49 protein-coding genes and 1 pseudogene are annotated in these 44,901 nt (G+C 71.6%); 17 read left to right on the forward strand and 33 right to left on the reverse strand.

What is annotated here, in order from left to right:
- Positions 1-222 precede the first annotated feature (222 nt).
- Both ACZ5C2_RS34385 and ACZ5C2_RS34390 read left to right on the forward strand, forming a co-directional pair.
- Positions 223-1,188 carry a YihY/virulence factor BrkB family protein gene (locus tag ACZ5C2_RS34385; protein WP_468800082.1) on the forward strand — a complete coding sequence of 322 codons (966 nt, stop codon included), beginning with the start codon at positions 223-225 and terminating at the stop codon, positions 1,186-1,188.
- A 158-nt stretch (positions 1,189-1,346) separates the two neighbouring features.
- Positions 1,347-1,820, forward strand: a complete 474-nt coding sequence (locus ACZ5C2_RS34390) for a hypothetical protein (RefSeq protein WP_468800084.1) — start codon at positions 1,347-1,349, stop codon at positions 1,818-1,820.
- Between the two features lie 17 nt (positions 1,821-1,837).
- Here ACZ5C2_RS34390 and ACZ5C2_RS34395 read toward each other — a convergent pair whose 3' ends face one another.
- The 4 genes from ACZ5C2_RS34395 to ACZ5C2_RS34410 all read right to left on the reverse strand — a co-directional run bounded on the left by ACZ5C2_RS34395 (position 1,838) and on the right by ACZ5C2_RS34410 (position 4,568).
- Complete coding sequence (locus ACZ5C2_RS34395) at positions 1,838-1,975, reverse strand: hypothetical protein (RefSeq protein WP_468800086.1); 138 nt, start codon at positions 1,973-1,975, stop codon at positions 1,838-1,840.
- Positions 1,976-2,196: 221 nt separating this feature from the next.
- The gene (locus ACZ5C2_RS34400) at positions 2,197-2,619 is read right to left on the reverse strand and encodes a DUF350 domain-containing protein (RefSeq protein ID WP_468800088.1); all 423 of its coding nucleotides are present in this window, start codon (positions 2,617-2,619) and stop codon (positions 2,197-2,199) included.
- Positions 2,620-2,716: 97 nt separating this feature from the next.
- Positions 2,717-3,046, reverse strand: coding sequence for a hypothetical protein (locus ACZ5C2_RS34405; protein WP_468800090.1), 330 nt, complete (start codon positions 3,044-3,046; stop codon positions 2,717-2,719).
- Positions 3,047-3,125: 79 nt separating this feature from the next.
- Complete coding sequence (locus ACZ5C2_RS34410; RefSeq protein WP_468800092.1) at positions 3,126-4,568, reverse strand: amidase; 1,443 nt, start codon at positions 4,566-4,568, stop codon at positions 3,126-3,128.
- Between the two features lie 90 nt (positions 4,569-4,658).
- Here ACZ5C2_RS34410 and ACZ5C2_RS34415 point away from each other — a divergent pair, with 90 nt between their 5' ends.
- From ACZ5C2_RS34415 to ACZ5C2_RS34440, 6 genes are all read left to right on the forward strand, one after another.
- Positions 4,659-5,294, forward strand: coding sequence for a TetR/AcrR family transcriptional regulator (locus tag ACZ5C2_RS34415; protein ID WP_468800094.1), 636 nt, complete (start codon positions 4,659-4,661; stop codon positions 5,292-5,294).
- A 31-nt stretch (positions 5,295-5,325) separates the two neighbouring features.
- A complete protein-coding gene (locus ACZ5C2_RS34420; RefSeq protein WP_468800097.1) occupies positions 5,326-5,619 on the forward strand; it encodes a hypothetical protein in 294 nt (97 codons plus the stop codon).
- A 177-nt stretch (positions 5,620-5,796) separates the two neighbouring features.
- Positions 5,797-6,153 (forward strand): hypothetical protein, encoded by a 357-nt coding sequence (locus tag ACZ5C2_RS34425; RefSeq protein WP_468800099.1) that lies wholly within the window; start codon positions 5,797-5,799, stop codon positions 6,151-6,153.
- 166 nt (positions 6,154-6,319) lie between these two features.
- Complete coding sequence (locus ACZ5C2_RS34430; protein WP_468800101.1) at positions 6,320-7,555, forward strand: ricin-type beta-trefoil lectin domain protein; 1,236 nt, start codon at positions 6,320-6,322, stop codon at positions 7,553-7,555.
- Positions 7,556-7,916: 361 nt separating this feature from the next.
- Positions 7,917-8,471 carry a tellurite resistance TerB family protein gene (locus ACZ5C2_RS34435; RefSeq protein ID WP_468800103.1) on the forward strand — a complete coding sequence of 185 codons (555 nt, stop codon included), beginning with the start codon at positions 7,917-7,919 and terminating at the stop codon, positions 8,469-8,471.
- An 88-nt stretch (positions 8,472-8,559) separates the two neighbouring features.
- A complete protein-coding gene (locus ACZ5C2_RS34440) occupies positions 8,560-10,011 on the forward strand; it encodes a WGR domain-containing protein (protein ID WP_468800105.1) in 1,452 nt (483 codons plus the stop codon).
- 81 nt (positions 10,012-10,092) lie between these two features.
- Here ACZ5C2_RS34440 and ACZ5C2_RS34445 read toward each other — a convergent pair whose 3' ends face one another.
- Entirely contained in the window at positions 10,093-10,830 is a 738-nt protein-coding gene (locus tag ACZ5C2_RS34445) for a D-Ala-D-Ala carboxypeptidase family metallohydrolase (protein WP_468800107.1), read from the reverse strand.
- 231 nt (positions 10,831-11,061) lie between these two features.
- On the opposite strand from ACZ5C2_RS34445, the gene ACZ5C2_RS34450 reads away from it, so the two are divergent.
- Positions 11,062-11,772, forward strand: coding sequence for an FAD binding domain-containing protein (locus tag ACZ5C2_RS34450; protein ID WP_468800109.1), 711 nt, complete (start codon positions 11,062-11,064; stop codon positions 11,770-11,772).
- Between the two features lie 46 nt (positions 11,773-11,818).
- Here ACZ5C2_RS34450 and ACZ5C2_RS34455 read toward each other — a convergent pair whose 3' ends face one another.
- The 16 genes from ACZ5C2_RS34455 to ACZ5C2_RS34530 form a co-directional block, all read right to left on the reverse strand.
- On the reverse strand, positions 11,819-12,271 hold the full coding sequence (locus ACZ5C2_RS34455; protein ID WP_468800111.1) for a universal stress protein: 453 nt from the start codon (positions 12,269-12,271) through the stop codon (positions 11,819-11,821).
- Positions 12,272-12,342: 71 nt separating this feature from the next.
- Positions 12,343-13,410, reverse strand: a complete 1,068-nt coding sequence (hypE, locus tag ACZ5C2_RS34460; RefSeq protein ID WP_468800113.1) for a hydrogenase expression/formation protein HypE — start codon at positions 13,408-13,410, stop codon at positions 12,343-12,345.
- A complete protein-coding gene (gene hypD, locus ACZ5C2_RS34465; protein WP_468800115.1) occupies positions 13,403-14,542 on the reverse strand; it encodes a hydrogenase formation protein HypD in 1,140 nt (379 codons plus the stop codon). The genes hypE and hypD overlap by 8 nt, the downstream gene beginning before the upstream one ends.
- Positions 14,539-14,841, reverse strand: a complete 303-nt coding sequence (locus ACZ5C2_RS34470; RefSeq protein WP_468800117.1) for a HypC/HybG/HupF family hydrogenase formation chaperone — start codon at positions 14,839-14,841, stop codon at positions 14,539-14,541. Before ACZ5C2_RS34470 ends, hypD begins: the two co-directional genes overlap by 4 nt.
- A 43-nt stretch (positions 14,842-14,884) precedes the next feature.
- Positions 14,885-17,269, reverse strand: coding sequence for a carbamoyltransferase HypF (hypF, locus tag ACZ5C2_RS34475; RefSeq protein ID WP_468800119.1), 2,385 nt, complete (start codon positions 17,267-17,269; stop codon positions 14,885-14,887).
- Positions 17,266-17,961, reverse strand: a complete 696-nt coding sequence (hypB, locus tag ACZ5C2_RS34480; RefSeq protein WP_468800122.1) for a hydrogenase nickel incorporation protein HypB — start codon at positions 17,959-17,961, stop codon at positions 17,266-17,268. Before hypB ends, hypF begins: the two co-directional genes overlap by 4 nt.
- Before the next feature lie 2 nt (positions 17,962-17,963).
- Positions 17,964-18,359, reverse strand: a complete 396-nt coding sequence (locus ACZ5C2_RS34485) for a hydrogenase maturation nickel metallochaperone HypA/HybF (RefSeq protein ID WP_468800124.1) — start codon at positions 18,357-18,359, stop codon at positions 17,964-17,966.
- Between the two features lie 105 nt (positions 18,360-18,464).
- A complete protein-coding gene (locus ACZ5C2_RS34490; protein ID WP_468800126.1) occupies positions 18,465-18,581 on the reverse strand; it encodes a DUF6893 family small protein in 117 nt (38 codons plus the stop codon).
- Positions 18,578-19,129: a hydrogenase maturation protease gene (locus tag ACZ5C2_RS34495; RefSeq protein ID WP_468800128.1), complete on the reverse strand. Its 552-nt coding sequence runs from the start codon at positions 19,127-19,129 to the stop codon at positions 18,578-18,580. The genes ACZ5C2_RS34490 and ACZ5C2_RS34495 overlap by 4 nt, the downstream gene beginning before the upstream one ends.
- On the reverse strand, positions 19,126-20,541 hold the full coding sequence (locus tag ACZ5C2_RS34500) for a hypothetical protein (RefSeq protein ID WP_468800130.1): 1,416 nt from the start codon (positions 20,539-20,541) through the stop codon (positions 19,126-19,128). The genes ACZ5C2_RS34495 and ACZ5C2_RS34500 overlap by 4 nt, the downstream gene beginning before the upstream one ends.
- Positions 20,538-21,176: a DUF6084 family protein gene (locus ACZ5C2_RS34505; protein ID WP_468800131.1), complete on the reverse strand. Its 639-nt coding sequence runs from the start codon at positions 21,174-21,176 to the stop codon at positions 20,538-20,540. Before ACZ5C2_RS34505 ends, ACZ5C2_RS34500 begins: the two co-directional genes overlap by 4 nt.
- Positions 21,173-21,826: a DUF5947 family protein gene (locus tag ACZ5C2_RS34510; RefSeq protein WP_468800133.1), complete on the reverse strand. Its 654-nt coding sequence runs from the start codon at positions 21,824-21,826 to the stop codon at positions 21,173-21,175. The genes ACZ5C2_RS34505 and ACZ5C2_RS34510 overlap by 4 nt, the downstream gene beginning before the upstream one ends.
- Positions 21,823-22,407: a hypothetical protein gene (locus ACZ5C2_RS34515; protein WP_468800135.1), complete on the reverse strand. Its 585-nt coding sequence runs from the start codon at positions 22,405-22,407 to the stop codon at positions 21,823-21,825. The genes ACZ5C2_RS34510 and ACZ5C2_RS34515 overlap by 4 nt, the downstream gene beginning before the upstream one ends.
- Complete coding sequence (locus tag ACZ5C2_RS34520; protein WP_468800137.1) at positions 22,404-24,185, reverse strand: nickel-dependent hydrogenase large subunit; 1,782 nt, start codon at positions 24,183-24,185, stop codon at positions 22,404-22,406. The genes ACZ5C2_RS34515 and ACZ5C2_RS34520 overlap by 4 nt, the downstream gene beginning before the upstream one ends.
- A 73-nt stretch (positions 24,186-24,258) precedes the next feature.
- Positions 24,259-25,347 (reverse strand): NADH-quinone oxidoreductase subunit B family protein, encoded by a 1,089-nt coding sequence (locus ACZ5C2_RS34525; protein WP_468800139.1) that lies wholly within the window; start codon positions 25,345-25,347, stop codon positions 24,259-24,261.
- Positions 25,348-25,403: 56 nt separating this feature from the next.
- Complete coding sequence (locus tag ACZ5C2_RS34530) at positions 25,404-27,110, reverse strand: hydrogenase maturation protein (RefSeq protein WP_468800141.1); 1,707 nt, start codon at positions 27,108-27,110, stop codon at positions 25,404-25,406.
- Positions 27,111-27,561: 451 nt separating this feature from the next.
- On the opposite strand from ACZ5C2_RS34530, the gene ACZ5C2_RS34535 reads away from it, so the two are divergent.
- Positions 27,562-27,948, forward strand: coding sequence for a hypothetical protein (locus ACZ5C2_RS34535; RefSeq protein ID WP_468800143.1), 387 nt, complete (start codon positions 27,562-27,564; stop codon positions 27,946-27,948).
- A gap of 114 nt (positions 27,949-28,062) precedes the next feature.
- On the opposite strand, the gene ACZ5C2_RS34540 is transcribed toward ACZ5C2_RS34535, so the two are convergent.
- The gene (locus ACZ5C2_RS34540; protein WP_468800145.1) at positions 28,063-29,541 is read right to left on the reverse strand and encodes a glutamate-cysteine ligase family protein; all 1,479 of its coding nucleotides are present in this window, start codon (positions 29,539-29,541) and stop codon (positions 28,063-28,065) included.
- An 83-nt stretch (positions 29,542-29,624) separates the two neighbouring features.
- The gene (locus tag ACZ5C2_RS34545) at positions 29,625-30,059 is read right to left on the reverse strand and encodes an SRPBCC family protein (RefSeq protein WP_468800147.1); all 435 of its coding nucleotides are present in this window, start codon (positions 30,057-30,059) and stop codon (positions 29,625-29,627) included.
- Between the two features lie 129 nt (positions 30,060-30,188).
- On the opposite strand from ACZ5C2_RS34545, the gene ACZ5C2_RS34550 reads away from it, so the two are divergent.
- Complete coding sequence (locus ACZ5C2_RS34550; protein ID WP_468800149.1) at positions 30,189-30,638, forward strand: DNA-binding protein; 450 nt, start codon at positions 30,189-30,191, stop codon at positions 30,636-30,638.
- Here ACZ5C2_RS34550 and ACZ5C2_RS34555 read toward each other — a convergent pair.
- Complete coding sequence (locus tag ACZ5C2_RS34555; RefSeq protein WP_468800151.1) at positions 30,590-31,306, reverse strand: lysophospholipid acyltransferase family protein; 717 nt, start codon at positions 31,304-31,306, stop codon at positions 30,590-30,592. The genes ACZ5C2_RS34550 and ACZ5C2_RS34555 overlap by 49 nt on opposite strands.
- Here ACZ5C2_RS34555 and ACZ5C2_RS34560 point away from each other — a divergent pair.
- Both ACZ5C2_RS34560 and ACZ5C2_RS34565 read left to right on the forward strand, forming a co-directional pair.
- Positions 31,199-31,816: a DUF2795 domain-containing protein gene (locus ACZ5C2_RS34560; RefSeq protein WP_468800153.1), complete on the forward strand. Its 618-nt coding sequence runs from the start codon at positions 31,199-31,201 to the stop codon at positions 31,814-31,816. The two genes, ACZ5C2_RS34555 and ACZ5C2_RS34560, sit on opposite strands and share 108 nt — an antisense overlap.
- The gene (locus tag ACZ5C2_RS34565) at positions 31,813-32,226 is read left to right on the forward strand and encodes an SRPBCC family protein (protein WP_468800155.1); all 414 of its coding nucleotides are present in this window, start codon (positions 31,813-31,815) and stop codon (positions 32,224-32,226) included. Before ACZ5C2_RS34560 ends, ACZ5C2_RS34565 begins: the two co-directional genes overlap by 4 nt.
- Before the next feature lie 108 nt (positions 32,227-32,334).
- Here ACZ5C2_RS34565 and ACZ5C2_RS34570 read toward each other — a convergent pair whose 3' ends face one another.
- From ACZ5C2_RS34570 to ACZ5C2_RS34610, 9 genes and pseudogenes are all read right to left on the reverse strand, one after another.
- Complete coding sequence (locus tag ACZ5C2_RS34570; RefSeq protein WP_468800157.1) at positions 32,335-33,171, reverse strand: pentapeptide repeat-containing protein; 837 nt, start codon at positions 33,169-33,171, stop codon at positions 32,335-32,337.
- Positions 33,172-33,293: 122 nt separating this feature from the next.
- A pseudogene (locus ACZ5C2_RS34575) lies at positions 33,294-33,647 on the reverse strand (methionyl-tRNA formyltransferase); the annotation flags it as partial.
- A 465-nt stretch (positions 33,648-34,112) separates the two neighbouring features.
- Entirely contained in the window at positions 34,113-34,904 is a 792-nt protein-coding gene (locus ACZ5C2_RS34580; RefSeq protein ID WP_468800159.1) for an enoyl-CoA hydratase/isomerase family protein, read from the reverse strand.
- On the reverse strand, positions 34,901-36,166 hold the full coding sequence (locus tag ACZ5C2_RS34585) for a cytochrome P450 (RefSeq protein WP_468800161.1): 1,266 nt from the start codon (positions 36,164-36,166) through the stop codon (positions 34,901-34,903). Before ACZ5C2_RS34585 ends, ACZ5C2_RS34580 begins: the two co-directional genes overlap by 4 nt.
- A 103-nt stretch (positions 36,167-36,269) precedes the next feature.
- Positions 36,270-37,568, reverse strand: a complete 1,299-nt coding sequence (locus ACZ5C2_RS34590) for a cytochrome P450 family protein (protein ID WP_468800219.1) — start codon at positions 37,566-37,568, stop codon at positions 36,270-36,272.
- A gap of 103 nt (positions 37,569-37,671) precedes the next feature.
- Complete coding sequence (locus ACZ5C2_RS34595) at positions 37,672-38,274, reverse strand: GTP-binding protein (protein WP_468800163.1); 603 nt, start codon at positions 38,272-38,274, stop codon at positions 37,672-37,674.
- Complete coding sequence (locus tag ACZ5C2_RS34600) at positions 38,249-38,623, reverse strand: DUF742 domain-containing protein (RefSeq protein WP_468800165.1); 375 nt, start codon at positions 38,621-38,623, stop codon at positions 38,249-38,251. The genes ACZ5C2_RS34595 and ACZ5C2_RS34600 overlap by 26 nt, the downstream gene beginning before the upstream one ends.
- Positions 38,620-39,021: a roadblock/LC7 domain-containing protein gene (locus ACZ5C2_RS34605; protein ID WP_468800167.1), complete on the reverse strand. Its 402-nt coding sequence runs from the start codon at positions 39,019-39,021 to the stop codon at positions 38,620-38,622. The genes ACZ5C2_RS34600 and ACZ5C2_RS34605 overlap by 4 nt, the downstream gene beginning before the upstream one ends.
- Positions 39,018-40,223: an ATP-binding protein gene (locus tag ACZ5C2_RS34610; RefSeq protein WP_468800169.1), complete on the reverse strand. Its 1,206-nt coding sequence runs from the start codon at positions 40,221-40,223 to the stop codon at positions 39,018-39,020. The genes ACZ5C2_RS34605 and ACZ5C2_RS34610 overlap by 4 nt, the downstream gene beginning before the upstream one ends.
- A gap of 556 nt (positions 40,224-40,779) precedes the next feature.
- On the opposite strand from ACZ5C2_RS34610, the gene ACZ5C2_RS34615 reads away from it, so the two are divergent.
- From ACZ5C2_RS34615 to ACZ5C2_RS34630, 4 genes are all read left to right on the forward strand, one after another.
- On the forward strand, positions 40,780-41,475 hold the full coding sequence (locus tag ACZ5C2_RS34615) for a response regulator (protein ID WP_468800171.1): 696 nt from the start codon (positions 40,780-40,782) through the stop codon (positions 41,473-41,475).
- 481 nt (positions 41,476-41,956) lie between these two features.
- Complete coding sequence (locus ACZ5C2_RS34620) at positions 41,957-42,268, forward strand: FeoA family protein (protein ID WP_468800174.1); 312 nt, start codon at positions 41,957-41,959, stop codon at positions 42,266-42,268.
- Positions 42,265-44,214, forward strand: coding sequence for a ferrous iron transporter B (gene feoB / locus ACZ5C2_RS34625; protein WP_468800176.1), 1,950 nt, complete (start codon positions 42,265-42,267; stop codon positions 44,212-44,214). The genes ACZ5C2_RS34620 and feoB overlap by 4 nt, the downstream gene beginning before the upstream one ends.
- An 8-nt stretch (positions 44,215-44,222) precedes the next feature.
- Positions 44,223-44,771 (forward strand): NifU family protein, encoded by a 549-nt coding sequence (locus ACZ5C2_RS34630; RefSeq protein WP_468800178.1) that lies wholly within the window; start codon positions 44,223-44,225, stop codon positions 44,769-44,771.
- Positions 44,772-44,901 lie beyond the last annotated feature (130 nt).

Below are 44,901 nucleotides of genomic sequence, written 5' to 3' on the forward strand. Positions count from 1 at the left end.
ACGGAGTACTCCGGGCGGGCAGTCGGCGCTGAAGCAGAAACCCTCACGACGCGAGCCGTGAGAATCCCCCTCGTTCACGAGGGGGAGAAGTCAAGCCGTAGAACCCGCGCCCGAGGGTGACGCCGAGCGCGTTCTCGCCGTGCTCCAGCAGAGAGGTGTGACGGCAGGGAAAAGGGCGATCAGTGAGTGGAGCAAACCACTCGAGGCGAGGAGGGGCCGCGCATGGGAACCGTCGTCCGTGTTCCGCAGACCCGGGACATGATCGGGGACGCACTCTCCGGAGACGAGGCCTTCGCCGCGCTGCGGCACTACGGGAGCCTGCGGCTGCTGACCGACTCCTTCTCCCGCTTCCGTTACGCGGACGGCTTCACCAACGCCAGGGCGCTCGCCTTCCAAGTGGTCCTCGGCCTGGTGCCGTTCACCGTGGCGCTGGTGGGTCTCGCGACCTCGGCGCACACCGAGAGCGTCGGCCGCGTCATCGAACTCACCCTCGCCCGGATCGTGCCCGGCGCCAGTGCTGATGTCGTCGAGGACGCCTTCGAGGGGACCCGGAGCACCGCCCACGAGGACCTGGGGAGCACCCTGGCCCTGTGGCTCGGCCTGGGCTTCGCCGTGCTGAACCTCGCCTCCGCCATGGGCCAGGTCGAGCGGGGCGCCAACCGCATCTACGGCATCGAACGCGACCGCCCCTTCCCCCGGAAGTACGGCAGAGCCGTCCTCCTCGCGCTCGCCGCGGGCGTGCCGATGGTGCTCGGATTCGTCGTGCTCGTGGCCGGTGACGCGGTGAGCCGTGCGGTGGCGGAGGTGGCCGGAGGGCGGGGGAGTGGCACCGGGTGGTGGGGGGCGCTGGATGTACCGGTGGGGCTGCTGCTGGCATGGGTCGCCTCCGCGGTGCTCTTTCGCTGGTCGCCCCGGCGTACCCAGCCGGGTTACACCTGGCTGGCCTTCGGCTCGGCCGTTCACCTTCTGCTGTGGGTCGCGGCCACCTGGCTGCTCGCGCTGTACGTCGAGGGCAGCGGGGCGTTCGGCGCCCTGTACGGGCCGCTGACCGCCTTCATCGCCCTGTTGCTCTGGGCGAACCTGACCGCCGTCGCCCTCTTCCTCGGAATCGCGTTCGCGGCCCAGCTGGAAGCGGCGCGGGCCGGTGTCGACGTGGCGGTGCGCCCGGATCCGGGGCCGGGCGGCTGACGGCCGGGGAGTGACACGCCGGAATGGGGGTGGCCGGCCGCCGTACGGCGACACGCCGACGCGGGAACGGGGTGAACCCTTCCCCCGTTGTCAGTGTGAGGTTGCACAATGATCGGAAAAGGAGATCAACTCCGGCGCGGTGCTGGGTAGACGGTCTCGTGTCCGGCTCCGGAAAGGTCCTGCTGATGCTCTCCACCGTCCACCGCGAGAATTCCCTCGTCGCCCTGCCCACGGTGCGCCGCCGGCACTCCCGGGCGGATTCCGGCCCGGTGCCGGTGGGCCGTCCGTCGGATGCCGCCGCCGACGCGCTGCGGATCATCGCCGACCCCCGCACCCCCACGTACGTCACGGTGCACGCGAACGGCCGCCGCAGATACAGCTACTGGCGCCCCCTCGACTCCACCACCGGCACGGGAGGTTGCTACGCCGCCCTGCCCACCGCCGACTGCGACGAACTGCACGCGGCAGGGCGGATCACCCTGGGCGAGCCCGTCGTGGACCCCAACCGGACGACGTACCGGGTCCGCCCGGCCGCCCGCGCCCAGACCGCCGCTCGCACCGAGCCGACAGCCGTACGCGCCCGGCCCGAGCCGGTGCGCGGCGCGGCGCGGGAGCGGTTCCGGGTGGCGTGAGGGATCGGCGGCGCGGTTCAGCGGTGCCGCATCCGGACATTCGGTTCCCGGTCCACGCCCTGACCGGTGGAGCGGCCGGTCCGGAGCAGGCCGAGCCCGTCCGGGATCACGTACTCACCCGACTCGGGGAGCACCGTCCCGGTCCAGTCCCCCACTCGGCCACCGTGCCCGGTCATGGTCTGCGAAGCGGGCGCGGACGGCGACATCAGGTGCGACCCCGACGTACGCGACGCCACGCACGGGGCGTCCGGTCGGAGTGGCGGACGCCGCTGCGGTGGAGCCTCCGGACGTTCCCGCTGGAGGCCGACAGCCCGGCACACCGGAACCGGCACACCGGAACCGGCACACCGGCCACGGCGCGCCCGGTGACGGCATGTCAGGCGATGGACGCCGAGACGATGGCGGACACCGCGATGTTGCAGGACGCCGTCACCCAGACCGCCGGGTGGGGTTCGGGCTCCACCAGCGTGGCGCCCAGGCGCCCCGGCGTGATGAGATCCACCACCAGGAACGCCAGGGCCATCATCACCAGGCCCAGCACGCCGAACGCCGCGGTCGACACCAGTCCCTTGCCGAAGTCCTCGTACGTCGTCCAGATCGACGTGAACACGATTCCGCCGATGCCGAGCAACGAGGAGCTGAGCACGAGGGAGGCGTTGCGGTTGCGCTCCTGCCAGATCTGCCGGCCGAGCTTTCCGGGCGTCAGCACGTCGACCAGGATGATACCGAGGACCAGCAGGACCAGTCCGAGTGCGCCGTAGGCGGTGGCCCGGCCGAGTCCGTTGACGATGTCGCTCATGGGGTGTGCCGGCTCCGTAGCGTGAGAGATCTGAATGATCGCGGTCAAGGGCGTGCAAAATGTAGCGCACCCCTTCGACCTCTGGTCTCGTAACCCGTCATGCCCGGCGGCCGACGTCCTCCGCGCGGGACACGAACCGGGAGGCGCCGTCGGTGACCCGGTGGAGGAAGGCGCCGCCGTCCCGGTCGGTGTCGTGGAACCGACCGCCGGGACCGTGGGCGATCCTGCGGGTGTTGCCCCGCCAGGGGCGGCGCAGCAGTTCCGAGCACAGGGCGACGGGGCTGTCGCAGCCGCCGGCGGCGGCCGGGCCGAGGGCGAGGGGACTGCGAGCGCCTCGACGAAGAACGGGGCGAACGGGATTCAGCCAGGCCGGACGGGTGACGTACTCGCCGTTGTCCGCCGACACTTCGACCGGGGAGGGGCCCATGGTGGCGCGGCACGGATGCTGCCTCCTCCGCGCGGCTCGTCGACCCTGGCCGTCTCTCTGCCCGCTGTCCTATCTCCGCCTACCGCGCGGCAGCCGGGGCTTCGGGGCGGGGGTCGACCGGCGTGAGCACGCCGAGGCGGTCCTCGATCTCCTGGGCGGCGGCCAGGCACAGGTCTTCCCGGAACGCGCGCCCGACGATCTGTACGCCGGTTGGCAGTCCGTCGCCGACTCCGGTCGGTACGGCGACCGCGGGTACGCCCACGAAGCTGGTCACGGTGCACAGGCGCATGCCCTCCGTGACCCGTTCCCGTCCCGCTTCATCGCGTGACTCCAGTCCCGGCTCGACGGGCGGCTCGGTGAAAACCGGTCCGAGCAGCAGCGGGTACGCGTCGAGGAACTCTGCCCAGGAGCGGCGGATGCCGAGCCAGGTCCCCATGAGCTTCGTGAGCTCTGCGGCGTTCGCGGGCGGAGTCTTCTCCATGGCCATCCTGATGTAGCGGTCTCCGCCTTCGCCGAGCAGTTTCCGCACCACTGGCCAGGTCGGCGCGAATTCGGTCACGGTGATCCGGCCGTATGCCTCGAGTGCCTCGTCCAGCCGCGGAACGTCCGCCACCTCCCGTACGTCGTTGCCTGCGTCGCGCAACGCGTCCGCTGCCGCTGTGACGGCCCCGCGGACCGTGGGGTGGACGCCGTGGCCGCCGGGGTCGGCGACAAGCGCGACCCTGACCGGTCCTGGCAGCGGTTCGCCGTAGAGGGGCACGGGTACGGCCCGCGGGTCCCGCGGGTCGGTCCCGGCCAGCGCCTCGTATGCCAGCCGGAGGTCGGCGACCGTACGGGCCAGGGGGCCGTCGGTGACGAGCATCTGCGAGGCTGGTCCCGGGTCGTCCGGGCCGAGGACGCGGTGGTCGGCGGGGAACCGCCCGGTGGTCGGCTTCAGCCCCGTCACGCCGCAGAACGAGGCGGGGATCCGTACTGATCCGCCGGAATCGTTGCCGAGTCCGAGTGCGGCCATGCCGGTGGCGACGGCCACTCCGTCACCGCCGCTGCTGCCGCCCGGGGTCCGGCTCCGGTTCCACGGGTTGGCGGTGTCGCCGAACAACTCGCTGCGGGTGTGCATCCCGGCCAGGACCAGGGTGGGCATGTTGCTGTGGCCGATCGGTATGGCTCCCGCCGCGCGGAGCCGGGCCACAGGGGGCGCGTCGGCCGGAGCCACCAAGTCACGGAAGCGTGCCGTTCCGAGTGTGGTCGGCACGCCTTCGACAGCTGTGGTCTCTTTCACCGTGAATGGCACGCCTGCCAGCGGCCCGAGGTCTTCGCCCGCTGCTCGCCGCCGGTCCGTGTGTGCCGCGGTCTCGCGGGCTCGCTCAGCCAACAGCTGCGTGACCGCGTTGACCTGTGGGTTGACCTCGGCGATGCGTTCCAGGTGGCTGTCTACCAGTTCGACCGCCGATATCTCTCCGCCTCGGACCGCCTCCGCCTGGGCGGCGGCCGTCCTTGCCCACAGGGCGTTCTTCCTGATCATCGTGCTTCCCGTCCCCATGCCGAAGTGCTTGGGTCCGAACCCTAGCGCGGAAGCGATACGATCGTATTGGAATAAGGAGGCTGAGCGAACATGCCCAGACAGGTGGACTACGAAAGCCGGCGCCGCGCGATCGCCGAGGCCGTCTGCCTCCTCGCCGACGAACACGGGCCGCAGGGGGTGAGCATGCGCGACGTCGCCGCCCGTGCGCAGGTCTCCCTGGGGGCCGTTCAGCGCTGCTTCCGCAGCAAGGGGGAGATGCTCCTCTTCGCCGTCGACCACGTCGGCGACCGCATCACCGAACGGGTGAGGACCCGCCTGGCCGCAAGCCCGGCCCAGTCGGCCGCCACCGCCCTGGGCCACGCGACCACCGAGATCGCCCTGCTCCGCGAAGAGCACCGCGCCGAAGCACGGATCTGGCTCGCGTTCGTCGCTCAGGCCGCTGTCAACGAGCCGCTCGCCGGCCCGCTGAGAACCAGCTACGCGGCCCTGCAGAACCTCGTCGTCCGCCTCATCACGGAGGCCGCCGAGAGTGGCTCGGCCGACGAAGGTGCTCCGCCGCCCGACCCGCAGCACGAGGCTCGCACTCTGCTCGCCCTCGCCGACGGCCTCACCACCCATGTACTCATGGGCCACTTGACCGCAGAGGAAGCCGAGGAAGTCCTGCACGCGCATCTGGTCGGCCTCTGGGACCGCCTCGGCACCACCCGCCCCCGAAAGGCGGTCTGACCCTCTGGGCGCTCATCGCTTCGCGCGTACCGTGTCGGCTGCACGCTTCGTCCCGGCCCAGGCCACGGCCGCCGGACAGGCCGCCCGCACCCGACCACCCGGCAGGCGCTGGAAGGTGGCCCGCGTCGTCCTCCTCGGCGTCGGCCAAGCGCTGGCCAAGCTCGCCGACGAGCACGGGGTCATCGTGACCGCGGGCTCCAGCACCGGCGGTCGCCGGTATGCCGGTGGTGTCCCCCTCGTCGACGAACGCGGCGTCCCGGCAGCCCTCTCGCGCGGACGGGGACACGGGCGAGGGAGAACACCTCGCCGGCCGGGCACCGTCTGATGGGCCGGCTCTTGGGTGGTGCGGGCGTCGTCCACCCGGCACGTTCGCCGCACGGCGGCTGGCGCCCACTCGAGGTCATCCGGTGGGGACTCGCTGGTGTTCTCCGTCGATGAGTCATGCCCGCGCGCATCCGGGGCATCAGAAGTCCATCTGCCGGAGTGAGAAGGAGCACGAGCCATGAGCAGGGGCAGCCGCACTCTCACCGTCATGTACGTCGCCGTCGCCCTCTGGCTCTCCTTCTGCACGGTACGTACCTGGGGCAACGTCCCCGTCTGGACCACCCTCGCCATGGCCGTCGCCGCCCTCACCCCCGCCGTGGGCGTGGTCCGCGAGACGGTCATCGCCGACGAACGGCGCGCCGTCGCCGTCCTCCGTGAACGGGAGGGCCGCCGGGCGGCGTGGCGCGACGTGGCGGTCGCGGCGCTCGCGCAGGCCGAGGTGGAGGCCGCGTGCTGCGAGCGCTGGTGGACGTCCTGCGCCACCGAACATGACCCGGCCTGCGCACACCGGACCTCGTGGGGCACAACGGCGTGAATCACCGGCCTGCCCCAGGGCCCGGACGGCGCGACGTCGAATCCTGGTCCGGACCAAGGTATTGACGGCCGCTTATCTCACCTCTTGAATCAAGCCGTTGCGCATTCAACCCCCACAACCTCGGTCGGCGCCCCGTCCCACGGGCCGCCGTACGGAAGGGAGAGCCATGTTCTCTCCGCGCACCCGCCGCAGATGGCTGATCGCCGCCATGTCCGCCGTGCTGGCCGCCTCCGGGGCGGTCGGGACGACCGCACGGGCCGAACCGGCGGACGTCACCGCCGCGGCGGCCGTGACGTTCTCCGACACCTTCGACGGGCCCGCCGGCGCGGCCGTCGACTCCTCGAAGTGGCAGATGGAGACCGGCGACAACGTCAACAACCACGAGCGGCAGTACTACACGTCCGGCAACAAGAACGCCGCCCTGGACGGCGAGGGCCATCTGGTCATCACGGCCCGCAAGGAGAACCCGGCCAACTACCAGTGCTGGTACGGCACCTGTCAGTACACCTCGGCACGCCTCAACACCGCGGGCAGGTTCACCGCCCAGTACGGGCACGTCGAGGCGCGGATGAAGATTCCGCGCGGTCAGGGCATGTGGCCCGCCTTCTGGATGCTGGGCACGCCGGTCAACTGGCCGGACTCCGGTGAGATCGACATCATGGAGAACGTCGGCTTCGAGCCCTCCACGGTGCATGGCACGATCCACGGCCCCGGTTACTACGGTTCCGGTGGCATCGGCGCCGGCTACACCCTGCCCGGCGGCCAGGCCTTCGCGGACACCTTCCACACCTTCGCCGTCGACTGGGCACCGGATTCGATCACCTGGTCCGTCGACGGAAACGTCTACCAGCGGCGCACCCCCGCCGACCTGGGTGGAAAACAGTGGGTGTTCAACAAGCCGTACTTCCTGATCCTCAATCTGGCGGTGGGCGGCTACTGGCCCGGTGACCCGGACGGTTCCACCGTCTTCCCGCAGCAACTCCTGGTGGACCACGTGTCGGTGACGACGGGCGACTCGCCGGCCGGCGGCGCGATCCGCGGTCTGGCCGGCAAGTGTGCCGATGTCGCGGGGGCCGGCACGGCCAACGGCACCCCCGTGCAGCTCTACGACTGCAACGGCACCTCCGCCCAGCGGTGGTCGGTGGGCGGCGACGGTACGATCCGGGCGCTCGGCAAGTGTCTGGACGTCGCTTCGGGAGGCACGGCGGACGGCACGCCCGTCCAGCTGTGGGACTGCAACGGCACCGCGGCGCAGAAGTGGGTCGTCACCGCGGCGCGCGACATCGTCAACCCGCAGGCGGACAAGTGCCTGGACGTGACCGGCAACACGTCCGCCAACGGCACCCGGCTGCAGATCTGGACCTGCTCGGGCGGCGCGAACCAGAAGTGGACGGTGGGCTGAGCCGGAGCCGGTACCCGATGTGAACGACCGCCGCCCCGCCCCCAGGGCCCGGGGCGGCACTCGCGCCTACCGCGGTGTTCGCTTGGGCCGTGCCCGGGCGGCAGCACGGGAGGCCGTAGCCGGCGCCGGTGCCGCCGAACCGCCTTCCGCGGCCGGACCGAGGGCTGTTGGCCTCGTGCATGGGGGGGCGATCGTGCATGGATGACGGAACCGGAACTCCCGACATGCCTCTACGGGTTTTTGCCTTTCTTTTGCGGTGCGGGAACATGGCCGAGGTCACGTCCGTTTGACCGGACGGACCGTGCAGACCCGGGCTGACAACCAGGACCGGGCGGACAGCGACAACCCGAGGTGGCACCGAATGGCGATGTGGGACCGGCTCAAGGACCAGGCCAGGACGCTCCAGCAGTCCCAGGGCGCGCAGACGGGAGGCGCCCGGCAGCAGGGGCACGGCTCGTCCTCCTCCGGCGGCGGCTCCAAGGCCAAGCTCATGGGACTGTTCAAGTCCCAGCTGGCCTCGGCCAAGACGGAGCTGAAGAGCGGCGCCTACCGGGACGCGAGCATGGCGATGTGCGCGCTGGTCGCGGCGGCCGACGGCCGGGTCGACCCGGTGGAGCGGCAGCGGGTGGAGGAACTGATCGTCTCCAACGAGGTGCTGCAGAATTTCCCGCCGGACCAGCTCCGCAAGCGGTTCAACGAGCACGTGGACCGGCTCACGGCGAACTTCGAGCAGGGCAAGGCGCGGGCGCTGGAGGACATCGCCAAGGCGGCCAAGAAGCCGGTCGAGGCGCGGGCGGTCGTCCAGACCGGCATGGTCGTCGCCGGTGCCGACGGCAGCTTCGAGCCCTCCGAGCAGTACGCCATCCGCGAGGCCTGCGGGGTGCTCGGTCTCTCGCCGCAGGAGTTCGGCGTCTGACGGCCGCCCCGTTGTCAGTGGCACCCCCTACGGTTTGATCAGTGGGCCCGCCGGAGCGGAAGCGGGCCCGTCCGGGGAGGGGTGTGCCATGTCTGCCGGTTCCATGGAGTCGACGACGTATCTGGAGCTGTCGCAGGAGGGCGGTGGCGCGCACAAGTTCTACGAAGTGTCGGTCGACGGCCAGCTGGTGACGGTGCGGTACGGCCGGATCGGTGCGGCAGGGCAGACCCAGACGACGACGTTCGCCTCGGCGGCGAAGGCGCGGGCCGCCGCGGCGAAGAAGGTGGGGGAGAAGGTCCGCAAGGGCTATGCGCCGGCGGTGCCCGGTCAGCGGGCCCCGCGCGCGGTGACCCGGCGCCAGGTGGTCTCGGCGCCGTCCACCGCGCGTGCCGTGGCTCCCGTGCTGTGGCGGTTCGGGACGGGCTCCTCGGCGTTCGGTATCCATGTCGACGACGACCGCTGCTGGGTCGGCAACCAGTCAGGAGACGTCTTCACCCTGGACCACGAGGGTGGCGTACTGGCCCGTTTCAGTCTGCCGGACGGCGTGAAGTGCCTGGTGGCCGACGACTTCTGGATCTATGCGGGCTGTGACGACGGCCGGGTCTACGATCTGTCGTCGAAACTGCCGTTCGCCGCCTACGACATCGCGGCTGACGTCGACATCTTCTGGCTGGACATCCACGAGGGCGTTCTCGACGTCTCGGACCGCGAGGGCCGGCTCACCGTCATCGACCACGAGGACGAGCACCAGTGGTCCCGCCGCAGCCAGGGTGACCACGCGTGGATGGTCCGCGCCGACGACCGGGCCGTCTACCACGGCCACCACCGGGGCGTCACGGCCTACGCGCCCGACGGCAGCGGCGAGTTGTGGCACACGCCCACCCACGGCGGTGTGCTGTTCGGCTGGCAGGAGGACGACACCGTCTATGCGGGGACGGCGCACCGGGTGGTGCAGCGGCTGTCGAAGGCGACCGGTGCCGTCGAGGCCACCTACGCCTGCGACAGCTCCGTGTACTCGTGCGCCACCGCGCCGGGCGGACGGTTCGTCTTCGCCGGGGACGCGGCGTCGTCCGTCTACTGCTTCGACCGGGACGGCACGCGGCTGTGGAAGCTCGGCACCGGCGGCGGATCGGCGCTGTCGATGCAGTACCGGGACGAGCGGCTGTACCTGGTGACCACGGACGGTTCGCTGGTGTGCGTGGACGCGAGCGAGGCGGCGGTCTCCGCGGCGCAGCAGGGCAGCGTGCCGGTCGTGCGGGACGTCAAGCTCGCCGCCGCCCTGCCCACGTACACGCCGGCCACGACCGCGACCGCGGTGGCCACCGTCGCGCAGGCGCCGTCCGGCGCCGTGGTCGTGGAGTGCGTCCAGCATGACGGGCGCCTGCGCGTCCATGTGGTGTCCGGCGGCTACGACGAGTCGTGGAACGTGCAGTTCCCGCGGGCAATACGGGTCCCCGGCGCACGCTATGTCGTGGACGCGCTGCACCCGGCGGCCGGTGGCTTCTACCGGGTGCGGGGTGAGATCCGGCGGCTGCTGTGACCGGGAGGCGCACCGCACGCTCGCGCGCCGGGGGTTCCCCGGAGTGGGGCCGGGGAACCCTGCTCGGCGGCTGTCGCCCGTTCAGATGCCGCAGGTCGGCGCGGACCAGTAGCGGCTGCCGCGGTGGTCGACGTGGGTGTGGTCGTTGTGCCCCGGATAGCCGGGTCCGAGGATGCCGCGGAAGCCGTGGTTGCGGGCCTGCTTGGCCAGGGTGCACAGGGAGTGCGGTCCGGCACCGAGGTCGGCCCCGTCGCCGTACAGGTGGCGACTGTTGCTTGCCCCGCCCACGGCGTTGTTGCAGGCGTAGGAGCGGAAGCCGCTGGTGACCCGGATCGGCTGGTCACCCAGTGCGTGCCGCAGGGCCTCCAGCTTCCACATCGTCCGCAGTGCGTTGGACTTGGCCGTCGCCGCGCCGACCGCACCGCCCGACCAGGTCGAGTTGCACTGGTTCAGTTCGGCGTAGGTGAAGTGGATGGGCGTGCAGTCGTCGTCCTGGAGGGCGTAGAGCTTGCTGTAGGTGTTGGGGCCCGCCACACCGTCGGCGGCCAGGCCGTAGGCCGACTGGAAACGCTTGAGCGCGGCCGCCGTGGCCGGCCCGAAGCTGCCGTCGACAGCCAGCACGGATCCGTACCCCGGATAGCCGCCCAGCCGGATCTGGAGCTGGCTGACATCGGCGCCCGAGGCGCCCTGGGACAGGGTGCGGGTCCAGCTGTAGCACCCGTCGGCGTGCGCGGTGCCCGCGGTGGCGACGGCACCCACGGCCAATCCGGCCATGAGCATGACAAATGCGAGAAAAAGGCGTACAGCGCGTCTGAACATGAGATCTCCGTTTCGCGACGTGGGGTTCGGCTGAGTGACCGAGCCATGTGACGCGCGTCAACCATGGAGCACGCACCCGATCGGGCGCAAGGCCCCGCCCCGATGGGCGCACACGGCGAACCCGTGAGCCCTGTACGCGCCCCCGGGGCCGTACCGACAATGCAGTGCCCCTGATCACCCCGCGAAGTGCCGTGTTTCCCCACCCCGGTTGAGGAAAGCAGGTCGATCGCCGTGCTGTTGCGTCTGCCCACGTCCCTGTCCGAAGCACAGCAGTACCTGGCCGAAGGGGCGGTTCCCGTCGGCGGCGCCACGCTCGTGTGGGCCCTCTGGCAGCGCGACGGCTTTCCCGAGCAGGCGATGTCCCTGCGCGAACTGTCCGAGGCGAACCTGATAGGCAGTCAGGCCCTGGGCGCGGCCGTCCTGCTGCACCAGGTGGACGACCGGGTGCCGGAAGTGCTGCGCCGGGCCGCCGCCACCGTGGGGACCGGCGCCGTCCGCCGGACGGCCACCGTCGGCGGCAATATCGTCGGCAGCACGCTGCGTTGTCTGCTTCCCGCGGCCCTGGTCCTCAACGCGCGGGCGACCGTCCTGGATGGGAACAGTACGTACGAGACCGACCTGGGCGAAGTGGTGGCCAAGCGTCACCTGCTGCTCCACCTCCGCTGGGACGACCCCGTGACGAGCGGCTACTACAAGGCGCCCGGCGAAGCGGGCGGCCCGCCGCCGCTCGTCGTCGCCACCGCCGTGCATCGCGGTCAGGACGGCCGGCACCACCTCTCCGTCGCCGTCCGGGACGGCTACGACGTGATCAGCGGGACCACTGACTGCCACGCCGGATCCGGCCGGACGCTCCGGGCCCTCGATCGCACCGGCCTGGGAGCGCTGCCCGCGCCGGCGCGAGAGGCGGTACGCCGGGAAGTGGCCGGCATCCTGGACCGCTGACGCGGGGGGTCCACCCGGCCGCCCGGGTGGACCCCCCGCGTCAGCGTCAGCTGTCCGAGTCCTTACGGAGGCGGACCACTACGACCGGGCAGGAGGCGTGCTGGGCACAGCGCTGACTGACCGACCCCAGCATCGCCCGGGCGAAGCCGCCCCGTCCTCGGTGGCCCAACACCAGCAGCTCCGCCCCCTCCGAGGCGCGGATCAGCACCTCCGAGGGGTCGCCCTCGACCAGTCGCTCCCGCAGCCCGTCGGGCCGCTCACCGGGGAACGCGGTGTTCAGTGCCTCCGAGAAGCTCCGTCGTGCCTGCTCCGCGTCGAAAGCCGGTTCGATCGCGGGGCCCGCCCATCCGGCGGACGACGGAGTCTCCCACGCGTGGACGGCCTCCACCACCGCGCCGACCGCGCGGGCATACCGCACGGCCCAGCGCAGTGCCTCGTACGATGGGGGTGATCCGTCCACACCGACGACCACCCGCGGTGCCGGTTCAGTGGATTGCATGGTTACCTCACTCAGCAGTCGCTGTCCGTGTCTTCCACGCTGCCCGGCCCGGCGCCCCGCCGTCGGCGAGGTCAGCAGATGCGCGGGAGCTGCTCGCCCATCGGCAGATCCACCACCCGGGTGCCCCCGAGCCCGGTCCGTGCGACGACCATCCCCGGATGCTCCGTGACCACCTCACCGATGACGGCGGCGCCGGAGCCCAGAGGGTGCGCCCGCATCGCGGCCAGGACCGCGTCGGCGTGCTCCCGGGGCACGAAGGCGACGAGCTTGCCCTCGTTGGCCACGTACATCGGGTCGAGCCCCAGCATGGCGCAGGCACTGGCCACCGGAGCCGGCACCGGGACGGCTCGTTCCCGGACGACGACCCCGCACCCCGAGGCCGCGGCGATCTCGTTCAGCGAGGCGGCCAGACCGCCACGGGTCGGGTCGCGCAGCACATGCAGATCCGGCGTGACCGACAGCATCGCCTCGACGAGTCCGCCGAGCGGCGCGCAGTCGCTCTCGATCTCGACCTCGAACCGCAGGTTCTCCCGTCTGCTCATGATGGCCACACCGTGCACACCGATGGCACCGCTCACCAGGACGGCATCACCGGGAACCACCCGCTCGGGACGCAGGTCGACGCCGGCGGGGATCACACCGATGCCGGACGTGTTGATGTACACGCCGTCACCGTGCCCGGCCTCCACGACCTTGGTGTCACCCGTCACCACCCGCACCCCGGCAGCACGGGCCGCGGCACCGAGCGCCTCGGCGACCCGGCCGACGGTATCGATCTCGACGCCCTCTTCAAGGATCAGCCCACACGAGAGGTACGCCGCGCGGGCCCCGCTCATCGCGAGGTCGTTCACCGTGCCGTTGACCGCCAGGTCGCCGATGCTGCCGCCGGGGAAGAACAGCGGCCGGACCACGAAGGAGTCGGTGGAGAACGCGAGCCGGGCACCGCCGAGCTCGACCACGGCGGAGTCGGTCAGCGCGGCAGGAGCCGTCCCGCCGAGCCCTGGAAGAACGACCTGCTCGACGAGCTCGGCGGACAGGGCGCCGCCCCCGCCGTGGCCCATCACCACGCGTGGCCGGTCACGCAGGGGCGCCGGACAGCTCCAGGAGAGCAGGTCGGGAGCTGCGGTGGTGTCAGACAACGGAGCTCGCCTCCCGGTCCGTGACGGCCCTGTCCGTCGTCGGCAGGTCCAGCCGCCGGTACAGGTAGTAGGCGGCGCAGGCACCCTCACTGGACACCATGGTGGCCCCCAGCGGGTTGCGCGGAGTGCAGGTCGTCCCGAAGGCCTCGCACTCGTGCGGCTTCAGCAGCCCCTGAAGCACCTCTCCACTGCGGCACTCCTCCGGTTCCAGCGTGGCGATGTCCCCCACCTGGAAACGGTGTTCGGCGTCGTAGTCCCGGTAGCGCGCCGACAGCCGCCAGCCGCTGTCCGGAATCACCCCGATACCGCGCCATGCGCGGTCGGCGACCTCGAAGACATCGTCCAGCATCGCCCGCGCGGCGGGGTTGCCCTCGTCCCGTACGGCGCGCGGATAGGCGTTGTCGACGGTGTGCTCACCCCGCTCCAGCTGCCGCACGGTCCGCCGTACGCCTTCCAGGATGTCCAGCGGCTCGAACCCGGTCACCACGATGGGCACCCGGAACCGCTCGGCGAGCGCCGGGTACTCCTGCGTTCCCATCACGCTGCACACGTGCCCGGCCGCCAGGAAACCCTGGACCCGGCAGTCCGGTGACTGCATGATCGCCTCGATCGCGGGAGGCACCCGGACGTGCGAGACCAGCAGACTGAAGTTGCGGACGCCGAGCCTGCGGGCCTGATGCACCGTCATCGCGTTGGGCGGTGCCGTGGTCTCGAAACCGATGCCGAAGAACACCACCTCCCGGTCCGGGTTGTCCTGCGCGATCCGCAGCGCGTCGAGCGGTGAGTACACCACGCGGACGTCGCCGCCCTCCCCGCGGACCTGGAACAGGTCGCGCCCGGTGCCCGGGACCCGGAGCATGTCGCCGAAGGAGCAGAAGATGACCTCGGGCCGTGACGCGATCGCCAGCGCCTTGTCGATCACCTCCAGCGGCGTGACACAGACCGGACAACCCGGTCCGTGAATCAACTCCACCTCGTCGGGCAACAGTTGATCGATTCCATGCCGGATGATGCTGTGCGTCTGGCCGCCGCACACCTCCATCAGCGCCCACGGCCGGGTCACCGAGGCCCTGATGTCGTCGAGCAGGCGTGCCGCAAGCGCGGGGTCCTGGAACTCATCGATGTACTTCACCGCCGTACCTCCCGCGCGAGGTCGTCGCCGCCTGCCTGCGCGGCCTGTTCCCATGGGTCGCCGAACTCCTCCTGGAGCATGCCGAGGTTCTCGAACAGCTCCAGGGTCCGCCGGGCCGACTCCTCGTCCAGCCGCTGCAGGGCGAAGCCGACATGGACGATGGCGTACTCACCGACCCGCAGGTCGGGCAGGTACTCCAGGCACACCTCCTTCACCACCCCGCCGAAATCGACGGTGGCCATACGGGTACCGTCCCGTTCCTCGACGCCCAGCACTCTGCCGGGTACTGCCAGACACATGCGGATCTCCTCACTACGTCTCACGCGAAGGCGCCGGCGCCCGTCATCGGGCCGTGGCTCCCTTCCGGGCGGCCACGATCAGCTGCCCGAGTGCCAGCCCGCCGTCGTTCGGCGGGACGCCTTGATGGCGCAGTACGGTGAAACCGGCCGTGCGCAGCTCGCGGGCGCAGGCCGAAGAGAGCAGCGTGTTGGAGAAGACGCCACCGGTCAGGGCCACCGTGCGCAGGCCGGCAGCCTGCCGGGCGGTCAGGCACACGTCCCGCACCAGCCGGGCGACGGCCCGATGAAATCGTGCGGCGATCACCGCCGTGGGCACCTGACGCCGTACGTCCTCCACCACGGCGGTCAGCAGGGGTCCAGGGGCGGCGGTCAACGGGCCCGGGCCTTCCGTGAGACGGAACGCGTAGCGCGGGTCGTGGGGTCCGCCGTCACCGGCCGACACCGCCGCCGCTTCCAGTTCGATCGCGGCCTGCGCCTCGTAGCCCGCGTGGTGGCACACCCCCGCAAGGGAGGAGACCGCGTCGAAGAGCCGGCCCATGCTGGAGGTCGGCACGCAGTTCAGCCCCCGCGCCAACTGGGTGCGCAGCACGTCGAGTTCCTCCGGCGGGCAGGCTGCGGCGCAGGGCAGGTCCGGTCCGGCGGCGATGCCCGCGGCGTGCAGATGCGCCAGCGCCATCCGGTAGGGCCGTCGCACCGCCGCGTCACCACCGGGCAGCGGCACGTAGGGCAGATGCGCGAACCGGTGGAATCCGTCGTAGTCCGCGAGGAGGAACTCACCGCCCCACACGGCACCGTCGTCCCCGTGTCCGGTGCCGTCGAAGGCGACCCCGATCACCCGGCTGCCCGCCGCGACGCCGTGCTCGGCCAGGACGGAGGCGATGTGCGCGTGGTGGTGCTGGACCCGGACGACGGGGCGGCCCCCGGCGTGCCGCCGAGCCCACGACCCCGACCGGTATCCCGGATGTGTGTCGGCGGCCAGCAGCGTCGGCCGCACACCGGTCACCGACTCCAGGTGCCGCTCGGCCCGGCCGAACGACCCCTGCGTGGCGACGTCGTCCATGTCACCGACATGGGCGGACAGCCAGGCCTTGTCGCCCTGCCCGAGACAGAAGACGTTCTTCAGGTCACCGCCGACCGCGAGCGCCGGGACCACCGGAACCGGCAGGGTGACCGGCAGCGGCGCGTAGCCGCGTGAGCGGCGCAGCACCAGCGGATCACCGTCACAGACACGGACGACCGAGTCGTCGCACGGCACATGGACGGGGCGGTCGTGCGTCAGCCATGCGTCGGCCAGCCCGGCCAGCCGCTCCAGGGCCTCTTCGTCGTCCGTCACGATGGGTTCCCCGGACACATTGCCGCTCGTCATCACCAGCAGCCGGGGCGCCCCCTCGGCCGCCAGGAGGAGATGGTGGACCGGCGAGTACGGCAGCATCACCCCGAGGTCGGGGCTGCCCGGCGCGACGGAAGCGGCGGGAACCGGCAACCCCGGGGACGGCCGGACGCCGGTGCGCCGCCGCATCAGGACCACGGGCCGCACCGGCCCCGTGAGCAGTTCACGCTCCACCGGGCCCATGCGCACCAGATGCTCGACGTCCCGCGCGTCCGGGGCCATGAGTGCGAACGGCTTGTCCCCGCGGGCCTTGCGGCGGCGCAGTTCGTCCACCGCCTCCGGACGGGTGGCGTCACAGGCGAGGTGGTAGCCGCCGATGCCCTTCACGGCGAGCACCGCGCCCGCGGCGAGCAGCGAGGCCGCCGCACCGATGGGATCGCCGCCGGCGGCAGGCGACCGGCTGCCGTGTCCGGGACCGGTGACGAGCCGCAGCCGTGGACCACAGGCGGGACAGGCGACGGGCTGCGCGTGGAAGCGGCGGTCGCGGGCGTCGTGGTACTCGCGGGCACAGTCGGGACACAGGGGGAAGCCCGCCATGGTCGTGTGCTCACGGTCGTACGGCAGTCCGGTGATGATGGTGAAGCGAGGCCCGCAGTGCGTACAGGTGATGAAGGGATGGCGGTGGCGCCGGTCGCCGGGGTCGCGCAGTTCCCTCAGACAGTCCCGGCAGGTCGCGGTGTCGGGGGCCACGAGCGTGCGCACGGGACCGCCGGCCCGGGACGCGACGATGCCGAATCCGCTCGCCCCCGTCACCGGCAGCTCGGCCGTCTCCACCGACTCCACCACCGCGAGCGGCGGCGCGTCGGGCACGAGCCGCGCACAGAAGTGGTCGACGGCGAGGGACGCGCCCTCGACCTCCACCACCACGCCGTCACCGGTGTTCGTCACATGCCCCGCCAGCCGGAGGCCGGTGGCGAGCCCGTACACGAACGGCCGGAAGCCCACCCCCTGCACGACACCCCGTACGACGACCCGGGCACGCCGCACGGGGCCGGTCTCCGGCGTGGGTGCGGGGCGGACTCCGGGAGCGGTGCTCACGTCCGGGCCCGCGCCATCACCGGCGCGTGGACTGTCTCCCCGTCGGCCGCCGCGAGCGCCCGGTCCACCAGGACCCCGGCGCCCTCGCCGGTCCGTACGGAGGTGAGCACCACACCGACGCCCGGGTTGACCCGCTCCACATGGGCGCGGAAGGCGTCCTCGTCGAAGGCGGCCGGACCGGCCAGGTCGGACTTGGTGACGATCACCAGCTGAGCCAGCCCGAACGCGGTGGGGTACTTGAGCGGCTTGTCCTCGCCCTCGGTGACGGACGCCAGGACGACCCGCAGGGACTCGCCCAGGTCGTAGGAGGCGGGGCACACGAGGTTGCCCACGTTCTCCACGAAGAGCAGCCGGGTGGCGTCGGGCAGCCAGTCGTGCAGATGCCCGGCGAGCATGTCCGCCTCCAGGTGGCACAGACCGTCGGTGAGCACCTGCTTGACCGGTACGCCCGAACGGGCCAGCCGGGTGGCGTCGTTCTCGGTGGCGAGGTCAGCGGTGAGGGCAGCGGTCCTGATGCCGCGCTCCCGGGCCAGCAGCAGCTCGCGCTCCAGCAGGGCCGTCTTGCCGCTGCCGGGGCTGGACAGGAGGTTGACGACCGTCGTGCCCCGGGCGGTGAGTTCGGTACGCAGGATGCGTGCCGCCATCGTGTTCTTGGCGAGCACGGCCTGCCGGAGGTCGACTGTGCGGCACATCGTCAGCTCTCCTCTGATGGCGATGCCGGTGCGAGACCGGCTGGGGTGGGAGCCGCGGACCAGTGCACCTCGGTGATCCTCAGTTCGCGGCCCGAGAGCAGTTCGGTGGCGCCGGCGCGGCAGGCGGCGCAGATCATGTCCGGCGGCATCCCCGTGTCCCAGCTGCGCCCGCACGGGGCACAGGAGGCCCGCCCCGGAACGGACCGGGTGACCAGCTCGGCACCCTCCAGCCGTGTCCCGGCGCAGGCGAGCCCGAAGCAGAAGGCGAGCGCGTCGGGGACCACTCCGGCCAGCTCGCCGATCTCGACGTCGACACGGCGCACTCCGTGCGCACCCCCAGATCGTGCCGCCTGCTCGATCTGGTCCACGACCGACAGGGCGACGGACATCTCGTGCATCGCCGCTCCGTCCTGCGCCGGGGGTGGGGGACCGCTGCCCATTAGAGGCACGGCCGGCGCGGCCGGCGGCCCGGCGCGCCGGGACCGTAGCTCGTTCGGCGGGTGTCACATCCTGCGGATGCGGAGGTAACGACGCACGTCCGGCCAGAGGCTCGCGGTGATCGCCGCCAGTGCGGTCGCGGTGACGACGGCTGCGACACCGCCGATGAGACGTTTGCTCATGGTGCTCTCCGAAGGGGTGGAAGGGGGGCGTACTCGGATCGGACACCGGCTTCCTCGCCGACCAGCCCGACGACCAGGCGCACGGCCTCGGGCACCGCGGCGGCGACGTGCGGGCTGAGGCCGATGCCCTCCTCGACGGTGCCCGGCTCGCACCCCACCACCAGCGTGCGCCGCGGTGGCACCGCGCCGGTGCCCGCGCACAGGGTGTCGAGCAGCGCGAGCACCGTGTCGGGTGACATGTGGTGGCCGTCCGGGGCGACACCCTCCGGTGCCTGCCGGCCGGCGGAATCCGCGGCGTCGATCACGTACAGGGTTCCCGGCTCTCCGCCCCGCGCTGTCGCGTCGAGCACGATCAGGGTGTCGTAGCCGTCGAGGAGCCGGTAGGCCAGATGGATACCGCGGATGCCGATGTCGGCGACCTCGACGCCCTCCGGCAGCGGCCCGCCGGCCAGAACCCGGGCGGCTTCGACACCGAAGCCGTCGTCGCCGAGGAAGATGTTGCCGACCCCGGCGACCAGGATGCGTGGATGTGCGCTTCCGCTGGTCAAGGCGTCTCCACGTCGATCTCGTCGGGCTGGAAGTACAGATACCGGCCCTGTTCGCGGCGGATGTCGGCGCCCGGATCGTCCTCGACGGTGACCGCGATGTGCACGCCCCCGTCGACATCGTGCAGAACCGCCTCGACCACGGCGCACCGCCCGTCGAGGAACAGGTCCTGGGCGTCGGTGTGCCGCAGCCGGGGGCGCAGTACGACACGGCTGCCCGCCCGCACCTCCCGCCCGTCGACCTGTACGTGGTCGTGAGCCGGGTCCACCGAGGCATCCGCGCCCGGATCCCACCAGGGGACGTCCGGCCGGGCGATACCGCCGTCCGCGTCGGCGAACACCGGTGTGCGCAGGGTGGGAGCGGTGACCTCGCGCAGGCCGCGCACCGCGCCGTGCAGCCGCTCCAGCACTTCCGCCGACATCGACTCGGTGAGGTCGATCACCGCCGCCGCGCGATCGTCCGTACCCCTGGCCTCGCGCTTCTCCTCGTCGGTGAGGGCCGCGGTGCGCAGGGCGAGGATCTCGTCGATCTCCGTGGCGTCGTACAGGGCGCCCGGGCTCTCCGGGGCGATGGCCGGGTGGTCCTCCAGGATGATCGGGGAGGAGAGCACCAGGTCGCGGGAGCCGGGTTCACCGGCCTGCACGGGCCAGGTGTGCAGGTTGCGGCAGGCCGCCGCCGCGCCCCTGGCCCACTCCGGGGGATCCGTCAGCGACAGGAAGTACCCGGCGTCCAGATGCAGCAGTGTGTGAGTGGCGACCAGGGAGCGGGACAGCGCCGCGTCACGTCCGGCGCCCTCGTCGGGCAGCCACTCGCCGGTGTTCTCGACGACCACACGCAGCCGCTGGGCCGCGTACGGGCCGTCCAGCGGGCCGGCCGACAGCCGCAGGGCGCCGCCGACCACCTCACGGCGCCGCACGAGGCGTCCCACGACCGCCCCGTTCGCGTCGGTGACCGGTTCGCTCTCCTCGCCCGCCTGCCGGTCGAAGGGGATCACAATGCCCGCGCCCGCCAGGTCCCCGACGGGAACGGTGACACGGACGCGTTCCTCCCGGCCCTCGTCCCACGGGACCACCACCCGGTCCTCCAGGCGGAGTTCGCCCACGGTCTCGAAACGGCCGTCCGGCAGGGCCCGCTGGACCGTGCGCCGCTGGGCGTGCAGGAAGCGCACCTCGACCGAGAGGACGGCACCCCGGCGGGGCTCCATCAGCAGCTCGGTGTGCTGGAAATCGTGCTCCGCGGCCGCCGCCGTCCAGGACGGGGGCACCAGCACCCCGAACTGCCAGCGCAGCCGGTTCTTGGCGGCCGACGCACGGTACGGGTAGAGCACGTAGCCCTCGAACAGCACGGCGTCGGCGACCTGGCGTGCCACGGCCAGCCGCGCCTCGGCCGCCGGGGTGAACGTCGTCGTGGTCATGGTGTCCTCTCACCCGCCGCTTCCAGCAGTCCCTCGACGGCCGCCTGCCAGGAGGGCAGGGCCTGCCGCGACCTGTACGCGAGCAGCGCGTCCATCGTGTCCCTGGGCAGCCTGACCCAGCCCGAGCCCGGGAAGTGCTGGTCGACCATCTCCCGCCAGGTCTTCACCGGCATCCGGAACACGGCCTCCCGGTCCCAGGGAACGGGCTCGACCCGGAAGCCGCCGGTTCCGGTGAAGGCGGTACCGGAGAACAGCAGGCGCAGCGGCACCTCACCGTCCGCGAGGGCGTGGAAGTAGCGGGAGGAGGCGATGTCCATGTCGTAGGTGCAGGGCACCACCACATTGGTCTCCGTCTCCCCGGCGAACCCCTGGACCATCACCGGGACCTGGGCGAACTCCAGCGGGTTGAGGCTGCTGCCCCACCGGGACCGCTCACCGAACAGATCGGCCAGGGCGGCGGCCTCGGTGTCGTCGTAGCCCCGGCGTGCGGGCTCGATCCGGATCTGGCAGCGCAGCGCCAGCGCGTGCACCCGGGTTCCGGGAGAGGCGGTGACCCGCAGACGGAAGACCAGCGTCGGACCCACGGCGTGCGGGTCCGCGCGCACCCCCGTGCACGTGAAGCCGAATTCGGTCACGACGCGCTCCCCCGGGGAACACGGGCCCGTTCGCGCACATGGCCGAAGAACTCCTCGAGGTCGGCACGCGCCTCGGCGCCCCCGTCGAAGCCCTGCCACCGCAGCCGCATGCGGCCCACCAGTTCGTAGCAGATGTCGATCGGCACCAGATGACACTCCACCTGCCCCTGGTGACGGCGCAGCAGCAGCGCCTCCACGTCGGCTTCGAGGAGCCCGGCCAGGACGGAGGCGTCCAGGACGGACTGCCAGGCCTCGGGCTCCAGTTCACTCTCGGTGGCCCCGGCGGGGCTCGGATAGAGAGCGACCGGCCGGTCGAGCGCGGAGTTGTGGAAGAAGAAGGCGACGCCCACGGGGATGCGCAGCCGCTCCCAGGCACCCTCGTCCAGAGCATGCCCCGGGTCGCTCAGGTAACGGCCGGGAACCGTGCGGAACCGGCTCTCGGAGGTGCCGGGCCGGTCCAGCAACTGGGCGCAGGGGTCGCAGGCGCAGGCCAGGGACCGGTTCTCGGTGTCGACGAGGTGCCGGTGACCGGGGTCCGGCAGCGCGGCGGAGCACAGCTCGCAGCGTTCCTCGCGGGGCTGTCGTGGCCCGGTGAACCGGAACAGGCCCCGGCGCCGCCGCGTGTCCGGTCCGGGCGGAGAGGCGCTCACGGCGCCGTGGTGGCCGGTGGACGGCCGCTCGGCCCGGACGGGGACGCGCCGGGCGGTCCGGCGCCGATCTGGAGCAGCACCGGCTCGGGCGCAGGGTCCGGCTCCAGCGTCACCGCCGTCACCTCCGGCGCGGCACACGCGAGAGCGTCCCGGGCCGCCTGCTCGACGGCGTCCCGGGAACCACCGCAGCCGCAGCCGCCCGAGTCGGTCAGCCGCAGTCGCAACTCGCCCGTGGCCGGGTCGAATCCGGCATTCTTCACGGCGTGCGGGAGAGCGCCGAGGGCCCTGCCGATCCGGGTCGGCGCGTCGTCGGGATGCAGTCCGTGCAACACCAGCAGGCTCGCCACGAGTTCGTCACGGAGCAGGGCGTCCACGGCCTGGTGGGCGGGTCGTTCCGGGTTCCGGCCGAGCAGTTCCATGGCCCGCGCGAACCCGGCGCCGTAGAACTCCATGAGCCCGCGCACGAGTTCCTCGGCGGCCTCGCAGGCCGCGCGGTCGCCGGTGGAGGCGAGCCGGTCGAGGACCTCCTCCACCACCCGCCCCGCCGTCTCCGCGTCCGGACACGCGTCCGTGCGGCTCATCCGGCCAGTCCGCTCAGTCCGGTGGGGACGTGCATCGACTTCACCGTCCGGCCGTCGCCGACGTACATGTGGACGCCGCACGGCAGACACGGGTCGAAGCTGCGCACGGCGCGCATGATGTCGATGCCCTTGAAGTTCTCCGGGGAGTTCTCCTCGAAGATCGGCGTGTTCTGCACCGCGTCCTCGTAGGGGCCCGGAGTGCCGTAGGTGTCGCGGGTCGAGGCGTTCCACGGGGTCGGCGGGTACGGGTGGTAGTTGGCGATCTTGCCGTCCCGGATGACCATGTGGTGTGAGAGGACACCGCGCACCGCCTCGGTGAAACCCACGCCGATGGACTCGTCCGGCACCTCGAACCTCTCCCACGTCTGGGTACGTCCGGCGCGCACCTCCTCGAGGCCCTTCTCCGCGCTGTGCAGGGCCACGGCCGCGGCGTACGCCTGGAAGTAGGTGCGGGCGCGGTTGCGTTCCAGCGCGTTGGACCACTGCGGGATCCTCCACTCGAAGGTGGTCTCGGGCTTGGTGAGCGTGCGCGGCAGGTTGATGACGACGCTGTGCCCGGTCGCCTTGACGTACCCGATGTCCACGAGCCCGGACAGCGCGGTGGACCACAGGCGGGCGAGGGGGCCACCGCCGGTGTCGAGCGGCAAGTGGTCCTCGCCGTCGTACCAGCGCGGTGACATCACCCAGCTGTACTTGTCGTCGAAGTTCCGTTTCTGCGGTGCGGGGATCGTGTGCTGGTTCCACGGATGACGCGGGTCGACCGGGTTGCCGAGCGGGTCATGGGTGACGAACTGCTCCTGGCCCTCCCAGTCCTCGTAGTAGGAGCTGCCCAGCAGGATGCGGATGCCGAGGTTGATCTCGGTGAGGTCGTTGGTGACCAGCTTGCCGTCCACGATCACACCGGGGGTGACGAGCATGCGCCGTCCCCAGTCGGTCATGTTGGCGTAGGTGAAGTCGCAGTACTCGGGGTCGTTGAACGCGCCCCAGCAGCCCAGCAGTACGCGCCGGCGACCGACCTCCTCGTAGCCGGGCAGGGCCTCGTAGAAGAAGTCGAACAGGTCGTCGTGGAGCGGCACGACCCGCTTCATGAACTCGCAGTAGCGCATGAGGCGGGTCATGTAGTCCGTGAAGAGCTGCACCGAGCCGATGGTGCCGACGCCGCCCGGGTACAGGGTGGAGGGGTGCACATGGCGGCCCTCCATCAGACAGAACATCTCCCGGGTGTACCGGCTGACCTGGAGCGCCTCCCGGTAGAACTCGCCCTCCAGCGGGTTGAGCGAGCGCATGATGTCGGCGATGGTGCGGTAGCCGTGGTCGGCGGCGTGCGGGGCCTCGGTGCGTTCGGCGAGTTCGAGGACACCCGGGTTGGTCTCGCGGACCATCTTCTCGCAGTAGTCGACCCCCACCAGGTTCTCCTGGAAGATGTTGTGGTCGAACATGAACTCCGCGGACTCACCACAGTTGATGATCCACTCGCCGAGATGGGGCGGCTTCACGCCGTACGCCATGTTCTGCGCGTACACCGAGCAGGTGGCGTGGTTGTCACCGCAGATGCCGCAGATGCGGCTGGTGATGAAGTGCGCGTCGCGCGGGTCCTTGCCCCGCATGAAGAGGCTGTAGCCGCGGAAGACCGACGAGGTGCTGTAGCACTCGGCGACCCGCTTCTGCTTGAAGTCGATCTTCGTGTGGATGCCGAGGCTGCCCACGATCCGGGTGATCGGGTCCCATGCCATCTCCACCAGGCCGGTACCGTCACCGGTCGTCGTCGAGGTCGCCATTGTATCTGTGCTGCCCTTCGGTTGTTCGGGTCGGTGAGCGGGTCGGCGGATCAGCGGGGCAGGAGGGAGCCGGTCACCAGGGCGGCCGGTAGCCGGTGGTGAGTTCCCGGCCGGTGCGGCGCCACTTGGGCTCCTTGTCCACGGTCTGCATGGTGATGGTCCGCAGCTTGCGCACCACCGTTCCGTAGGCGCCGCTGGCCGCGCTGGAGAGCCGAGCGCCGGGGGGTTCGTCCATGAACGGCATGAACTTGTCGGGGAAGCCCGGCATGGTGCAGGCGATGCAGATGCCGCCGACGTTCGGACAGCCGCCGATGCCGTTCATCCAGCCGCGCTTGGGCACGTTGCACTTCACCACGGGTCCCCAGCAGCCGATCTTCACCAGGCACTGCGGGGAGTCGTACGAGGTGGCGAACTGGCCCTGCTCGTAGTAGCCGGCCCGGTCGCAGCCCTCGTGCACGGTGGCCCCGAACAGCCAGGTGGGGCGGAGCTTGTCGTCCAGCGGAATCATCGGCGCGGAGCCCGCTGCCTGGTAGAGCAGATAGGTGAGGGTCTCGGCGAAGTTGTCGGGTTGAATGGGGCAGCCCGGAACACAGACGATCGGGATGCCGGCCTGTGACGTCCAGTCCCAGCCCAGGTAGTCCGGCACACCCATCGCGCCGGTCGGGTTGCCGGCCATGGCGTGGATGCCGCCGTAGGTCGCGCAGGTGCCGATGGCCACGACGGCGAGGGCCTTGGGGGCGAGCCGGTCGATCCACTCGCTGGTGGTGATGGGCTGTCCGGTCTCCGGGTTGTCCCCGAAGCCGGACCAGTAGCCCTCCCGTTTGATCGCCTCGTTCGGCACGGACCCCTCGATCACCAGGACGAACGGATCGATCTCGCCGCGCTCACCCTTGAAGAACCACTCGATGAAGGTGTCGGAGCCCCCGACCGGCCCGCACTCGAAGTCGATGAGCGGCCAGTGCACGGCGATCTTGGGCAGTCCCGGCAGTCCGCCGAGCGCGATCTCCTCGATGCTGGGCTGCATGGCTGCCGTCAGGGCGACCGAGTCGCCGTCGCAGCTCAGCCCGGCGTTGATCCAGAGGATGTGGATCGGCTTGTCGTCCGTGCCGACGGCGCCGGAGGTCTCCGGCTCGGCGTTCGCGGCCGGGGGGCTTGCGTTCATCAGGGCCTCCTGGGGAGGGATGCGGCGGAGCCGGTGTCTCGGTCGGTGTGCGTGGCTCAAGCGTCGGCCACACCGGCCGGTACCGCAGGCGGTACCGTCGGCGGTTCCTTGCGTACGAACGCCCGGCGGAGCGCGTGGTAGGGCGCGGTCGGGTCGAAGAAGATTGTGTGCATGTGCGCGAGTTCCCGCTCGCGCACCGCCGCCAGCGGTGTGACGGCCTCCCGGCGCTCGTGCTCGGCCTTCTTCGCGACGAGCTGTGACTGTGCGCCGGAAGATTCCGCCCAGCGCTGTGCCAGCCGGGTGACCTCGGCACGGAAGCGGGCGGGAGCGCACTCGATCACCCGGTCGGCCAGGCCGATGTCCCGCGCCTGCCCGGTACCGACGGCAAGCGCCTCCCGGGTGAGCCGCTCCGCCGCCGCGGCGCCCACCCGCCGCGGCAGGCTGTAGGTCCAGTACTCGGAGCCGTACAGGCCCATGAGGCGGTAGTGCGGGTTGAGTAGGGAGCCGGAGCGGCACCAGACCTCGTCGGCGGCCAGGGCCAGCATGACGCCGCCCGCTGCCGCGTTGCCGCCGATCGCGGCGACGACGAGACGGTCGGTGGTGGTCAGGACGGCCTCGACGAGGTCGTTCATGGCATTGATGTTGGCCCAGGACTCCGCCGCCGCGTCCGGTGCCGCCTCAATGACGCCGAGGTGGATGCCGTTGGAGAAGAAGTCGCGGGTGCCACCGAGGACCAGGACGGACGTCGGCCGCTCGCAGGCCGCCCGGTAGGCGTCCAGCAGCCGCCGGCAGTGGTCGGTGGACATCGCGCCGCCGGGGAAGGAGAACGACAGCATCCCCACGGGGCCGTGCTCCCGGTACCGGATGTCCGACCAGGGAGCGTCGTCGCCGGCGGGACACAGCGGCGGCGCCGACAACTGCGCGACCTGCGGCAGCCGTTCCCCGAGGGCGAGCACGGCGGGCAGCTTGCAGGCGCGCGGGGCGCCGGGGCCGGTACGGGCCCGCAGCTCGGGAATCCACACCGCGCCGTCGGTGGTGGCCCGGCAGATGGCCCCCGCCCGGGTGGCCAGCAGTTCGCCGGGGCGTCCGCGCAGGTGGAACTCGGGATGGCCGCCGTGCAGGAACCACTCCTCTCCGAGCAGTTCGTCCCGGACGCCGGGCTGGGAGTCGGCGGCGCGCAGTTTGCGCAGCACCGTCGCGGTGGAATCGTCGGTCCACGCGATACGGCGGGTCTGCTGCCGCATCGGTGGGCGGGTCCGGGCGCCCGGCACGGCCGGCAGGGTGCTCTGTCCGGCGGGGGAGTGGCGGCCGGAGGCGAACCGCTCGACGGCGGCCAGTACGGCGTCGCAGGCCGCGTCGGCCAGCTCGCCCCGGTACAGATCGCTCTTGCCGGCCCGTGGCACGGGGAACGCAGCCGTGGCCCACACGGGCCCCGCGTCCATCTCCTCCTCGGCCTGCAGAACGGTGACTCCCCACTCGGTGGCGCCCTCGTGGATCGCCCAGTCCAGCGAGGACGGACCGCGGTCGCCGACGGGGCCCGGGTGCACGATCAGACACGTCCGGACCGTCCACACCTCGCGGGGGACGACCGTCTTGAGCATCGGGGCCACGATCAGCTCGGGATCGTGGCGGTCCACGGCGCGGACCACGTCATGGCTTGTGGGCGTCACCTCGACGGCGACGGTGTGCCCGCGGCCCCGCAACTCCGCGTGGACCCGCTGCGTGAGGCTGTTGTAGGCACTGGCGATGAGCAGGACGCGCATGACGGCGGCCTTTCCGGGGTGTGGCGGCCGTCGGCGAGAGGCGGCCCGGCTGTCTGCGATGGTCGGTCATACCGGGCCGGGAGCTTCGGCATGAATCCCCCTCCTCACCCGCGCGAGTGACGGTTCCGGCCACTTGGCAGGACGCCGGTGACGGCCATGGCAGCCGTCGCCCGGGCTGGCCCTTGGGACGGGTGGGCTCGCACGCTGATGTGTCGTGTACTCGCCGGAACTCCATGGCATTGGTCACGATGAGTAGCTGATCCAGTAGCGATTCCGAGGCCGGGTGAGCCAACTGGCGATAGTGGAATACGCGAGCCCACCAGGACCGAGGGTCAGGCACGGCGGTCTCGACGTGACCCGATATGCCCTGGATCGGGATGAGTGGGACGCTTTTACTGCCGGGGTGTCGAGGAATAGCGCCCCCTACACGAGCGGACAGGTGGGCGGACGCATGGCCGAGGAACGCAAGTCGTCGAAACCGTCACGGGGCCGCGGGCCCGGTCGCCACCAGGGGACCCAACACCACGGCTGGTCGCCCGACGTCGACGAGACACGGCAGGAGGAGAACCCGAGCGCCCGCCGCTCCTTCCACGCGGAGGAACACGCACCCTCGCACGGAGCGGGCCGCAAGCACGTCGAGGAGGAGCGCACGTCCGTCCCGGGCGATGTCGTGCGCAGCGACGCCAAGCGCGGCGAGGAGTACGCGGACCGGGACGAGGAAGGCAGGCGGGACACGGGACGCAGGGGCCGCTCCGCGCGCCCCAGCGGCACGAAGGACGAATCCGCCTTCACCGGCGTCGACCCCGACGACTCCGGGACCGGACGCCGGCCGGGCTGACGAACGAACCGAGCGAGGAGCCCGGCAGCCGGGCCCCTCACGGGATCGTGACACGGCCGGGTTCCCTGCCGGGCTTGCGTCACTGCGTGGCCGGGCTCCTCACCCCTCCCCGCGTCACTCCACGGGCCAGGTGTGGACCGGGGCGTTGAGGTGCATGTAGTCGATGTACTGCTGCGTCATGCGCCGCAGTGCCTCATGGCGGCCGCAGTGCGCGGTGGCGTCGATGTGATGGAACATCTCCTTCTGCCACACCGCCCCGTTGCGCCCCGCCACACACCGCTGCTCGATGATCCCCAGCAGCGGCTCCCGCCAGGCCTCGTCCATCCCGGAGCGCTCCAGCCCGCGGTGCGCCAGCGGCAGCAGCCGCCGCAGCACGAGTTCGGCCGCCGGTACCTCACCCATCCCGGGCCAGTACAGCCGGGCGTCGATGCCGTGCCGCGCCGCCGTCCGCAGATTGTCCTCGGCGGCCGAGAAGGACATCCGTGACCACACCGGCCGCTCCTCCTCCACCAGGGCACGGGTGAGCCCGTAGTAGAAGGCGCCGTTGGCGAGCGTGTCCGCGACGGTCGGGCCGGCGGGCAGCACCCGGTTCTCCACCCGCACATGGGGTTTGTCGTGGGCCACGGCGTACACCGGACGGTTCCAGCGGTAGATGGTGCCGTTGTGCAGGGTCAGCTCGGCGAGTTCGGGGATGTCACCGCGCGTCAGCGTTTCCGCGGGGTCCTCCTCGTCGCACAGGGGGAGCAGGGCCGGGAAGTAGCGCAGGTTCTCCTCGAAGAGGTCGAAGACGCTGGTGATCCACCGCTCCCCGAACCACACCCGGGGCCGCACCCCCTGCGCCTTGATCTCCTCGGGGCGGGTGTCGGTGGCCTGCTCGAACAGTGGCACACGCGTCTCGTGCCACAGCTCCTTCCCGAACAGGAAGGGGGAGTTTGCCGCGAGCGCGACCTGGACGCCGGCGATCGCCTGCGCCGCGTTCCAGTAGTCGGCGAACTGCTCCGGGGAGACCTGGAGATGGAACTGCGTACTGGTGCACGCGGCCTCCGGAGTGATGGTGTCCGCGTAGGTCCGCAGCCGGTCGATACCCGTCACCTCGATCTGCAGATCCTCGCCGCGCGCCGCGAAGATCTGGTCGTTGAGCAGCCGGTAGCGCGGGTTCTCCGACAGCGCGCCCTCGCCGACGTCCCCCTGCCGCAGGGTGGGCAGGATACCCGTCATGATCAGATGTGCGCCGATGGACCGTGCGCGCTGATCCGCGTGGTTCAGTGCCGCGCGGATCTCGGACTCCCAGGCGTCGGGGCCGCCCGCCGTGAGCCGGCGGGGCGCGACGTTGATCTCGAGGTTGAACCGTCCCAGCTCCGTGTCCCACGCCGGGTCCGCGATCGCCTCCAGCACGTCGGTGTTGCGCATCGCGGGCTCGGCCCGGTCGTCGACCAGGTTCAGCTCGATCTCCAGGCCCACCTGGGGCCGCTCGGCCTCGAAGCGCGACTCGCGCAGCATCTGCGCGAGCGCGTCGAGGCAGTCCTGCATCTTGATCCGGTAGCGGCGGCGGTCCTCGCGGGTGAAGGTGAGCGCCGGGACGTCGCGTCCCATCGGTCTCCCTCCAGGGTGCTCGTCCTCGGAACCTGTCCACCCCAGCGTCGCAGAGGCGTGCGGGTTGGACCACGCGAAGCCGTTCAGCCGCTCGAACCGCCGGCCACGAAGTCGGCCAGGCTGTCGAGGAGCATGGTGCTGCCCTGCTCGGCCGTGTCGCGTTCCTCCGCCGTGTCGCACGACTGACGGATCACGATCCGCGTTCGCGGGCCGTCCTCGTCCAGCCCCACGCTCATCGCCGAGGGCGCGGGCTTCCCGGGGACGTCCATCCCCACCACCAGCAGGCGGTTCTCGTCGACGTCGAGGTAGGTACCGGTCATGGGGAACTCCCCGCCGTCCGGGGTGACCACGGTGGCCTTCCAGGCGCCGCCCGGCCGAACGTCCATCTCGACCGAGCCGGGCGCGCAGTACGCCCATCGGGCGTACTGGCCGGGGGTGGTCCATGCCTGCCACACCTTGTCCGCCGGGGCGTCCAGGGTGCGGGTGAGGGTGTAGGAGAAGCCGGTTTTGGTGCTCATGGTGTCGTTCCCTGTCTCGTGTCCCGGTGAGGTCTGTCGCAGGGTGGACGGTCCTGGGCGCGCGAACTCATCGCCACGGCGGAGGTGTATTTCGTTGACAACAAATTGTTCACCCATGATGATCGTGCCATGCCTCCGACCCCCGAACAACCGCCCAACGACCCCTTCACCCCTCCGAGTTCCGGCGCGGCACGCGCGCAACGGGTGCACGCGTCCTTGTTCCGCATCGCCGAACGGCACGCCGCCACGGACGGACAGCGCCGCCGGCAGACCCATCCCGGCGTGATCAGCCCGCATGAGGCGGTCAGGCTGGTGTCGTTCCTGCTCAGCGGCGCGGCGCTGCCCGAGGACGGCGAACCCGAGGTGGACCGCGCGGACATCACCGCCGCGCTGAGCCTCCTGCCGCGCGCCCGCGCCGAGATGGACGAGCTCGAGGCGGGTCTGCTGCAGATGGCACGGGGACGCGGCATGACCTGGCCGGAGATCGCCTTCGGCCTCGGCCTGCGCAGCCCGCAGGCCGCCAGACAGCGCTACGAACGCCTGGCCGACCGCACCGACAACGACCCCGACGACGAGTAGCCGTCGGGCAAGCCGTGGTGGGCCGGCTCGCCCACGGCCCCGGCGGCCTGCCGCCAGGCCGCGCTGACCGCCCGGTGTGCCACTGCCGTGCCGGCCGACACCCCGGACGGCAGACGCACCGGCCGGCCGATGTGCACGTGGAACCGCGGTCGGCGTACCGGGGCGGTGAGAACACCGGCCAGTTGCTTCGCGGCGGGCCCGGAGGCGAGCCTCCGGGCCCCCGCCTGGCCCACGGGGACGACCGCCGCGCCCGTGGCGGCCGATAGCCGGGCCAGACCGGTACGGAAGAACCGGGGCGCGGTACACGCCGCGTCCTCACGCTGGGGCAGACCACCTTCCGCGTAGATGAGCACATGGCGTCCCGACCGCACCGCCTCCGCCGCGGCCTCCAGCGCGTCCGCCGCGCGGGCGGTCCCCCGGTGGACCGGGACATGGCCCCCCTTGGCCAGGGCGCTCCCCAGCACCGGCACGCGCCACAGCCCCGCCGTCGCCAGGACGACCGGTGTCACACCCACCCGGCGCAGGGCGGCCAGCACGAGGGCGGGATCGGCCACCGAGTCGTGGTTGGCGGCGAAGACGCTGGCCGGGGCGAAGGGCCCGTCGGTTTCGCGGGTTACGGTGAGCCGCCCGAACATCGGCAGCAGGACGGAGGCGGCGCGGCTGAGCACGGCAGTGCCTTTCGACGGACGGAAATCCTGCCCGTCAGCTTCGGGTACGACCCGTCCCCGGCGCCTGAGTACGCGTACCCGGACCGACGGTGCCGCCTACTCGGCTACCGCCGGGAGCCGCTGCGGCGAATCGCCCCCCGGTGCCCTGGGTACCCGCCACGCCCTCGCGCGGATCCGCCGCGCCGCAACCCGCGGGAGGCCGACGCGGCCGAGTTCAACCCGGTCGACCTGCAGAAGGCCCTGAAGGGCGCCGACCACCCCGCCGGCCGTGACGACCTGGTCGCGCTGGCGAAGAGCAACGGTGCGGACAGCGCCTTGCTCCAGAAGCTGACGCAGAGCGGGAACAAGCGGTTCGACGGGCCCAACGAGGCGCAGAAGGCGGTTTTCGACAACGCCAAGCCAGCGCCACGGCCCGGGGCTGCCGTCGCCCGTGACGGCCGCGAGGGCTGCCCCGCCTCTCACGCACACGTCCGCCGCACGACCCGAACCGAAAGGCGGTACCGGCGATGACCGAGTACGAACGTTCCCGCACGATGCCCGCACAGCCCGAGCAGGTCTTCGACCAGGCGGCGAACATCGACCAGATGAGTGACTGGCTGCCCGAGGCGCTGCATGTGCACGCCGAGGAACCGCCCGCCGTCACCGTGCACGAGGACCGCACCGACGAGGACACCTCCGCCCTGCTGCGGGCCGAACGGGATCAGATGCGGATCGAATGGGGCACGCGTGACCGCGGCAGCTACAGTGGCTGGCTCCAGGTCGCCGGCATCGACAGCGGAGCGAGCGAGGTCACGGTCCACCTCTCCTTCTTCGACGCCAGCCACGACCCCGGTGAGACGCAGGTGAGCGACGCCCTGGATACGAGCCTGCGGCGCCTGGCGGAGCAGGTACGGCTGCGGGTCGACACCGCGGCCGGCTGACCGTCGCCGCGGACGGGGCGTTTCCACCAGGGGCAGCGCAGCGCACGTGGAGGAGACAAAGGGGTCGGGTGACCCCGGACGGGGTGCCGGCCCGGACCCTCGCGCCTGCTACCAGTGGGCGGGGCGGTCGAGCGCGGGAGGCAGCACCGTGGCCGCGTCGCCCCGGGCGGCGTTCAGCTGGGCCTGGGTGAGGAACAGGGCACCGGTGAGGTCGGCGCCGCTGAGGTCGGCGTCGCGCAGATCGGCCCCGATCAGATCGGTGTCCCGCAGATCCGCCCCGCTGAGGTCGGCTGCGACGAGCAGGGCCCCGCGCAGGCTGGCCCCCCTCAGACCGGCGCCGGACAGCCGCGCGCCGATGAGATCGGCTCCGCGGTGATTCTTCCTGCGGCCCGGGACATGGGCCCGGGCGAGCTCGCCGGCCCGTAGCAGCAGCTCGTTGACCTCGCCCCGCAGCGCGTTCACGTCCAGCCCGACGACCGACTCGGCGTCGCCGCGGGTCAGGCCGTCGATCCGGTCCCGCGCCCGCCGCAGCTCCTCGTGGACGGGGCGGGCCGGTGCGAGGCCGAGGGCCTCGGAGATGTACCAGAGCAGCTCCTGCAGCTGCCGCATGACGGGGAAGACCTCGAACATGGCGCGCGCCGTCTCCGGCGCCCGACGCCAGTCGGTGCCGCCGAAGGTGACCTGGGACACCTTCTGCCCGGCGCCGAAGCAGTCGAAGACGGTACAGCCGGCGTACCCCTGGTCCCGCAGCCGCCCGTGAATGCCGCAGCGGAAGTCGGACCGGAGGTTCGAGCAGGGCTGACCGGCGGGCTTGGTGACGGCGAAGTCCGCGGAGCGGGCGAAGGGCAGGGCCACACAGCACAGGCCGAAGCAATGGGCGCAGTCGGCCTGCAGGTCCTTGCGGTCCTCATGGGAGGGGAGGGGCGCTCCGCGCTGTGGCGACACCGTGCGTACTCCAGTTGTGCGGCGAGCACCGCACACCGCGACGCTCCGGGATCCGCCTCCATCCTCGCAGACGGCTCGCGGAGCCCGGGCGTGCCCGGTGCCGGGGTCGGTCCGGATCCTCGGGGGCGCCCGGTGAGATGTCCGCCCATCGACGTGAAGGGCTCGGTCGCACCCAGCTCCCGGCCGTCCTCGGTCCGTACCCGGGTGATGGCCGTCCGGTGGTCGCGGCCGGTGCGGGCGCCGGGCCTTTGCGACGATCACCACGCCCGTCACCCTCGCGGTAGAAGACACGGCCGGGTGCACCGCCCCGTAGCGCCCCTGCGACACCACGGCCGACAGGACCTCGAGGCGCCGCTCCTGTGAAAGGTGAAGGCGCTCGGGTACGGCGCGGACTGAGCACGGACGAGGCGTTCCAGGTCCTCGGCGGACCAGGTCCCGTCGGTACGGCTGTCCTCCAGGGACCACTTGTGGGAGAAGCGCGACGGCGGTCCTCTCCGGCCCCGTCGAAGGGCTGTCCACGTCCTGACGCCGCACGGCCGTCAGGACACAGTCGTCTCCCACGTGTCGACGGCGTAGTGGACCGTCAGTCCGTGCCGGTGTGTGTTCGGGCAGGACGTACTGGTCGATGTTCACGCGTTCACCCTCGGACTCGTCCCACAGCAGCCCGTAGGCCACCAGACGGTCCTCCTCCAGCACGAGCCAGGGGTCGCGCTCCAGATCGGTTCCCGGGTGCTTCAGGTCGGCCTGGACGGTGTGCAGGTCGTCTCGGGACGGCCGATCTCGTCGACCTTGTTGAGCAGATCGGTGATGGCGGGTGCGTCGAGGAGCGCGGCGGGACGCAGCGAGTGGGGCATGAGCACCAAGGATCGGCGCACGGACCCCACCGCGCAACGGCTTTCCCGCGAGGACCACGCTTCCCCCGTCGCGTGGCGCGCCCGCGCTCAGCGTGCCGTGCCGGCGCGGCGTTGTTCGGTGAGGATCGCCGTCAGCAGTTCGGGATCGAACACCGAGATGTCGGCGAGACGGGTGGGGGCGGCGAGGGAGTTGAGCATGGCCTTGGTGACCCGCACGGCGGAGGCGGGCCTCCGCAGCACGGGCTTGGCCCAGGCCATGACGGCGGCGTCGAGTGCGTCCCGCGGGACGACCTTGTGCAGGACCGACAGTTCGAGGGCCTCCTGGGCGTCGAAGACCCGTGAGGTGAGGATCAACTCCCGCACACGGGCGACCCCCACCTCGCTGATGAGACGGGGGAGCAGCCCGCCCCAGGCGGGTGGCACCCCCAGGGCGAGCTCGGGCAGGCGGAAGGTGGCGGTGTCGACGCCCACGCGCAGATCGCAGGCGAGCGCGAGGCCGACACCGGCGCCGACGGCCCTGCCCTGGATGCGGGCGATGGTGACGGCCGGGTTGGTGGTGAGGGACTCGCACACCCGCAGGGCTTTCGCACCGGAGACGCGGATGCCGCCGCCGGTGGGATCGTCCTCGAGGTGCTGGGGGAACTCGCGCCGGTCGCCGCCGAGGCAGAACTCCTCTCCGGCGGCGGCCAGCACCAGGACCCGTACCGCGGGGTCCTGCTCGTCGAGGACGGTGAGGAGGTCGTCCAGCATGGCGTCGCCGACGGCGTTGCCTTCCTCCGGGAGGTTCATTTCGATGGTGAGGTGAGGACCCTGCCGGTAGGTGCGCAGGGTCTTGAGTATCCGGTCGGCGGGGAGTCCGGCGAGGGGACGGGCGTTCATTTCGTTACTTTCAGTGAAGTGATACGGCGGAAGGCGAGCCGGGAATTGTCGTAGGAGGGGGGCCCGGTGGGCCGGAGGGTGGGGAAGCGCTCCAGCACCTGGGCGATCACCTCGCGCGCCTCCAGGCGCGCGAGGGCCGCGCCGAGGCAGTAGTGGGCGCCGCTGCCGAACGTGATGTGGCCGCCTCCGCGCAGGATGTTGAAGACGTGCGGGTCCGGGTTGCGACGGGGGTCGTGGGCCGCCGAACCGTACAGGATGTGGACGGTGGTGTCCTTGGCGATGGGAGTGCCGGCGAGGATGGTGTCGTCGGCGGCCACATGGGAGTTGAGCCAGACCGGGGGGTCGTAGCGCAGGGTCTCCTCGACCAGGTCCTCGATGTGATCCGGGTGGGCCCGGAGCCAGTCCGCACGGGCGGGTTCCTCGGTGGCGAACCGCACCGCGTTGGTCAGCAGCACCGCGCTGGTCTCCAGCGAGGCGATGGTGATGAACATCGTCAGGTGGTAGATCACCCGCGCCGCGGCGGCCGGGTCGTGCGGGTACTGGGCGTCCCAGTGGCGGATCCAGCCGGTGAGGACATCGTTGCCGGGGCGCGCCCGCCGGTCGCGGATCAGGTCGTTGAAGAACTCCCGCATCTCCAGCGTGGCCTGGCCCGCCAGCGCCAGTTCCTCCTTTGTGGGCAGCAGTTCCTGGGCATAGGCCTGCCGGTGGGTGAAGTCCAGGATGCGCGCGTAGTGCTCCCCGGGGATGCGGAGCCACTCACCGACCGTCTGGACAGGCAGGAGTTCGGCGACCGTATGGACGAAGTCGGCCTCCCCGTCGACACGCAGGCGCTCCTCCAGGTCGTCCAGGAGGCCGGAGACGAGCGTGGCGATCCGGGGACGCATGCCCTCCAGGGTGGCGCGGTCGAACGGGTTGCCCAGGGCACGGCGCTGGCAGGTGTGCGTCGGGGCGTTGATGCGGGACAGGGTGCCCGTCAGCTCCTGGGTGGCCAGTTCCTGCCAGCGTCTCGGGTCGGGCTGCCGCTCCTGCCAGGCGAAGTCCGGCACGAGCCAGTTCCTGCCGCGCAGAACCTGGCTGCATGCCTCGAACGAGGTGACGAAATACGCGCCCCAGGGGGCGCGTACGACGTCCCCCAGGGCGCGTAGCCCTTCCCAGACGGGAAGGGGGTCGGCCTGCCCTTCGGCCGAACGCAGGCGGCGGAGAAGGGATATGACGGCTCGGCGGTCGTGGACGGTCCCGCGCATGTCGCCAACGGCGGTCACGTGAAGCTCCTTCGGCTGGACGCTACCGATACCGCCGGAACCTACCCTTCCTCCTACCCGCGTCATGTGCCGTTGTGTGTTGTTCCCGTCACATGCCGTGCCGTCAGACACGGAAGATGTCCAGGAAACTGCTCCAGAACCCCTTCCTTCGTGACGGGTCCTGCCGGACCGGTTCGGACGCGACCGTCGGCATGGGCTGCGCACCCGGGGCCGGGGCCCGGTCCCGGATCGCGGCCGCCGTACGGGTGGCCGGTGTGGGACTGAACGTCACGGGCAGCGAGTCGAGGGCGCGGTGGAACGGCCCGGGCCGCCACTGGAGTTCCTTCTCCGGCACGGCCAGGGTGAGGTCGGGCAGCGCGTTGAGCACCCGCTCGATCGCGGTGGTCGCGATGACCTGCGCCGGATCCTTCGCGGGGCAGGCGTGCGGCCCCGCGCCCCACGCCAGGTGGGCGCCCTTGCTGTGCGCGCGGCGGGCCTCGTCCAGCGCGGGGTCGCCGTTGGCGCCCGCGAAGGAGATGACGACCGGAGTGTTCGCCTCCACCACGTGACCGCCGAGATCGACGTCCTGCACCGGGTAGTGGGTGGCGTAATTGGCGATCGGCGTCTGGTTCCACAGCACGTGATCGAGCGCCTCCTCGATCAGCATGCCGCTCTGCCCGCCGCCCGACCCGGACAGCAGCAGCATCAGGGAGCTGCTGATGAGGCTGCGCTCGGGTTCGATGCCGGCGCCCATCAGCAGCACCAGCTGATCCTTCAGCTCCTCGTCGGTCAGCCCGGCCGGGTGATGGATCAGCCAGGAGGTGACGTCGTCACCGGGCTGGCGCCGCTTGAGTGCGATCAGCTCCATGAGACAGGCGGTGAGCTCCTCGTTCGCGCGCAGCGCGTCCTTGCCGTCGAAGATCGCCGACACGGAGGTGGTGATGGTGTCACCGATGTCCGCCGGGCAGCCGAACAGCTTGTTGAACAGCAGCAGCGGCAGCAGCTTGGCGTAGTCGCTGAGCAGATCGGCCCGGCCCCGCTCGCTGAACTGGTCGATCAGGTAGTCGGCGATCGGCTCGACGTCACGCCGGATCCGCGCGGTGTTGAGCCGGGCCAGGCTGTCCACCACGGCCTTGCGCAGCCGCAGGTGCACGGCGCCGTCGGTGAACAGACAGCTGGGCCGGTACGCCATCATCGGCAGCACCGGACTGTCCATGCCGATGCGGCCCTCATTCAGGGCTTTCCAGCGGCGGGCGTCGCGGGCGAACAGTTCCGTGTTCTGCAGCACCCGTAGCGCCATCTCGTGCTCGACGACCAGGGTGGCGTCCACACCGGGGGCGAGTTCGACCGGACCGGCCGGGGCGGACTCGCGCAACCGGTCATAGACCCGGTGGGGATCGGTGGCGAACGCGGTGTCGTGCATGGGGCATCTGCCGGCGGTCGCCGCAGATGTGGAGTCAGGATCCATGAAGTCTTCCTTAGTGATCCGGGGACCGGCGTCCCCGGGCCGGGCGGACGCGAGGAGGTCAGGCCGCGCGCTCGAGCAGGTGCCGCACCAGCGCGATCAGCGCCTTGGCGGACGACTGCTGGTCGCGGGCGTCGCAGTAGACGACCGGAGTGTCCGGGAGCAGGTCGAGCGCCTCGCGCACCTCGGCCTCGCTGTACGTGGCGGAGGGGTCGAAGCAGTTGACGGCGATGGCGTACTCCAGGCCGTAGCGCTCGACGAGGTCGATGACGGGGAAGGTCTCCTCCAGCCGCAACGGGTCGACCAGGAGCAGCGCGCCGAGCGCGCCGCGCGCCATGTCCTCCCACAGCTGCATGAAGCGCTGCTGGCCGGGGGTGCCGAACAGGTACAGCACCAGATCGTCGCTGAGTGTGAGACGGCCGAAGTCCAGGGCGACCGTGGTGGTGGTCTTGTCCGCCACACCCCTGAGGTCGTCGATGTGGACGGACGCCTGGGTCATCTTCTCCTCGGTGCGCAGCGGAGTGATCTCCGACAGCGAGCCGATGAAGGTCGTCTTGCCCACGGCGAAGTGCCCGACGACCAGGATCTTGGCGGCGTTGGTCACCGCGCTGGAGACGTAGATGGACCTCTGCGCCGTCTCAGCCGATGAGGGATTGGAGTCCATTCAGAACCTTCTCGAGGGTCGCTCTGTCAACGTTCTGGGCCCGGGGCGGCTCGGCCCGGCGCAGCAGGTGCCCCTGTTCCGATAAATCGGTGAGGAGCAGCCGGGCCACCCCGACGGGCAGGCCGAGGTGGCCCGCCACCTCGGCGACCGACAGGTAGCCGCCCGCGCACAGCTCCCAGATCGCCCTGACCTCCGGACCGGCCCCCAGCGGAAGCGTCCGCCCGGGGGCCAGGGTGACCAGGGTGTGCAGCGCCAGTTCGTCGGACGACGGCAGGCTCCGCCCGCCGGTGATGACGTAGGAGCGGACGAAGTCGCTGGTGACGGATGCTTCCTCGCCGGGCGTGGTCATGTGCCGGCACCGTTGTCGGAGCGCGGCGCCACACTCATCGCCTTGCTCAGCGCCGTCACCGTCTTCTGCATACGGAACGACATGGCCTCCATGTCGACGTCCAGCGCCGCCGAGACGGCGAGGTAGGCACCCTGGCCCGCGGCGATCAGGAAGATCCAGCCGCCGTCGTACTCCAGCAGCGTCTGCTTCCAGATGCCGTGTCCCGCCCCGACGAAGCCGGCGACCGCCCGGCTGAGGGACTGCATGGAACTCATCGCGGCGGCGTTGGTCTCCGCGTCGTCACGTGAGATGTCGTCCGAACGCTGCAGCAGCAGGCCGTCGCCCGAGACGAGGACCGCGTGGCGGGCCCCACGCACCTCGAGCACGTCGTTCAGCACCCACGACAGGTCGGTGTTCACTGGTGGTCAGGTCCTTCCATGGTGTTCGTGGTCCGTCCGAGCTGGGTGCCGCGCGCGAACGCCCCCAGGCGCGACGCGGTCACCTCACCGGCCGACTCGGACGTCTGCTCGTCGATCGCGGGCTCCGGGGACGGCACCACAGAGATGGACCCCTGACGCCGGCGCCGCTTGGGCAGCCCGCCTGATGTCGTGCCCACCACGTGCGACGGGCCCACCGGGACCGGGGCCAGCCGCTGCGGCGCGCTCTCCTGGTTCTCGGCCGCGGGCTCCCGCACCACTTCTGCGGGGGTGACGGCCTCGGCCGCCAGGAGACTCTCCGGCACTCGGATCACTGCACGCACTCCGCCGTAGGGGGAAACCGAACCGACGGAGACGGCGAAGCCGTACCGTGCGGCGAGCATGCCGCACACCGCGAACCCGAACCGTGGCGGGTCGCCGAGACCGGTGATGTCGACCGAACCGTCGGCGGACAGCAGGACCGCCGCACGGTCCTTGGTCTCCTGGTCCATGCCCAGACCGGCGTCGTCGACGATGAAGCACACGCCCGTCGGCACCGCCTGGATGTTGACCTCGACCGGGGTGCCCGGAGCGCTGTAGGTGGTCGCGTTGTCCAGCAGTTCGGCCAGCACCACCGCCACCGGCTCCACCGCCCTGCTGGCGACGGCGACACTGACCTGGGCGTGGATGCTCACCCGGTTGAAGTCCTTGATGCGACCCTGCGCGCTGCGGGCCACGTCGTAGACGGTCGCCACGCCCTCGCGTCGGCCCAGCCACCCGCCGCACAGCACCGAGATGCCCTTGGCCCGGCGGCCGAACTGGCTGCCGGTGTGGTCCACGGACATCAGATCGGCGAGCACCTCGGTGTCGTTGCCGTACTTCTTCAACAGGTCGTCGAGCAGGAGCTGCTGCTCCTCGGCGAGTGACTGCAGCGTGCCCATCGCCGACTTCAGTACGGCCTTGGTCGCCGACTCCGCGTCCGCCCGGACATCCGCGAGGTCACCGCGGTGCCGGCCGTCCTGAGCGGCGATGTGCTGCTGAAGCTGGTCGATCCGGCCCTGGGCCTGGCCCAGATTCGTCTCCAGGTCCTTCCTTGTTCTTCGGAGCGCCAGATTGGTTCTCCGCGCCCGCTGCACTGCGAAAAGCGCAGCGAGGAGCACCACAAGCAGGATCCACAGCAGTGGATCCTCGATCAATGACGTCATGAGACTCTCTTCAAGTCGCATCGCGCCGGGAGTGCGGGAAGCCCGCGCGTCCGTGGGACGGCTCCGGCCGTGCGGCGCGGATCCTCGGGGCGGACCAAGCCAACTCCTCAGCGACGGGGCCTTAGAGACTGTCCCCCGTGCGCGTTCATGACGCACCACCAGCCTACTGAAAGTGAGATGATCTTATCAGTTGGGCGGCCGCAACACGCCTGCCCCGGTAGCCACTTGACATCCCTCACGAGACCCACACACCGCGCCGCGCATTCCCCTCGGGTGACCCGCGAAGGAGCGCCTCCGGGGCGCGCCGGGCCCGTGCCGCCCCCGGCCCGGGGAGTGCGCTACCGCGTGCTGTACGGGAAACGGGAAGGCATGCCTCGACGACGGGCGGTCACTCATGGACAGCACGCCGGCGCCCACGAGCGGGTGGCCGGGGGCACCCGAGCGGGTAGTCGCAGGGGCGGCACCGGGGGATCAGGGCCGACAGGCCCTGGCCATCAGGCCCTGGACCGGCGAGGATCGTCCTGGAACACTGCACGCGGACAACGAGGAGCATGCGATGGCGGACGGTGAGCAGCCCGGACCCGACAATCCGATCCGGGTCTTTCTGCTGGACGACCACGAGGTGGTCCGGCGCGGGGTGCACGACCTGCTGAACGACGAACCGGACATCAGCGTGGTCGGCGAGGCCGCCACCGTCGAGCAGGCCCTCGTACGCGTCCCCGCCCTGCGCCCCCAGGTCGCCGTCCTCGACGTCCGGCTGCCCGACGGGGACGGCGTCAGCGTATGCCGTGAACTGCGCTCGCAGATGCCCGACCTGGCCTGTCTGATGCTGACCTCGTTCGACGACGAGGAGGCCCTGCTGGACTCGATCATGGCAGGCGCCGCCGGGTACGTCCTCAAGCAGATCCGCGGCTCCGACCTGGTGACGGCTGTCCGTACGGTGGCCCGGGGCCAGTCGCTGCTCGACCCGAGCGCGACCACCAAGCTGATGGCCCGGCTGCGCGGCGGACAGCCGAAGGAACAGGAGCAGCCGGACGCGCTGCCGGGGCTGACCGACCGGGAGCGGGAGATCCTCGCACTGATCGGCGAGGGACTGACCAACCGGCAGATCGGCCAGCGTCTGTACCTGGCCGAGAAGACGGTGAAGAACCACATTTCCCGGCTGCTGGCCAAGCTCGGCGTGGAACGCCGCATCCAGGCCGCCGTGATCGCCACCGAGGCCCGCGACCGCCTGCGGCAGGAGGGTCGCTGACCCTGGCCGCGACCCCGGCCCTCCTCCCGGCGGTCCGCTCCGGTACGTCCGGCAGCGGTTCAGGACGAGCAGGACGACGACGCCGTACGACGACTCCGCAGCAGTGGCGAAGGGGCCGTTCGGCCTCAGCGGCGTCCTCGGTGTCCGGTGGGGCTGCGTGCCCGGACCGAACCGGACCCGGCCAAGGAACTCCGCCACCACCGGCTCCCGCCCGGACGCTCCCCCTGCTCACAGGCTGTCGCCGGGCGCGGTTCCTCCCGGCCCGGTCATCGTCCGGCCGCGGTCACGCGGGCACGGGCGGCCGGACGTCCCTCCGGCGCGCGTACGGCGGCACGGCACGACGGCGGCACGGCATGACGGCGGCACGCACCACCGGGTCCGCACGAAGGGCCGGGCGGACCCCTCCGAGAGGGCCGAACGGCCCCGTACGAGGGCCACTCGCCTCCGCCCGTCACTAGATAGGTGAGCCTAGCCTCATCTCGTGAACGGTCTGAATGGTCATTCGTCCGAAACAGCGGCAGCCGTCCGGGCGCCCGCCGCCGTCGACGCCCCACCGCGCACCCTGGCGGACCTGGCTCCCGGAACCCGCGCCGCGGTGACCCGGATCGCCGCCGACGGCACGCCCGCCGTGGTCCGCCGCCTGCACGACCTGGGATTCAGCCCCGGTACCGTGGTCGAAGTGGTCCGCCGGGCGCCCCTGCGCGACCCGGTCCTGTACCGGGTCATGGACTACGAGGTGTGCCTGCGCCGGGCCCAGGCGCAGTGTGTGCACGTCGCCGAGGCGGAGCGGTGAGCACCGGATGCCACGACAGCGGCACCGTCGGGACGCCTCCGGCCGGGACGTCCCGGATCGCCCTGGTCGGCGCCCCCAACTCGGGGAAGACCAGCGTCTTCAACGGCCTCACGGGCCTGCGCGCCAGGACCGGGAACTATCCGGGCGTGACGGTGTCCCGGTTCGTCGGGACCGTGCACACGGGCCGGCACCGGCACACCGTCGAGGACCTGCCGGGCACCTACAGCCTGGAGCCGGTCAGCCCGGACGAACGGATCACGGTCGACGTGCTGGACGGCCGGCTCCCCGGCGCCGACCGGCCGGACGCGCTGCTGATCACCGCGGACGCCACCACACTGCGGCGGTCCCTCGGCTTCGTCGCCCAGGTCCTGGCCCGCGGACTGCCGGCCTGCGTCGTGGTCACCTTCGCCGACGAACTGGCCCGCCGGCAGGGCCGCCTGGACACCGAGGCGCTGGCCCGGGCGCTCGGCGTACCGGTGCTGTCCGTGGTCGGCCACCGCGGACACGGCATCGCGGCCCTGCGTGAACGGCTCGCCGACTGGCGGTCCTGGCCCGTTCCGGCCGTGGCACCGCCCACCGTGCCGGGCGAACGCGACGCCTGGGTGGAGTCGGTCCTCGACTTCGCCGGATACCGGCCCCCGACCCGTCACCGGGCCACCCAACGCGTGGACGCGGTGCTGCTGCACCCGCTGTGGGGCACGGCGGTGTTCTTCGCGGTGATGGTGCTGTTCTTCCAGACGGTCTTCACCCTGGCCGCACCCCTGCAGGGTGCCGTGGAGGCGCTGTTCGGATGGCTGTCGGGCCTGGTGGACGCCCATGTCGGCAACCGGTGGCTGTCCGGGCTGCTCGGGGACGCCCTCATCGGCGGGGTCGGCGGGGTGCTGGTGTTCGTCCCGCAGATCGTGCTGCTGTTCCTGCTCCTCGCCCTGCTGGAGGGGGTGGGATACATGGCGCGCGCGGCCTTCCTGATGGACCGTGTGATGGCCCGCGCCGGACTGGAGGGCCGGGCCTTCGTGGCCCTGTTGTCCGCTTTCGCGTGCGCCATCCCCGGCATCATGGCCACCAGGACGCTGCCCTCGGCCAGGGACCGGCTGGCCACCATGATGGCCGCCCCGCTGATGACCTGCTCGGCCCGGCTGCCCGTCTACGTGCTCCTCATCGGCCTGCTGGTGGACCCGTCCGACCGGATCGGCCCGTTCGGCGCACAGGGCCTGATCATGTTCGGCCTGTATCTCCTCGGCGCGGTCTCCGCGATGGCGGCCGCCTGGGCCTTCAAGACCTTCGGCGACCGCCGCGGCCCGGCGATGCCCTTCTTCATGGAGATGCCGCCCTACCGGCTGCCCGCCCCGCGCGCGGTGCTGGTGGCGATGTGGTCCTCCGCGCGTGCCTTCCTGCGCAAGTGCTCGACCGTCATCGTCGCCACCAGCGTCGTCCTGTGGATGCTGCTGAACCTGCCGCTGCACACGGACACGGACCTGCGCGCGGCCGGCGTCGAACCCACCGACTCCGTCGCCGTGTCCGCCTACACGGTCGATCACAGCTACGCCGCCGACCTGGGCCGCGCGGTCGCCCCCGTCTTCGACCCGCTGGGTTTCGACTGGCGGATCAACGTCGGGGTGCTGTCGGCGCAGGGTGCCCGCGAGACCTTCGTCGCGACCCTCGGACAGGTCGCCTCCGCCGAGGACCCCGAACAACCGGCCCAGGCCCTGCGGGACATGACCCACTCCGACGGCCCGCGCGCCGGCGAGCCGGTGTTCACCCCGCCCACCGTCGCCGCGCTGCTGGTCTACTTCGTCTACGCGCTGCAGTGCATGGCCACCGTCGCGGTCCTGCGCCGCGAGACCGGCACCTGGCGGTGGCCGGCGATCGCCCTCACCTACCTGACCGCGCTGGCCTGGCTGATGGCCTACCTGGCCCGGACGGTCACCACCCTGCTGAGCGGGTGACGGCAGAAATGATCCCCACACACCCCCAGGCGGTCCCCGGCCGGCCCGACCGGCTGCGCTGGATCATCCCCGCCGGGACCTTCACCGGCACCGGCCCACTCGTGGACGTGCCCGCTCCGCTGGCCACCCTGCTGGCCGACGGCACCCTCACGCGGATCACGCTGGAGCCCACGGCCGTCGTCACCCGACTCGCCCCGGACCGTACCTGGGCCGCGGAGGGCGCCAGGGTCCGCACCGCGCTGCTCGCCGCGCTGGAGGACCCGGCCGCCTGGATCCCCGCCCCGGACCCCGGCGGCTCCGGCGAGGACGCGCTGCTGTACGCCGCGGCCCGAGAAGTCCTCGACGGGGAGGTGGGCGGCTTCGCCCGCTCGCACGGCGGCACGATCGACCTCGTCGACGTGACGGACGGCATCGTCACCGTCCGCCTCGGCGGTGCCTGCCACGGCTGCCCCGCCTCCTGGTTCACGCTGCACCGACGCCTGGAGCACCATCTGCGCCGACGCCACCCGGGTCTGAGGGAGGTGCGCAACGTCACCTCGTCGGCGGCCTTCCGCTGAGTGCGCCGGACCACGGCCGAGGGGGGGGGGGGGGGGGGGGGGGGGGGGGGGGGGGGGGGGGGAGGAGGAGGGGGGGGGGGGGGGGTGGGCCTAACGGGACACGGGCGGCGCAGAGGGGGATCAGCGCGCC

The sequence above is a fragment of the Streptomyces sp. NPDC031365 genome (assembly GCF_055569765.1).

Coding starts and splice junctions, on each gene's coding strand:
- ACZ5C2_RS34385 (WP_468800082.1), top strand. CDS start 223: ATGGGAACCGTCGTCCGTGTTCCGCAGACCCGGGACATGATCGGGGAC.
- ACZ5C2_RS34400 (WP_468800088.1), bottom strand. CDS start 2,619: ATGAGCGACATCGTCAACGGACTCGGCCGGGCCACCGCCTACGGCGCA.
- ACZ5C2_RS34405 (WP_468800090.1), bottom strand. CDS start 3,046: ATGGGCCCCTCCCCGGTCGAAGTGTCGGCGGACAACGGCGAGTACGTC.
- ACZ5C2_RS34410 (WP_468800092.1), bottom strand. CDS start 4,568: ATGATCAGGAAGAACGCCCTGTGGGCAAGGACGGCCGCCGCCCAGGCG.
- ACZ5C2_RS34415 (WP_468800094.1), top strand. CDS start 4,659: ATGCCCAGACAGGTGGACTACGAAAGCCGGCGCCGCGCGATCGCCGAG.
- ACZ5C2_RS34425 (WP_468800099.1), top strand. CDS start 5,797: ATGAGCAGGGGCAGCCGCACTCTCACCGTCATGTACGTCGCCGTCGCC.
- ACZ5C2_RS34430 (WP_468800101.1), top strand. CDS start 6,320: ATGTTCTCTCCGCGCACCCGCCGCAGATGGCTGATCGCCGCCATGTCC.
- ACZ5C2_RS34435 (WP_468800103.1), top strand. CDS start 7,917: ATGGCGATGTGGGACCGGCTCAAGGACCAGGCCAGGACGCTCCAGCAG.
- ACZ5C2_RS34440 (WP_468800105.1), top strand. CDS start 8,560: ATGTCTGCCGGTTCCATGGAGTCGACGACGTATCTGGAGCTGTCGCAG.
- ACZ5C2_RS34445 (WP_468800107.1), bottom strand. CDS start 10,830: ATGTTCAGACGCGCTGTACGCCTTTTTCTCGCATTTGTCATGCTCATG.
- ACZ5C2_RS34455 (WP_468800111.1), bottom strand. CDS start 12,271: ATGCAATCCACTGAACCGGCACCGCGGGTGGTCGTCGGTGTGGACGGA.
- ACZ5C2_RS34470 (WP_468800117.1), bottom strand. CDS start 14,841: ATGTGTCTGGCAGTACCCGGCAGAGTGCTGGGCGTCGAGGAACGGGAC.
- hypB (WP_468800122.1), bottom strand. CDS start 17,961: ATGTGCCGCACAGTCGACCTCCGGCAGGCCGTGCTCGCCAAGAACACG.
- ACZ5C2_RS34485 (WP_468800124.1), bottom strand. CDS start 18,359: ATGCACGAGATGTCCGTCGCCCTGTCGGTCGTGGACCAGATCGAGCAG.
- ACZ5C2_RS34490 (WP_468800126.1), bottom strand. CDS start 18,581: ATGAGCAAACGTCTCATCGGCGGTGTCGCAGCCGTCGTCACCGCGACC.
- ACZ5C2_RS34500 (WP_468800130.1), bottom strand. CDS start 20,541: ATGACCACGACGACGTTCACCCCGGCGGCCGAGGCGCGGCTGGCCGTG.
- ACZ5C2_RS34515 (WP_468800135.1), bottom strand. CDS start 22,407: ATGAGCCGCACGGACGCGTGTCCGGACGCGGAGACGGCGGGGCGGGTG.
- ACZ5C2_RS34520 (WP_468800137.1), bottom strand. CDS start 24,185: ATGGCGACCTCGACGACGACCGGTGACGGTACCGGCCTGGTGGAGATG.
- ACZ5C2_RS34525 (WP_468800139.1), bottom strand. CDS start 25,347: ATGAACGCAAGCCCCCCGGCCGCGAACGCCGAGCCGGAGACCTCCGGC.
- ACZ5C2_RS34530 (WP_468800141.1), bottom strand. CDS start 27,110: ATGCGCGTCCTGCTCATCGCCAGTGCCTACAACAGCCTCACGCAGCGG.
- ACZ5C2_RS34535 (WP_468800143.1), top strand. CDS start 27,562: ATGGCCGAGGAACGCAAGTCGTCGAAACCGTCACGGGGCCGCGGGCCC.
- ACZ5C2_RS34540 (WP_468800145.1), bottom strand. CDS start 29,541: ATGGGACGCGACGTCCCGGCGCTCACCTTCACCCGCGAGGACCGCCGC.
- ACZ5C2_RS34545 (WP_468800147.1), bottom strand. CDS start 30,059: ATGAGCACCAAAACCGGCTTCTCCTACACCCTCACCCGCACCCTGGAC.
- ACZ5C2_RS34550 (WP_468800149.1), top strand. CDS start 30,189: ATGCCTCCGACCCCCGAACAACCGCCCAACGACCCCTTCACCCCTCCG.
- ACZ5C2_RS34565 (WP_468800155.1), top strand. CDS start 31,813: ATGACCGAGTACGAACGTTCCCGCACGATGCCCGCACAGCCCGAGCAG.
- ACZ5C2_RS34580 (WP_468800159.1), bottom strand. CDS start 34,904: ATGAACGCCCGTCCCCTCGCCGGACTCCCCGCCGACCGGATACTCAAG.
- ACZ5C2_RS34590 (WP_468800219.1), bottom strand. CDS start 37,568: ATGCACGACACCGCGTTCGCCACCGATCCCCACCGGGTCTATGACCGG.
- ACZ5C2_RS34595 (WP_468800163.1), bottom strand. CDS start 38,274: ATGGACTCCAATCCCTCATCGGCTGAGACGGCGCAGAGGTCCATCTAC.
- ACZ5C2_RS34600 (WP_468800165.1), bottom strand. CDS start 38,623: ATGACCACGCCCGGCGAGGAAGCATCCGTCACCAGCGACTTCGTCCGC.
- ACZ5C2_RS34610 (WP_468800169.1), bottom strand. CDS start 40,223: ATGACGTCATTGATCGAGGATCCACTGCTGTGGATCCTGCTTGTGGTG.
- ACZ5C2_RS34615 (WP_468800171.1), top strand. CDS start 40,780: ATGGCGGACGGTGAGCAGCCCGGACCCGACAATCCGATCCGGGTCTTT.
- ACZ5C2_RS34630 (WP_468800178.1), top strand. CDS start 44,223: ATGATCCCCACACACCCCCAGGCGGTCCCCGGCCGGCCCGACCGGCTG.